General features: G+C 46.6%; 53 protein-coding genes, 1 tRNA gene and 1 riboswitch (1 of these 55 running past the window's edge). Of the genes, 17 read left to right on the top strand and 37 right to left on the bottom strand.

Annotation, left to right across the window (positions count from 1 at the left end; translation table 11 throughout):
• Nucleotides 1–167, bottom strand: the 5' end (the start) of a protein-coding gene (locus B3M90_RS11215) for a M15 family metallopeptidase (RefSeq protein WP_290784148.1). The gene continues 661 nt to the left of window position 1, outside the view; only the first 167 of its 828 coding nucleotides appear in the window; the start codon lies at nt 165–167; its stop codon lies beyond the left edge, outside the window.
• 217 nt (nt 168–384) lie between these two features.
• Between B3M90_RS11215 and B3M90_RS11210 the strand changes: the two genes are divergently transcribed.
• Complete coding sequence (locus tag B3M90_RS11210; RefSeq protein ID WP_290784146.1) at nt 385–930, top strand: methyltransferase family protein; 546 nt, start codon at nt 385–387, stop codon at nt 928–930.
• 17 nt (nt 931–947) lie between these two features.
• A complete protein-coding gene (locus tag B3M90_RS11205; protein ID WP_290784145.1) occupies nt 948–2,435 on the top strand; it encodes a phytoene desaturase family protein in 1,488 nt (495 codons plus the stop codon).
• Between the two features lie 58 nt (nt 2,436–2,493).
• Here the strand turns inward: B3M90_RS11205 and B3M90_RS11200 are convergent, their stop codons facing one another.
• Genes B3M90_RS11200 through B3M90_RS11190 form a run of 3 tightly spaced genes read right to left on the bottom strand, consistent with a single transcriptional unit; the run spans nt 2,494 to nt 5,077 of the window.
• Nucleotides 2,494–3,060, bottom strand: coding sequence for a histidine phosphatase family protein (locus B3M90_RS11200; RefSeq protein WP_214856412.1), 567 nt, complete (start codon nt 3,058–3,060; stop codon nt 2,494–2,496).
• Nucleotides 3,061–3,078: 18 nt separating this feature from the next.
• Complete coding sequence (locus tag B3M90_RS11195; RefSeq protein ID WP_214856411.1) at nt 3,079–3,726, bottom strand: response regulator transcription factor; 648 nt, start codon at nt 3,724–3,726, stop codon at nt 3,079–3,081.
• 1 nt (nt 3,727) lies between these two features.
• Complete coding sequence (locus tag B3M90_RS11190) at nt 3,728–5,077, bottom strand: HAMP domain-containing sensor histidine kinase (protein WP_290784142.1); 1,350 nt, start codon at nt 5,075–5,077, stop codon at nt 3,728–3,730.
• 146 nt (nt 5,078–5,223) lie between these two features.
• Here B3M90_RS11190 and B3M90_RS11185 point away from each other — a divergent pair, with 146 nt between their 5' ends.
• The gene (locus tag B3M90_RS11185; RefSeq protein WP_290784140.1) at nt 5,224–5,778 is read left to right on the top strand and encodes a YdhK family protein; all 555 of its coding nucleotides are present in this window, start codon (nt 5,224–5,226) and stop codon (nt 5,776–5,778) included.
• Nucleotides 5,779–5,823: 45 nt separating this feature from the next.
• Here the strand turns inward: B3M90_RS11185 and B3M90_RS11180 are convergent.
• Both B3M90_RS11180 and B3M90_RS11175 read right to left on the bottom strand, forming a co-directional pair.
• Nucleotides 5,824–5,896 (bottom strand) — tRNA-Val (locus B3M90_RS11180).
• A 140-nt stretch (nt 5,897–6,036) separates the two neighbouring features.
• Nucleotides 6,037–6,663 (bottom strand): nitroreductase family protein, encoded by a 627-nt coding sequence (locus B3M90_RS11175; RefSeq protein ID WP_290784138.1) that lies wholly within the window; start codon nt 6,661–6,663, stop codon nt 6,037–6,039.
• 184 nt (nt 6,664–6,847) lie between these two features.
• Between B3M90_RS11175 and yhfH the strand changes: the two genes are divergently transcribed.
• The 4 genes from yhfH (at nt 6,848) to B3M90_RS11155 (ending at nt 9,691) form a co-directional block, all read left to right on the top strand.
• Nucleotides 6,848–6,994, top strand: a complete 147-nt coding sequence (yhfH, locus tag B3M90_RS11170) for a protein YhfH (RefSeq protein ID WP_064505459.1) — start codon at nt 6,848–6,850, stop codon at nt 6,992–6,994.
• Nucleotides 6,995–7,185: 191 nt separating this feature from the next.
• Nucleotides 7,186–8,031 carry a polysaccharide deacetylase family protein gene (locus tag B3M90_RS11165; protein ID WP_214856405.1) on the top strand — a complete coding sequence of 282 codons (846 nt, stop codon included), beginning with the start codon at nt 7,186–7,188 and terminating at the stop codon, nt 8,029–8,031.
• A 15-nt stretch (nt 8,032–8,046) separates the two neighbouring features.
• Nucleotides 8,047–8,688, top strand: a complete 642-nt coding sequence (locus tag B3M90_RS11160) for a YkyA family protein (RefSeq protein ID WP_214856404.1) — start codon at nt 8,047–8,049, stop codon at nt 8,686–8,688.
• Nucleotides 8,689–8,788: 100 nt separating this feature from the next.
• Nucleotides 8,789–9,691: an EamA family transporter gene (locus tag B3M90_RS11155; RefSeq protein ID WP_290784135.1), complete on the top strand. Its 903-nt coding sequence runs from the start codon at nt 8,789–8,791 to the stop codon at nt 9,689–9,691.
• A gap of 21 nt (nt 9,692–9,712) precedes the next feature.
• Here B3M90_RS11155 and nagE read toward each other — a convergent pair whose 3' ends face one another.
• The 3 genes from nagE to B3M90_RS11140 all read right to left on the bottom strand — a co-directional run bounded on the left by nagE (nt 9,713) and on the right by B3M90_RS11140 (nt 12,987).
• A complete protein-coding gene (gene nagE / locus B3M90_RS11150; RefSeq protein WP_214856402.1) occupies nt 9,713–11,221 on the bottom strand; it encodes an N-acetylglucosamine-specific PTS transporter subunit IIBC in 1,509 nt (502 codons plus the stop codon).
• Nucleotides 11,222–11,433: 212 nt separating this feature from the next.
• Nucleotides 11,434–11,631, bottom strand: coding sequence for a CsbD family protein (locus B3M90_RS11145; protein ID WP_035412412.1), 198 nt, complete (start codon nt 11,629–11,631; stop codon nt 11,434–11,436).
• A 153-nt stretch (nt 11,632–11,784) separates the two neighbouring features.
• On the bottom strand, nt 11,785–12,987 hold the full coding sequence (locus B3M90_RS11140; RefSeq protein ID WP_023467138.1) for an ornithine--oxo-acid transaminase: 1,203 nt from the start codon (nt 12,985–12,987) through the stop codon (nt 11,785–11,787).
• Nucleotides 12,988–13,173: 186 nt separating this feature from the next.
• Here B3M90_RS11140 and B3M90_RS11135 point away from each other — a divergent pair, with 186 nt between their 5' ends.
• Complete coding sequence (locus B3M90_RS11135) at nt 13,174–15,201, top strand: EAL domain-containing protein (protein WP_290784133.1); 2,028 nt, start codon at nt 13,174–13,176, stop codon at nt 15,199–15,201.
• A gap of 57 nt (nt 15,202–15,258) precedes the next feature.
• Here B3M90_RS11135 and B3M90_RS11130 read toward each other — a convergent pair whose 3' ends face one another.
• The gene (locus B3M90_RS11130) at nt 15,259–16,656 is read right to left on the bottom strand and encodes a basic amino acid/polyamine antiporter (protein ID WP_201247407.1); all 1,398 of its coding nucleotides are present in this window, start codon (nt 16,654–16,656) and stop codon (nt 15,259–15,261) included.
• A 111-nt stretch (nt 16,657–16,767) separates the two neighbouring features.
• Here B3M90_RS11130 and B3M90_RS11125 point away from each other — a divergent pair, with 111 nt between their 5' ends.
• Together B3M90_RS11125 and B3M90_RS11120 are read left to right on the top strand one after the other, a co-directional pair.
• The gene (locus B3M90_RS11125) at nt 16,768–17,451 is read left to right on the top strand and encodes an MgtC/SapB family protein (protein ID WP_290758312.1); all 684 of its coding nucleotides are present in this window, start codon (nt 16,768–16,770) and stop codon (nt 17,449–17,451) included.
• 109 nt (nt 17,452–17,560) lie between these two features.
• Nucleotides 17,561–19,195 carry a peptide ABC transporter substrate-binding protein gene (locus tag B3M90_RS11120; protein ID WP_290784131.1) on the top strand — a complete coding sequence of 545 codons (1,635 nt, stop codon included), beginning with the start codon at nt 17,561–17,563 and terminating at the stop codon, nt 19,193–19,195.
• 131 nt (nt 19,196–19,326) lie between these two features.
• Here B3M90_RS11120 and B3M90_RS11115 read toward each other — a convergent pair whose 3' ends face one another.
• Both B3M90_RS11115 and ade read right to left on the bottom strand, forming a co-directional pair.
• Nucleotides 19,327–19,584, bottom strand: a complete 258-nt coding sequence (locus B3M90_RS11115) for a hypothetical protein (RefSeq protein ID WP_035412398.1) — start codon at nt 19,582–19,584, stop codon at nt 19,327–19,329.
• 263 nt (nt 19,585–19,847) lie between these two features.
• Nucleotides 19,848–21,581, bottom strand: coding sequence for an adenine deaminase (gene ade, locus B3M90_RS11110; RefSeq protein WP_290784129.1), 1,734 nt, complete (start codon nt 21,579–21,581; stop codon nt 19,848–19,850).
• Between the two features lie 124 nt (nt 21,582–21,705).
• Here ade and B3M90_RS11105 point away from each other — a divergent pair, with 124 nt between their 5' ends.
• Complete coding sequence (locus B3M90_RS11105; protein ID WP_214856398.1) at nt 21,706–22,245, top strand: gamma carbonic anhydrase family protein; 540 nt, start codon at nt 21,706–21,708, stop codon at nt 22,243–22,245.
• Between the two features lie 111 nt (nt 22,246–22,356).
• On the top strand, nt 22,357–22,542 hold the full coding sequence (locus B3M90_RS11100; protein ID WP_290784127.1) for a hypothetical protein: 186 nt from the start codon (nt 22,357–22,359) through the stop codon (nt 22,540–22,542).
• Between the two features lie 145 nt (nt 22,543–22,687).
• On the opposite strand, the gene B3M90_RS11095 is transcribed toward B3M90_RS11100, so the two are convergent.
• Both B3M90_RS11095 and B3M90_RS11090 read right to left on the bottom strand, forming a co-directional pair.
• Nucleotides 22,688–24,271: a glycine betaine ABC transporter substrate-binding protein gene (locus B3M90_RS11095; protein WP_214856396.1), complete on the bottom strand. Its 1,584-nt coding sequence runs from the start codon at nt 24,269–24,271 to the stop codon at nt 22,688–22,690.
• A complete protein-coding gene (locus B3M90_RS11090; RefSeq protein WP_035412384.1) occupies nt 24,268–25,395 on the bottom strand; it encodes an ABC transporter ATP-binding protein in 1,128 nt (375 codons plus the stop codon). The genes B3M90_RS11095 and B3M90_RS11090 overlap by 4 nt, the downstream gene beginning before the upstream one ends.
• Nucleotides 25,396–25,587: 192 nt before the next feature.
• On the opposite strand from B3M90_RS11090, the gene B3M90_RS11085 reads away from it, so the two are divergent.
• On the top strand, nt 25,588–26,583 hold the full coding sequence (locus tag B3M90_RS11085) for a LysM peptidoglycan-binding domain-containing protein (protein ID WP_290784125.1): 996 nt from the start codon (nt 25,588–25,590) through the stop codon (nt 26,581–26,583).
• A gap of 118 nt (nt 26,584–26,701) precedes the next feature.
• Here B3M90_RS11085 and lysA read toward each other — a convergent pair whose 3' ends face one another.
• From lysA to B3M90_RS11025, 12 genes are all read right to left on the bottom strand, one after another.
• The gene (gene lysA / locus B3M90_RS11080; RefSeq protein WP_290784123.1) at nt 26,702–28,018 is read right to left on the bottom strand and encodes a diaminopimelate decarboxylase; all 1,317 of its coding nucleotides are present in this window, start codon (nt 28,016–28,018) and stop codon (nt 26,702–26,704) included.
• A gap of 13 nt (nt 28,019–28,031) precedes the next feature.
• Nucleotides 28,032–29,090: an alanine racemase gene (gene alr / locus B3M90_RS11075; RefSeq protein WP_290784121.1), complete on the bottom strand. Its 1,059-nt coding sequence runs from the start codon at nt 29,088–29,090 to the stop codon at nt 28,032–28,034.
• A complete protein-coding gene (locus B3M90_RS11070; protein ID WP_023467124.1) occupies nt 29,087–30,019 on the bottom strand; it encodes a branched-chain amino acid transaminase in 933 nt (310 codons plus the stop codon). The genes alr and B3M90_RS11070 overlap by 4 nt, the downstream gene beginning before the upstream one ends.
• 25 nt (nt 30,020–30,044) lie before the next feature.
• The gene (gene dapD, locus B3M90_RS11065) at nt 30,045–30,752 is read right to left on the bottom strand and encodes a 2,3,4,5-tetrahydropyridine-2,6-dicarboxylate N-acetyltransferase (protein ID WP_029340774.1); all 708 of its coding nucleotides are present in this window, start codon (nt 30,750–30,752) and stop codon (nt 30,045–30,047) included.
• Nucleotides 30,739–31,485 carry a 4-hydroxy-tetrahydrodipicolinate reductase gene (gene dapB, locus B3M90_RS11060; protein ID WP_290784118.1) on the bottom strand — a complete coding sequence of 249 codons (747 nt, stop codon included), beginning with the start codon at nt 31,483–31,485 and terminating at the stop codon, nt 30,739–30,741. Before dapB ends, dapD begins: the two co-directional genes overlap by 14 nt.
• On the bottom strand, nt 31,482–32,363 hold the full coding sequence (dapA, locus tag B3M90_RS11055) for a 4-hydroxy-tetrahydrodipicolinate synthase (protein WP_290784117.1): 882 nt from the start codon (nt 32,361–32,363) through the stop codon (nt 31,482–31,484). The genes dapB and dapA overlap by 4 nt, the downstream gene beginning before the upstream one ends.
• A 17-nt stretch (nt 32,364–32,380) precedes the next feature.
• Nucleotides 32,381–33,373 (bottom strand): aspartate-semialdehyde dehydrogenase, encoded by a 993-nt coding sequence (locus B3M90_RS11050; RefSeq protein WP_214856386.1) that lies wholly within the window; start codon nt 33,371–33,373, stop codon nt 32,381–32,383.
• Nucleotides 33,374–33,386: 13 nt separating this feature from the next.
• Nucleotides 33,387–34,586, bottom strand: coding sequence for an aspartate kinase (locus B3M90_RS11045; RefSeq protein WP_290784115.1), 1,200 nt, complete (start codon nt 34,584–34,586; stop codon nt 33,387–33,389).
• A 112-nt stretch (nt 34,587–34,698) separates the two neighbouring features.
• Nucleotides 34,699–34,876, bottom strand: a riboswitch (Lysine riboswitch).
• Between the two features lie 70 nt (nt 34,877–34,946).
• Nucleotides 34,947–36,317, bottom strand: coding sequence for an argininosuccinate lyase (gene argH / locus B3M90_RS11040; RefSeq protein WP_290758276.1), 1,371 nt, complete (start codon nt 36,315–36,317; stop codon nt 34,947–34,949).
• On the bottom strand, nt 36,314–37,519 hold the full coding sequence (locus B3M90_RS11035; protein WP_290758273.1) for an argininosuccinate synthase: 1,206 nt from the start codon (nt 37,517–37,519) through the stop codon (nt 36,314–36,316). The genes argH and B3M90_RS11035 overlap by 4 nt, the downstream gene beginning before the upstream one ends.
• 118 nt (nt 37,520–37,637) lie before the next feature.
• A complete protein-coding gene (locus B3M90_RS11030) occupies nt 37,638–38,066 on the bottom strand; it encodes a GNAT family N-acetyltransferase (RefSeq protein WP_056063443.1) in 429 nt (142 codons plus the stop codon).
• A complete protein-coding gene (locus B3M90_RS11025) occupies nt 38,063–39,211 on the bottom strand; it encodes an alanyl-tRNA editing protein (RefSeq protein ID WP_290784113.1) in 1,149 nt (382 codons plus the stop codon). The genes B3M90_RS11030 and B3M90_RS11025 overlap by 4 nt, the downstream gene beginning before the upstream one ends.
• A gap of 128 nt (nt 39,212–39,339) precedes the next feature.
• Here B3M90_RS11025 and phnF point away from each other — a divergent pair, with 128 nt between their 5' ends.
• Entirely contained in the window at nt 39,340–40,074 is a 735-nt protein-coding gene (phnF, locus tag B3M90_RS11020) for a phosphonate metabolism transcriptional regulator PhnF (protein WP_023467107.1), read from the top strand.
• A gap of 57 nt (nt 40,075–40,131) precedes the next feature.
• Here the strand turns inward: phnF and B3M90_RS11015 are convergent, their stop codons facing one another.
• From B3M90_RS11015 to B3M90_RS10995, 5 genes are all read right to left on the bottom strand, one after another.
• A complete protein-coding gene (locus B3M90_RS11015; protein WP_251137983.1) occupies nt 40,132–41,241 on the bottom strand; it encodes an LCP family protein in 1,110 nt (369 codons plus the stop codon).
• 323 nt (nt 41,242–41,564) lie between these two features.
• Nucleotides 41,565–42,326 carry a glucosamine-6-phosphate deaminase gene (gene nagB, locus B3M90_RS11010; RefSeq protein WP_290784110.1) on the bottom strand — a complete coding sequence of 254 codons (762 nt, stop codon included), beginning with the start codon at nt 42,324–42,326 and terminating at the stop codon, nt 41,565–41,567.
• A complete protein-coding gene (gene nagA / locus B3M90_RS11005) occupies nt 42,323–43,480 on the bottom strand; it encodes an N-acetylglucosamine-6-phosphate deacetylase (RefSeq protein ID WP_290784108.1) in 1,158 nt (385 codons plus the stop codon). The genes nagB and nagA overlap by 4 nt, the downstream gene beginning before the upstream one ends.
• 183 nt (nt 43,481–43,663) lie before the next feature.
• On the bottom strand, nt 43,664–46,222 hold the full coding sequence (mprF, locus tag B3M90_RS11000; RefSeq protein WP_290784106.1) for a bifunctional lysylphosphatidylglycerol flippase/synthetase MprF: 2,559 nt from the start codon (nt 46,220–46,222) through the stop codon (nt 43,664–43,666).
• Nucleotides 46,219–47,574, bottom strand: coding sequence for an MATE family efflux transporter (locus tag B3M90_RS10995; protein ID WP_290784104.1), 1,356 nt, complete (start codon nt 47,572–47,574; stop codon nt 46,219–46,221). The genes mprF and B3M90_RS10995 overlap by 4 nt, the downstream gene beginning before the upstream one ends.
• A 92-nt stretch (nt 47,575–47,666) precedes the next feature.
• Between B3M90_RS10995 and B3M90_RS10990 the strand changes: the two genes are divergently transcribed.
• A complete protein-coding gene (locus tag B3M90_RS10990) occupies nt 47,667–48,455 on the top strand; it encodes a CHAD domain-containing protein (protein WP_214856372.1) in 789 nt (262 codons plus the stop codon).
• Here B3M90_RS10990 and glsA read toward each other — a convergent pair.
• From glsA to B3M90_RS10975, 3 genes are all read right to left on the bottom strand, one after another.
• Nucleotides 48,446–49,378 (bottom strand): glutaminase A, encoded by a 933-nt coding sequence (gene glsA / locus B3M90_RS10985; RefSeq protein WP_290784102.1) that lies wholly within the window; start codon nt 49,376–49,378, stop codon nt 48,446–48,448. The two genes, B3M90_RS10990 and glsA, sit on opposite strands and share 10 nt — an antisense overlap.
• A gap of 127 nt (nt 49,379–49,505) precedes the next feature.
• Nucleotides 49,506–52,082 (bottom strand): ATP-dependent chaperone ClpB, encoded by a 2,577-nt coding sequence (gene clpB / locus B3M90_RS10980; protein WP_290784100.1) that lies wholly within the window; start codon nt 52,080–52,082, stop codon nt 49,506–49,508.
• Between the two features lie 6 nt (nt 52,083–52,088).
• The gene (locus B3M90_RS10975) at nt 52,089–52,946 is read right to left on the bottom strand and encodes a DnaJ C-terminal domain-containing protein (RefSeq protein WP_290784098.1); all 858 of its coding nucleotides are present in this window, start codon (nt 52,944–52,946) and stop codon (nt 52,089–52,091) included.
• Between the two features lie 195 nt (nt 52,947–53,141).
• Between B3M90_RS10975 and B3M90_RS10970 the strand changes: the two genes are divergently transcribed.
• A complete protein-coding gene (locus B3M90_RS10970) occupies nt 53,142–53,336 on the top strand; it encodes a YwbE family protein (protein ID WP_290784096.1) in 195 nt (64 codons plus the stop codon).
• Between the two features lie 55 nt (nt 53,337–53,391).
• Here B3M90_RS10970 and B3M90_RS10965 read toward each other — a convergent pair whose 3' ends face one another.
• From B3M90_RS10965 to B3M90_RS10955, 3 genes are all read right to left on the bottom strand, one after another.
• The gene (locus B3M90_RS10965; RefSeq protein ID WP_290784094.1) at nt 53,392–54,567 is read right to left on the bottom strand and encodes a M20 metallopeptidase family protein; all 1,176 of its coding nucleotides are present in this window, start codon (nt 54,565–54,567) and stop codon (nt 53,392–53,394) included.
• A 13-nt stretch (nt 54,568–54,580) separates the two neighbouring features.
• Nucleotides 54,581–55,435: a MurR/RpiR family transcriptional regulator gene (locus B3M90_RS10960; protein WP_290784092.1), complete on the bottom strand. Its 855-nt coding sequence runs from the start codon at nt 55,433–55,435 to the stop codon at nt 54,581–54,583.
• Nucleotides 55,436–55,692: 257 nt separating this feature from the next.
• Complete coding sequence (locus tag B3M90_RS10955; RefSeq protein ID WP_056063414.1) at nt 55,693–56,871, bottom strand: CamS family sex pheromone protein; 1,179 nt, start codon at nt 56,869–56,871, stop codon at nt 55,693–55,695.
• Between the two features lie 134 nt (nt 56,872–57,005).
• On the opposite strand from B3M90_RS10955, the gene B3M90_RS10950 reads away from it, so the two are divergent.
• Nucleotides 57,006–57,587, top strand: a complete 582-nt coding sequence (locus B3M90_RS10950) for a class D sortase (protein ID WP_290784089.1) — start codon at nt 57,006–57,008, stop codon at nt 57,585–57,587.
• Nucleotides 57,588–57,671 lie beyond the last annotated feature (84 nt).

Below are 57,671 nucleotides of genomic sequence, written 5' to 3'. Positions count from 1 at the left end.
GGAATAACCGCAAGACTCGGTTGATCAATCGATGCTCCTTTACGCAAATGAAGAGATGTCTTTGCTTGCCGATAAGTAGAAGTCGATGCTTCGACTGTTGGTATATACACTGATGTACAGGCCGCTGTTAATGTCAACGTCGTGATGAGTGTCGTGATGTATTTCATGAATCGTATATCTCCTTTAATGCATGTTCTAATCTGCATCCATATTTTAGATTAGAATACCATTCTTTTTTTCAAACAGGGTTCTTTCGGAATGCTTGTCATGAAAATGAAGTATTTCTGAAGTTTTCTAAATGTAGCTTAAGGACGAATTACAATGGGTAAATAACGATGTATGCGTTTTCGAAACATGATTCTGATGTAGAAAGGAGTAGCGTACGTGTCACTTTGGGAATGGATTTTCAGTATTGGTAGCATCTGCTGGATTGGTGAGATGGTTCGTTTTCGGAATCGCTCCGAGTCTAAGTCAGGGGCAGCAGAACAAGTGAGTTTTTATTTGATTTTCCTTGTCCTAAGCGGAACGATCGTCTGCGCTTTCCTCTTTGCGAATGAAACCGTTTCTCCCTGGTTGCGCATTACTTCCTGCCTGCTGTTGTGGAGTGGAGTCGCTTTACGCCTTTGGGGAATTCTCCACTTAAAACAACAATTCACTCGTCACGTCGTCGTCGCAGCTGATGACAAGCTTGTCAGTAGTGGTCCTTATCGTTTCTTGCGCCATCCATTGTACAGTGGATTATTGTTGATCACGATCAGCTTTCCTCTGTTCACGGGACAAATGGTCCTGTTCGCTTTCGCTGGAGTGCTCATGTTCTTTTTCCTACTCTATCGAATCCGGATCGAGGAAGCGATGTTGACAAAAGGTTTCGGACCTGCCTATACAGTATGGGCTGCAAAACGAAAACGTTTGATTCCATTCATCTATTAAAAGGAGAAGTGATCCATTTGAAGAAACGTGCAATCGTCATTGGAGCTGGTCTTGCCGGTATGTCTGCTGCCATTCGTTTAGCTGGAGATGGTTACGCAGTCACGATGCTTGAAAAAAATGCAAACGTCGGTGGGAAACTAAATCAACGCAGCGGGAAAGGATTTACTTTTGATACTGGTCCATCGATTTTAACGATGCCTTGGGTACTCGAACAACTCTTCTCAAGTGTTCATCGTAACTTAGATGATTACTTAGAAATCGAACGCATTGAACCGCAATGGCGTACTTTTTTTGAAGACGGGACAAAAATCGACGTCAAAGGTGACTTACCCGGAATGCTTGAAGAAGTCGAGCAAATTTCGTCACGAGCGGATTTCGTCGAATTGTTCCGGTACTCAAAACAAATGTATGACTTATGTCTCGACAGCTTTTATAAATACAGTCTCGAAGATTTAAAGGACTTAAAAAAATACCATACGATGTCTGATTTATTAAAGATGGACCCGATGAACACCGTCGCGACCGGAACAAAAAAACACCTCAATGATCCGTATCTCGAACAGCTGTTCAACTACATGGTCATGTATGTCGGTTCCAACCCTTATCAAGCGCCAGCCGTCTTCAATCAAATGATTTATGTACAGATGGGACTTGGCATCTATTATGTTAAGGGCGGGATGTATCAAATCGCGCGTGCTATGAAACGATTGCTTGACGAGCTCCGCGTCACGGTGCATCTCAACTCACCGGTTGAACAAATCGTCCTTGAAAATAAAAAAGCAGTTGGTGTCCTTTCGAATGGTACGTTCCATGCAGCCGACATCGTCGTCTCAAATCTTGAGGTCATCCCGACTTACGAACGAATCGTACCTGAGAAAAAAGCCCGGAAGCGGGCAAAAAAATTACAGGCATCGTTTGCTCCCTCTGTTTCTGGACTCGTATTATTACTTGGTGTGAACCGTGAATACAGTGGACTAGCACATCACAACTTCTTTTTCTCAGAAAATCCAGAGTGCGAATTCGCTCAAATGTTCAAAGAAGGAACGCCTCCTGAGGATCCGACGATTTATGTCGGGGTCTCGTCGAAATCTGATGCTTCGCAAGCGCCCGATGGAAAAGATAATCTGTTCGTCTTGACGCATGTCCCTCCTCTAACACTCCAAAAAGGCGAGGTCGACTGGGATGCTTATCGTGAAGTTGTTCTTGATAAACTCGAACGAATGGGACTTTACGGTCTTCGGGAATCAATCGAGTTTGAATATCGCTTCACCCCAGAAGATCTGAAGGACTTATATGGTCCAAACGGTGGATCGATTTATGGTGTCGCAGCCGATCGGAAGAAAAATGGTGGATTCAAGATTCCATCGAAGAGCGACTTATACGAAGGACTTTATTTCGTTGGTGGTTCTACACACCCAGGCGGCGGTGTGCCGATGGTCACCTTATCCGGTCAATTAACAGCTGATTTGATCCGAAAACATGAAGGTGCTATTCCTACGCCTTAAGATTTCTTTGATTACAAAAGAGACGGAAACTGATTTACTCATCAGTTCCGCCTCTTTTTTACTTTACATTCGTCAAAAGTGGTACGACGTGAATATCTACCTCTCCTCCTGATTTCACTTCCATCCGGCACACGGCTGGCATCGGTAAGGATTTCCAAAATGTATAATCAAATGTCGGATCGAATGTTTCGAGAAGTAACACCATAATGTTTCCATGTGTTCCAAGAACAACTATTTCGTCGGAATGCTTCTCCACCAGTTCATCGATGAATTGCCGAATGCGTTGCGCTGCTTCTTTGTTCGTTTCGCCCCCGAATGGATTATCGTTCGGATGTTGCCATACATACATAACCGCCTCCTGAAAACCGTCAAGCTCTCCAGGTGCTAGTAATCGCTCTCTTAGTTCTTCTACCTCAATAATTGGTTGTCGACGTGCCTCCGCGAGCGGTGCAACCGTCTCGATCGCCCGCTGATACGGACTACTATAGAATCTGTCGATTGGAATTTCTTGAAACGTTTCAAGTAAACGTCTCGCATCTGCCTGTCCTTTATCGGAAAGTGGACGTCTCCGTTCATCCGGTGAGTATGTCGAATGTGCGTGCCGTACGAAATACAGTGTCGTCATGTTTGAATCTCCTTCTTACTAGTGTATCCAGCGGTATCCGATTCCGCGAACCGTTTCCAGATGCTGTTCGATTGGAAAACCGCAAACACGTAGTTTTTCTCTTAAATGTCTGATATGCGAGTCGATTGTCCGCTCGTCTACAGACGCTTCCGCTCCCCATAACATCGTCGTCAGCTGATCCCGTGTCCAAACACGTCGTGGAGAATCTAAAAATACACCTAACAATTCAAACTCCGTCTTCGTTAACGAAATCGTTTGTTGGAGGTAACAACAACGATAGCTTTCCCGGTCATAGGATAGACCATCATACTGTTGCTGTAATAAAACTTCCATTCGTCCGATCAGTTCTCCTTCTTGAATCGGCTTTGATATGTAATCATTCGCCCCTACTTCCCGTGTTCGAATGATGTCTTCCCGCTGATTCCGTGCCGTAACCATCAAGATCGGGATGTTAGAGTGTTTTCGAATGAGACGACAACATGTCCATCCGTCCATATCTGGCATCATGACATCCATTAAAATCAGGTCGAATACGTGCTGACGGCAGAGGTCAAGAGCTTGTTGCGCAGAATCCACAAGCTGACACGTGTACCCATACGGCTGAATATACAATTTTAACAGTTCAAGCATTCTCGGTTCATCATCTACAATCAATACATGCGGCATTTCATTTCTCCTTCCACTGCAGTGTCACTTGTGTTCCATGTCCAAGCTGACTCTTGATGTTCAATTCTGCTCCATGTGTCTGCGCAATTGCTTCAACGATGGAGAGTCCGATTCCAGTTCCTCCATGTTTTCGAGAACGAGATGCTTCCGTTCGGTAGAGCCGTTTCGTTACATGAGGTAAAGATTCTGCAGCAATCCCTTCTCCTGTATCTTCGATTTGAATGAAAGCCCCTACTGCGTTGACACCATAACGAACGATGATTGTTCCCGACGTCGTATGTCGACGTGCATTTTCAATGATATTTACAATCATCTGACGGAGCTGCTGAGCGTCACCTATCACTTCTAATCGCTCACCTTCTATCTCGAACGAAATATTTTCTTGTTCGATGTCCAGGCGCATCAATCGTATCACTTGATGAATCAAGTCTTCGACATCGACAGGTTTTCGTTCCATCATAAAAGCATTGGCATCAATTCGTGCCAGCCAAAATAATTGTTCAATCCATTCATTCATTTGCTGACTTTCTTCTCGAATGATCGTGATGTAGCGTCGTTGTTCATCCGGTGTCAATGTTTGGCGTTTGAGAATATCCGCATATCCCTTTATATATGTCAATGGTGTGCGTAGTTCATGAGATACGCTTGCTAAAAATTCGGATCGTTCCCGATTCAAAAAATCGAGATCCTGTTTTAACTGCTGAATCGAACGCGCCAATTGTCCCAGTTCGTCTTTTCGATCAATTGGCAACTCTCCACTTCCCCCATCCAATAGACGCGCCGTCGCTTTTTCCATCTGAATCAACGGACGAGAAATGATTCGGGTCGTCCAAATGCTTGCCGCACCTGCTAATAATAGTGCGAGCAGACCCACTTGGAAAAACTGCTGTTTCAACGGATCAAGTACGTGATCTACGATTGCTTTAGAAGCGAACATGAAGACATGACCCCGATGTTTCCCGTCGATGGTAATGGGACTGTCCGTCATTAAAAAGTCACGCATCGTCACGATTTTTCCTTGTCGACGGTAATCAAAATCCGTATGCTCTAGCACACTTTTCATCTCACTCGTCAAAGGACGTGATGCTTCGAGTTGTTTTCCTCTTGCATCGGTGATCACGACAGTAAAGGATGAGTTCGCTTCCATCATACTGACATGACGCATCGTCGTTTGGTCGTAGGAATCGACTAGGACATCACGATGGGTATTCCCTCGGTTCAGCAAACCATCCACCACTTCCTGCGTTCGTATTTGAGACAACTGATAATACAACGTCCCGAACAATACACTGCCACAAATTAAAAATGCCGCAAGAACGATTCCTCCGACCGAGTATGAAATACGACGCATGACGTTTCCCTCCTTATCTCTCCATTTTAGTATAGCGAAAAAAACATAATCACTGCCGATAAACGAAACTGTCACTTCATCTGCACACGATTTGCACATACGCTGGGTATAGTAAAAAAGACTAATGACTTCAGGAGGGTTTTATTATGAAAAAATCATTGACGTTAACTGTACTTGCTCTTAGTTCTACGCTTTGGCTCGGTGCATGTGGATCCACTTCAAATGACGATGGAAGTAATAGTGACTCACACGACATGTCACATGGAGATATGATGCATTCGAGTGACGGAAAGGTACCGTCTGGTCTAAAGAAAGCTAGTGATCCGACTTATCCGAGAGGCAGTAATGTCACGTTGACGACGAATCATATGGACGGAATGAACGGAGCAAAAGCAACGATTGCCGGTGCTTATGATACTGTCGTCTATGCGATCAGTTATAAACCGACTACTGGTGGAAAGATGGTGAAAAATCACAAATGGGTCATTCAGGAAGAACTTGATCCCGTTCCAACTAAGCCACTGCAAGTTGGTGATGAAACGACTGTCAAGGCAGATCATATGAAAGGTATGGATGGAGCTAAAGCGACGATTGATGAAGTAAAAGAAACGACTGTCTACATGGTGAACTATGAACCGACGGACGGTGGAGAGATGGTGAAAAATCATAAATGGGTCACCGAGGATGAGATAAAGAAATAATAAAAAAGCCCGCTTTTCCTATAAAGGAGAAGCGGGCTTTCGGTATGATTCTGACTGGGCTCGAACCAGCGACCTCTACCCTGTCAAGGTAGCGCTCTCCCAGCTGAGCTACAGAATCATGTTTGCAGTACGTAATGTACTTGCTAGGACATGTATTAATATATCAAGAAACTAAAAGGCTGACAAGTCTTTTTCCGAAAAAAAAATAAAAAAATTAAAACGGAGGAATTGACCCCCGCTTCCTCCATTTTGAATGACTTACAGGAAGGTTGATACTCGATCGATCGGTAAACGGAGTGCCGGACGTTTTTTTGCATCTTCGACCGCTTTACCGACAGCAATTAACATGACCGGTACATACCGTGACTCGGTAATAAACGTTTCCGTAAAACGTTGATGATCAAATCCACCCATTGCGAGTGTTGATAATCCACGCGCTTCTGCCGCGAGCATCAATTGCATCGCAGCAAGACTCGCATTCGACATTGCCGCGTCGCGACCATACGCTTCACTTTGATAAGCGCCTTCTACTTGTGCTTTGATCGAATCAAATAAATCCTCTGTCATGCCACCTGCTTCTACTGCTGGACCGTACACCGGATTGTAGTTTCGATTAGCTTGAACATCACCTAAGATCGCAATGACTGCTGAAGCCGAAGTGATAGCCGGCTGATTGTATGCGATCGGTGCAAGCTGTTGCTTCGCTTCTTCTGAATGGAAGACCGTGAAATGCCAGTGTTGTAGATTCCAAGCACTCGGCGCCGCTGTCGTCCATTCTAATAGTTCTTCCACTTCCTGTTTTGAAAGTTTGAACGTTTCGTCGTAATGACGAACGGAACGTCTTTCTGTTAAGACACGCATTGTATCAAGTGTTGCCTGTGTCATGTGTAAATCCCCCTTATTATTATCAGATTACTTAGATATCGTAGCATGTCTCTTTTTTATTGTCCTCTATCAATACTTCAAACGAATTTACTGTTATAAAACAATAGTTGACATAAAACTTATGTACTAATACAATAAAAACAAGAAAAAGACCATTTCGTTTATTTTGAAGGAGGAAAAACACATGGAACAACCCCTTTACCAAGAAGCTTCTGCTGCATTCTATCGTGAGCTTCCCGTTAAGACATGCGCTCATTGTGGGAAAGAAATGGACGAGCAATGTGAATCCTATCAAACGGAATGCGATGAGTGTGCTGTAACAGAACACTAATAACACATGAAACAATCACTTATTCAGTGGTTGTTTTTTTATTTCTTACAAACTTCTTCTAAATAAATCGATATTTTTTAGAAAAATCGATTTTTCGTCATCTTTTTGTCATCTGTTTGTTACAAAAGAAACAGTCAGAATGTTACATTATCTGTATATGATATTTTTGACAAAAGGAGCGACAGACAACGATGGATCCATTTACCTCAAGCCACGCTAGCGAACTCGGTCCACGACCGCGTACAAAAAAAAGAAAGTTTTTCCCTCGGTTCTTCTTACTTCTCACACTTGTCTTTCTCGGAGTTGGGGGATATGTCGCTTATCGATACGTATTTACTCCTGAACAACAATCCATTACGACAGGTAAATCCATTACTGTAGTCCCTGTCGTCAATATGGAAAAAGCACGCGTGGAAAAATGGAATGGTGTGACGAAAAAAGTCGCTTATTTAACATTCGAGGATGGTCCATCCGCATTAACACCGGACTTACTTCGAACATTGGATCAACTTCAGACTCGTGCCACTTTCTTTTATCTCGGAACACAAATAGATGCTTTTCCGCAAGAAGTCAAAGCTGCTGCTAAAGCTGGACACTATATCGGATTACACGGGGAAACACACGATTACGATACATTGTACGAAAAAGGACAGTATGTCTCAGAGATGCAAAGTGTTCAGAAGAAAATCCATGAGTTGACGAAGCTAACACCACATTTGACACGACCACCTTATGGCTCTGATCCAGGCATCACGAAAAAAATGGCATCTGCCATTCATTCAGCAGACTTCCGAGTATGGGACTGGTCGATCGATTCAATGGACTGGTATTACAAAGATAGTGCAAAAGAAGTGGCTAATACGGTCATTCGGCGAGCAGAGCGTCCATTTGAAATCATTCTCTTGCATGAACAACCACAAGCTATCAAGGCCCTTCCGGCCATTGTTGCCGGACTTCAGAAAAAGGGCTATCAGTTCGCGATTTATGATGAAGATTTCCATATTCCGTACAACTTCGTGCAATACTCGAATTTATAAGGAGTTACTATCTAGATGAAAAAATCATTCGTAGCAGTACTGTTCCTGTCGAGCTTCGGACTTGCTGCCTGCTCCAACGATTCACCAACCTCTCTTCATGAACAGCTAGAGCAACAAGTCAAAGGTGAAGAAAAGGCATTCATGCTAGCTGATCAACGTGCTCGTAAGGACGAAATTTCAGTTAATACGTACCAAGCTGTTCTTGATGCAGGTGCTGAAGAAATCAAACGCTCTCAAAATGAACGGGAGGAACTAGAAGCCTTAAATGACGAACGGCTTTCTTTATTGAAACAAGAAGAAACGTTACGTAAGGAAACGTACGCTGAACTTGATCTTGAAGAATTGAAGGATGCTGTAAACAAACTTGATGGTAAAGCAAAAACGGAAGGAACTGCCTTAGTGGCAATCATCAAGGAACGCCAGCAGACGTTTCAAACGTTCTCTAAAACGTATCGACAAGCGATGGACGCTGAAAAGAAAGTGCTTTCACGCTTGACTAAAAAACCGGATTTCGTTAAGATTGATGAGTCAACAGCGGATTTAAATCGTTTAACACGGAAAGCTACCGCGTCATTAAAGAAGTGGAATACGCTGACCGTTCAGTACAACCAAACGAAAACCCGGCTGTATCGTTTGCTCGACACATCAACTCAATAAATCACACAGGTTGCAACCAAACCCTGTCCAAAAAACCTGGACAAGGCCCCGTTGCAACCTTTTTTGTGTGGTTTTTACTAAAAATGGAGGGAAATTATTCATGCATCGCTCAAAAGCAACCTTATTCGTTCTCATTGGCGCTATCAGTTATGGTGTCCTCTCAACGATCGTCAAACTCGCTTATGCAGCTGGATTTAACTCAGCAGCCGTTTCTGGGAGTCAATTTTTCTTCGGTTGGCTGATGATTTTCAGTCTTGCCTTATTTACGAAAAATCTTCGTCTCGATCTCAAGACAGCTGGTCTTCTCATGTTGATCGGTATCTCTAGTGGTACAACTGGTTATCTGTACTATCAAAGTCTTCAGACCGTATCGGCATCCGTTGCAATCATTCTCTTATTCCAATTCACTTGGATCGGTGTCATCATCGATGCGCTCGCATTCAGACGTTTACCATCTCGCGCGCATTTCCTGTCTGCGATTCTGTTGATTGGCGGAGCCATTCTTGCGAGTGCCGCTTACTCGAGTCCACTTGACTTCCGTGGAACATTATTCGGTCTTGGAGCGGCTGTCAGCTTCTCAATTTTCTTACTCGCTAGTGGACGCATCGCCAATCATTTACCCGTCATCAAGAAGAGTTTTTACATGATGACAGGTGGTCTTGCTTTCGTCATGACGATGTATCCACCGACGACGTTCTTGTCCTCTGCGAACTTCGAAAATGGACTTCTGTTATACGCGATTCCGCTCGGTCTGTTCGCGTTAATTTTACCACCGCTCTTATTTGCTGCGGGCGCGCCTCACCTCTCCCCAGCAAGCGTTTCTTTGCTTGGAGCAGCTGAACTACCGACAGCGGTCATCTGTTCCGTGTTAATTTTAGGTGAACATCTGACGAGCTCTCAATGGATTGGGATCGTCATCATCTTGATTGGAATCTTTTATCCGATCTATCGCTCGAGCAAAACAGCACCTGTTGCGAACGTACAGCAAAACGACCTTTCCTGAGCTCAGGAAAGGTCGTTTTTTTTACTTCTGTCGTTTCATCGCATCTGCAACGAATTCGACATCTGTGCCAATGATGATTTGAACACTAGTCGCCCCCATCTTCATGACACCTTTTGCTCCAGCCGCTTTAATCGCCGCTTCATCAATGATGCTTGGATCCTTGACTTGAAGACGTAAACGTGTCGCACAGTTGTCAATCGACGTGACATTTTCTGTTCCTTTCAATCCAGCAAAAATTTGAGCTGCTTGTTGTTCATATTTATCGTCTGAGTCCGTCAAAACGACTCCCGTGTCTGTAACGAGCGATTCATCTTCACGACCTGGTGTCTTCAGATCGAATTTTGTGATCATGAAGTAGAACAGGAAGTAGTAGACGACCGCGAACGCGAGACCAACCGGGATGATCAACAATGGTTTTTTCGCAATCCCGAAGTTCAAGGCGTAATCAATGAAACCAGCCGAGAAGGAGAAGCCATGTAAAATACCGAGTAAGTTAACGATGGCCATCGATAGACCCGTTAGTACAGCATGGATGACGTATAAAACAGGTGACAAGAACATGAACGAGAACTCGATTGGTTCCGTAATTCCTGTCAGGAAGGATGTCAGTCCAAGACCAATCATCGCTCCGGCAACGGCTTTTCGATTTTCCTTACGCGCAGCCATGACGATGGCAAAGGCTGCAGCTGGCAAGGCAAACATCATGATCGGGAAGAAGCCAGCTTGATAAATCCCCGCTGTTGGATCTCCAGCGAAGAAACGCGCAATATCCCCGTTCGCTACCGTACCATCTGCTTTTTCGTATGAACCGAAAACAAACCAAAAAATATTATTTAAAACATGGTGCAAGCCGACAGGAATCAGGAGACGGTTAAAGAATCCAAACAAAGCAGCGCCTCCTGCGCCAAGACCGACCATCCATTCACCGGCACCGTTGATACCTTGCTCGATGAACGGCCAAACATAACCAAAGATGAAAGCAAGTACGAGCATGACAGCTGAGGTAATGATTGGAACAAAACGACGGCCTCCGAAGAATGCCAACCAATCCGGTAACTTAATATTGTAGAAGCGATTGTATAGAAGACCGGCAACGATACCCGCAATGATCCCACCGAATACTGCCATATTGACGGTTGAACCGAGCGTCGCCTGGTTCGCAATCGAACTAAGCGTCGCGCCATCGACCTTGGTCGAGGAATCATTGACGATCGCCGCAATCGCATCATATTTTGCTTGAATCTGTGCACTGGAATAATCCTTGTTCATCGAGTCGACGCCATTTTTTAAGACAAGATACCCGATGGCTCCGGCAAGACCCGCTGCCCCACTCGCATCAATCGATAGACCGATTGCGACACCAATGGCAAATATCAATGGAAGGTTATCAAAAATTGCCCCTCCTGCTGCTACCATCAATGGAATATCTAGCATATCCGCCGAACCTAATCGAAGTACGATTCCGGCAGCTGGTAATACTGCGATTGGTAACATCAAAGCCTTACCAATTCGTTGTAGAAACTGCAACATCCCTTTCACCCTTTCCTGAATAAAACGATAATGACAGAACAATGTAAACGCTTTTACGTTTTTAATTATTCCATATAAATATCTAAATGACTAGACCTTCATACAAATTATTCACTATCTTTTTTATTAGTATAAAAATTCATTATAGCAAACACTAAAAACCGGACTAGAGTAATCCTCCAGTCCGGTTTTTCTATTTAATTCCCACGGTCTTAACGACGAGTTGTATCTTCAAAATTTTGTTGAACGTTTCCTACGGTTTTCTTGGCGTCACCTTTTAATTGATCTTTTTTACCTTCGCGCTCTGTCGATTTATCTCCTGTTGCTTTACCGAGTGCTTCTTTTGCTTTACCCGCTACTTTATCAACAAGACCATCTGCTTTTTTATTGAGACCACTGTCATTTGACATAACCATTACCCCCATTTAAAAATTTTTTTTGCGATAGTTGTATGTTCCCGTATGACTGAATTTCAAACATTTCCTGTATCCATACCGACACTCATCCAAACAAAAATAACAGTGAACATCTTGTTCACTGTTATTCGATTTGAATGTATTCATTTACTGGGCGACGGAAACGCCTAACACTTGTTCAATCCGTTCGAACGCCCAATCCAACTCTTCTTTTGTGATGACAAGCGGTGGTGCAAAGCGAATGACTGTCTCGTGTGTTTCTTTACAGAGTAAGCCTTTCTCTTTCAACGCTTCGCAATATGGTCGAGCTGCTTCTGTTAGTTCAACACCAATGAACAATCCACGACCACGTACTTCTTTGATCATCGGGTTGTTGATTTGTTTTAATTTCTCCATGAAGTACGTACCGAGTTCGAGTGAACGTTCCGGTAACTTTTCGTCTTCTAATACTTCAAGTGAAGCAATCGAGACGGCACAAGCGAGTGGATTGCCACCGAACGTCGAGCCGTGTGAACCTGGATTGAAGACAGAAAGGACATCTTTATTCGCAGCAACACACGAGATTGGGAATACCCCACCGCCCAGTGCTTTCCCAAGAATGTACATGTCTGGTGTTACCTCGTCCCAATCAGAAGCAAACCATTTACCGGAACGACCAAGTCCAGATTGAATCTCGTCTGATACGAGCAAAACATTCTGCGCACGACAAACTTCTTGTGCATCTTTTAGGAAGCCATCATACGGAATTAAAATTCCTGCTTCGCCTTGAATCGGCTCCAAGATGAATGCCGCTGTATTTTCAGTGATTGCCTGTTTTAGTGCCTCCAGATCGCCGTATGGAATCGTCTTGATTCCAGGAAGAAGCGGTCCAAATCCTCGTTGATATTCTGCCTCCGTCGACATGGAGACGGCTGTCATCGTTCGACCGTGAAAGTTTCCTTCACAAACGATGATTTCAGCATCACCTGGGATTTGTTTCACTTCATATGCCCAGCGTCGTGCTGCTTTCACTGCCGTCTCAACAGCTTCCGCACCTGTATTCATTGGTAATACCATGTCTTTACCCGTCAATTGTGCTACTTTTTCATAGAAAAAGCCCAGTTGATCATTGTGGAAGGCACGTGACGTCAAAGTGATTTTATCCGCCTGTCGTTTTAGAGCTTCGATGATTTTCGGATGACGATGTCCTTGGTTGACGGCTGAGTAAGCACTCAACATATCCATATAACGACGTCCTTCTGGATCCGTGACGAAGACACCTTCTGCTTCTGAAATGACGATCGGGAGTGGATGGTAGTTATGTGCTCCGAACTGTTCTGTCTGTTGAATGATTTTCTCTGTTTGATTCATCGAGATTCCCCCTTATAGCTCTTTAGATAACGCTTTCAAAATCATTATAGCAGATTTTCTTGTATAATCTTCATCTAAAAAATGTATAACCTAGAGGATTGGGATGCGTAAGAATTGAATATATTGGGAAAAGACAAGACAAGTGAACCGTCATCTCTTTTCATCATAAAGGAGCGTGCGCACGTAATGGATCGTTCGACCATCGATTCCTATGAAGTCGTCATTCAAGAGTTTCCACTACCGTCTTTCATCTTAAATATCGATTTGACTATTCGTTCCTGGAACGAGTTAGCAGAACAGCATTGGGGCTGGACACAACAGGAAATCGTCGGACAAATCGTTCCTTTACTTGACCAGGAAGATATGGCATTCAGCCATCAAATTTGGCATTCCTTTTTAGAACGCCATCAATCGGTCCAATTGCCGAATGCCTCCTTATTCCATAAGTCTGGTACTCCCATGACCTCAACGTTGCTACTGTCTCCTCTACTTGATGAAATAGGCAATGCCATTGCTGCTTTCGTTTGCTGTATTCCGTCTGCTCAACAACCGATTACAACAAAACCATTATTTCAAGGTTTGATGGATTTACGTCAGGCGTTCGATCAAATCGCCAGTGTCGCTGTATTTGACGCGCGTGGTGCAATTACGTATATAAACGCCCAACTCATGGATGTAACAGGTTACTGTCCTGAAATGCTTATTGGTCAGCCATGGTCCATAATTCTCGATCAAACTAGTGCGACTGTCTCAGAAATCCGAACACAACTCCGTGAACGCAAAGCATGGTCTGGTCGTCTTAGTCTCATTTCACACACGGGTGAACGAAAACATCTCCAAGCGACATTGATTCCGATTTATGATGCAAACGGCGTTCGTTTTCAGCATCTGTTCATCGGTAACGACATTACGGAAACAACTGTGCTTGAAGAAGAACTTGATTTTTTAGTGCATCACCATGAGATGACGCATTTATTGAATAAACGTGGATTTTTACGCGAAGGGGAAGCATTGTTCCAGTCTGCTGCATCACATGAACCCATTGCACTCATTTTGTTCGATATCGATCGTTTCAAAGTCATAAACGATTCGTTTGGAACACATGTCGGGGATCAACTCCTTCAAGCAATGGCAACACGGCTTTTGGAACATACGACGGGTGTCCTTGCTTTTCATCCGACGAGTGATTTATTCGGTGTCCTATTACCTGCACCCTCGAGTAATCTACTCTTTCAATATGCTCGAAAATTACAACAAGCGTTACAACGTCCTTATTACATTAACGGTCATTCACTCATCGTTTCTTGCACATTCGGTATCACCGTCTATCCGTCTGAAGCGAAAACACTTGAAGATTTATACCGCCGCTCTGAAACTGCTCTCTATGCAGGAAAATCAATTGGTACGGGAACGATTCAGTACTTAACACACGAGATGGACACACAATTCACACGTAAAATCCAACTCGAACGTTCTCTCTTCACGGCACTCGAAGATCAGTCGCTCTACCTTGCTTATCAACCGATCATCGAGCTTCAATCTCAAGCCGTCAAAGGATTCGAAGCGTTATTACGGTGGAATCATACGGCGCTCGGAAATATTCCGCCGGATGAGTTCATCCCACTCGCCGAAGAAGCTTCTCTAATCACACCAATCAACAACTGGGTCATCATCGAAGCATGCGAACAGCTCGCGAAGTGGCAACAAACGATTGACCCTGAATTGACGATGGCGATCAATATTTCACCGCACCAATTCCAAAGTGACTCCTTTATTCGAACGTTGCAACATATCGTAACGGAGCGACTCGTTTCGCCATCTTCCGTCACGCTCGAGATGACAGAGAATATTGCTATCTTACAGACACAACGAACCGTCGAACGCATGCACCTCATTAAGTCACTCGGTTTCCGCTTATCGATTGATGATTTTGGAACCGGCTACTCTTCTTTACAGTATCTCAGTGCGTTTCCAATTGATGAATTAAAAATCGATAAAGTATTCATTGATGGACTAGCAAAGAACGATCATGCTTTGCTGGATTCTATCATTCAACTGGGTCGCAATCTAGAGTTGAACCTCGTCGCTGAGGGTGTCGAGACAGAACATGCCTTGACTTACTTGAAAACGACAGATTGCCAGTACATGCAAGGGTTCATTTTCTCTGAACCACTGTCCGTACAGGATGTCGAAAAAAGATTCTTAACCCCTTAATAAAAAAAGAAGTCACGGTGATTTTTATCCACCGTGACTTCTTTTGCATATCGTTTCTTACAATTGAATTTCTCCTACGACCATTCCGTAAACAGCCACTCCGGCTAAGACAACAAGAATCATGCTAGCAATCCACTCATAACGTGACATGCCTGTCCGTTGCTGTTCTCGTTCTGCTAACGCATATGCTAAAATGCCCGGCGCATAAACTAACGCCGCAATGACGATATACCAAACGCCCGACGCATAGACGAGCCAAATAGAGTACGCGGATGCGATGACCGAGAAGAGTAACATTTTCCGATTCCGCTCTTCCCGTGAAGTCCGGATGCTGTACAAGGCTGATAACAGATATGGTAAGAGCGCACAAATCCCGGCAATACTTGATAGAACGAGATACGTCTGTGCAGAGAATAGCGCAATCCCAGCAACAATTTGTGTGGCGATCTGTGTAATCAGCAGCGCTCCAACTGGCGCCCCTTTTCGATTCGTCTTAGCGAATGCTTTCGGGAACGCACCATCTTTCGCAACCAAATATGAAATCTCTGATGCTAAAATCGTCCATCCAAGAAGCGCTCCGGATAGTGAGATGATTAAACCAATCATGATGATCGTCGCGCCGACTGGTCCGATTGCTGCCTCTAGTACATACGCCATCGTCGGTTCCTTTAATCCAGCCAGTTTTTCTTGACTAAGGACGCCAAGTGATAAGACCGAAATCAAGATATAGATGACCAAAACACCAACGAGTCCCGTTACGGTCGCTTTTCCGACATCACTTCGATTTTTAGCACGACTCGATAAAACGACTGCCCCTTCAATTCCAACGAACGCCCAAAGCGTGACGAGCATCGTTCCCTTGACTTGATCGAAGATTGAACCGAGTTCTGTCCCATCTCCCCAGATGTCTAAATTGAACGTTTTGATATTAAAGGCGATCCCAACCAATAGAATGAAAATCAAGATTGGAACAAGCTTTGCAATCGTTGTAATCAGATTGACGAGGGTCGCTTCCTTAATCCCACTTGAGACGAGCCAGAATAATCCCCAAATGACGACCATACTCATCAAAAGAAGGAATATCCGATTCTCTGCCGCGAAAATCGGGAAGAAATAACTAATCGCATTGAAGACGAGCGTGATGTTCGCAACCGTTCCAATCCATGCAGATACCCAGTATCCCCAAGCACTGTTGAAACCGACGAAACGTCCGAACCCTTCACGTGCATAAGCATAAATACCACCTTCAAGTTCGGGTTTACTGTTTGCAAGGTGCTGGAAGACGAGCGCGAGCATGATCATTCCAATTCCTGTAATACTCCATCCGATGAGAATAGGTCCTGCACTTGCACTCTGAGCCATTGCACCGGGAAGGTTAAAGGCACCTCCACCGACCATCGAACCGATGACCATTGCTGCGAGAGCAAAGAAGCCGATTTTTTGCTGATTCATGATGAGACACTTCCTTTTTCCGTATATCTATTACATCTTACGTATATTCATTCGAAAGACACAAAAGTCATTATAACAAATCACCTTTTAAAGTAAAGAAAGGATTTGAGACGAATGAACTGGATTCATGTATTTCAGCTCGAGGACCTCTTTAAACTCCTAATGGCTGCTGCCCTTGGAATTTTCATGGGATTCGAGCGTGAAATAAAAAATAAACCGGTCGGTATACGCACTAGCCTCGTAATTACCCTCATCAGCTGTCTTTTAACCATCGTATCCATCAAATCCGTTTCACTCTATCACGATATGGCGACGAATGTTCAAATGGATCCGATGCGCCTTGTCGCACAAATCATTGCCGGTATCGGCTTCATTGGTGCTGGTGTCATTTTGCGTCGCCCTCACGATATCGTCAGTGGATTAACGACGGCCGCCATTATATGGAGTTCAAGTGGAATTGGAATTGCTGTCGGTGCAGGATTTATATGGGAATCGGTTTTTCTTGTTTTATTTTTGTTCTTCTTATTAGAGGGATTGACTCGAGGAATGCGCCGTATTAATAACAGTCGATTCGAAGCGAACGTCCTTGTCGCACACTTGCTCCTTCCTGCTAATCTGGACCCATCTGAAATCATCTTCGCTCTTGAACGAAAAGGTGTTTATATTACGAATATGCGCATGCGGGGAGATCCGGTTCGGTTGACATTACGAATGTATTCTCCTCATAAACTGACCATATTCCTACTTTATGACTATTTAAAATCACTCGGAATTAAGGATATAGACCTTGATCAGTGAGAATTATCTGAAAATTTATGTTGCATTTTTAATCACTTTCACTTAAATTAACAATATGTTCACATTTTTCTGAAATATTTAACTCTAACTCTCGGGGGGTCATCGTTCCATGAATAAAACATCGAAAATTGCGTTTGCTGGACTATCTAGCATCGCACTACTTGCTGTCGCTGCATGCGGGCAAGGAAATGATGAAAACACAAGCGGATCTGATTCAAAAAACAAGAAAAAGGAAGTCACGCTCGTTTCGACGACAGATGTACCTCAGCTTGATCCGACGAAAACGACGGACTCGACTTCCATCATTGTTACGAACAACGTCTTTGAAGGACTTTATCGACTCGATGGTGATAACAAGCCGACACCTGGAATCGCAGAAAGTGTCGAAGTGTCAAAAGATAAAAAGACATATACGTTCAAATTGCGTAAAGATGCGAAGTGGTCGGATGGATCAGCCGTCACAGCAGATGATTTCATCTATGCTTGGAAACGTGCACTTGATCCAAAGACAGCAGCAGAATACGCGTACATTTTGCAGGACTTGAAAAATGCCAATAAAATTATGGCAGGCAAAGCTGAACTCGATGAACTCGGTGTCAAGAAAATCGATGATCAGACACTTGAAGTGCAACTCGAAGCTCCAGCACCTTACTTCCTTGGTTTGACGAGTTTTCCGACTTACTTACCATTAAAGCAATCATTCGTTGAAGATAAAGGCGATAAGTTCGCGACAAGTGTGGACACTATGGTCTTCAACGGACCTTTTGTCCTCGATAAGTGGCAAGCGAACGCGGGTTGGACATATAAGAAAAACCCGGATTATTGGGATAAAGCAAACGTCAAGATGGATCAGATTAACGTTAAAGTCGTTAAGGAAATCTCGACTGGCGTCAACCTCTTTGAAGCAAAAGAAGTCGACTTCGCACCGATTACATCTGAATTCGTCTCACAATATGAAAAATCAGATGATTACAAGACACGTCCAGATGCTCGGATCAACTTCCTCCGCTTTAACCAAAAGAATAAAGCATTGAAAAACAAGAACATTCGAAAAGCGCTCGCACTTGGTTTTGAGAAACAAGGGATTACGGACGTCATCCTAAACGATGGATCAAAACCAGCAAACTTCATCGTTGCGAAAGACTTCACGTTCACACCCGATGGTGAGGATTTCCGAGTGAAATATCCGGATCTTCAAAGCTATGATGCTGATGCAGCGAAAAAAGCTTGGGATGCTGGTTTAAAAGAACTTGGTGTCAAAACAGTCGAACTCAGCATGCTCTCACGAGATGAGGATGCATTCAAGAAAGTTTCTGAATACTTAAAAGGTGATCTAGAGAAACATCTTCCTGGTTTGACGATCAATATCAAACAACAACCGTTCAAGAACTTCCTCGACCTCGAATCGAAGGGCGATTATGATATCTCTGCAGCTGGATGGGGACCTGACTATCAGGATCCAATGACGTTCCTCGATATGTGGTTGACAGGCGGAAGCTTCAACCGGATGGAATACTCGAACAAAAAATTCGATGATCTCATCAAAGGGGCAAAACAACAAGCAGATGAAGCGAAACGCTGGTCTGATATGCAAGAAGCTGAAAAAATCTTGCTAACCGATGACTACGCGATCGCGCCAATCTATCAAAAAGGTGAAGCGTACTTGCAACGAACAAATATTGATAAATTATACCGTCACCCATTCGGTGCCGATATGAGCTTTAAATGGATGGAAATCAAGTAAACGAGGACCTGACACACACATCGAATTCTTTAATCAACAAGTAGTGGACCTCGTCCGCTACTTGTTTTTGATTTCCTGAAGATATCTCTAAAAACAACAAAGACCCCTTCTGACGGAGCCATCGGGGGTCTTTACTGTGCGATTTGTTTATAAAAAGCGATTTCTTCATCTTGTCCTTCTTCCACTGCTCGGAAGAATTCAGCAAAATAGGCGTACAAAACGGTGCGTTCTTCATACGTCGGTCTGGCTTGACGAATAACGGAGAATGCAAGGTTTCGCAATTGACGTTTCGTTCGCCGATGTGTCGGAAGTGCATAAAATTGACGCGTGAATGAACGATAGACGTCCGCAATCAAGACTTCATGTCCTTCAAAATATGATTTATCCATAAATATAGTCCCCTTTCCACTTTAGTGATCCTATTCTTTTCTACGACTCTTTTAAATAAAGAGTTTCAAAGAAAGTGAGATTTCTCACAAATGATATAGACCTTACTATAACAAGCTTTCCAAAATGATTCAACATCCAAACTATTAAGTTTCATTAAGAATATTTAGAGCTTTTGTAAAGTATCTTTCTTTGATTTTAGATCATCTATTTCTAATAAAAAACGGTCTGAGTCCCGGAAAGAGACTCAGACTCGCGATGGACTTTAGTTTGCTTGTACTGAAATATGCTGGAAGTGTTTCACATCGAATAACCCACTGTCGGTCAACTTCAATTCCGGAATGACCGGTAAGCAAAGGAACGACATCGTCAAATAAGGATTAAAGGACCGATCCGCTTCTAATACATCAAGTGCATCGTTTAATGCTTCGAGTGTGTCCCCGACTTCTTGGAAAGGACGATTCGTCATCAGCCCAGCGATTTCAAGCGGTAACTCTGCAAGCACGTCTTGCCCATTAACAGCAATGACACCCCCACCCGCTTGAACAAGACGTTCTGCAGCAAGTCGCATCTCTTCGTCTGATGCCCCAACGATGACGAGATTATGTGAATCATGGGCAACGGTCGCAGCAATCGCTCCACGCTTCATCTTAAATCCTTTGACGATCCCAACTGCTGAGAACGATGTCCCGTGATGACGCTCAATGACAGCAATTTTTAAGAGATCCTCCTCTGGCACAGGAACGAAATGTCCTTCTTGAAGCGGAACGTCAAGAATCAAGTGCTCGGTGACGATGCTTTTCGGAATGACTCCGATGACATGCGCACGTGGTGATTCGAGTGGAAGGGCGAATACTTCTGGTGTGATCGGTTTTGTATTCAAGGTTCCACGTAATGACTCCGGCACATGAGCACGGCGAACGGGTCGAATCGTTTTCCCTGCTCGTGCGACACAATTCCCTTGAATATAAACCTCATCAATCACGACGTTATCGGCATCCGATAATAAGACGAAGTCCGCCCGGCGTCCTGGTACGATGGCTCCCCGATCGTCTAGACGATACGCGTTTGTCGCGTGCAACGATGCCATCGCATACGCTGTTTCGCGTTTAATCCCATGACGAATCGCATAGCGAATATTATAATCAATCGTACCTTCGCGTAATGTATCGTCCAAATGTTTATCATCCGTACAGAAGAGGAACCTGCTGGCATTACTCTCTGTCACGGCATCGAGTACTTCCTTCAAGTTACGGGCTGCTGACCCTTCCCGTATTTCGACATACAGACCACGACGTGCTCGTGCAATTGCATCTTCCTTACTGATGGATTCATGATCCGTCCGAATTCCAGCGACACCATAAATATTGATTTCGCGTGGTCCGAGTCCTGCAGCATGTCCATCGACAAGTTTCCCTGCGTCTTCAATCTGTTTGATTTTTTGTAACATGTCGCGATCGGCTCGTTCGACAGCCGGATAATCCATGACTTCCCCTAAACCATGGACACCCGGATGATTGACGAATGGCGCAAGTGCCGCAGCATCAAGTGATGCTCCCGCGTGTTCAAACGAAGTCGCCGGAACACAGCTCGGTAACATCATGCGCACGTCAAGGGCGAGACCTTCTGCATCGTCTAGCATGAAGGACAAACCTTCTGCGCCTTTGACGTTCGCAATCTCATGTGGATCCGCGATGATCGTCGTGACGCCTAGTGGTAAAATCGCCTGCTCATACTCACTTGGTGGTACCATCGATGATTCAATATGAACATGGGCATCAACAAAACTTGGAGCGATGAACAGACTCGTTCCCGGACGATTCTCGACTCCTTCATATCCCTCTCCGACAGCAGCGATATAACCTGAATCAATCGCTACATCTGCTGTATACGTCTCACGTGTCATGACATCGATGACTGAAATGTTCTGATAGACGACAGCTGCTTTCTCTTTTTTTGCAGCAATCGCAATCAATCGTTCACGTACTGTTTGTTCCATCCTGTCTCCTCCTGGTGTAAGCGTATTTTCACTATCTTACAATTAGTTTGGAAGCTGTTGCAATTTATTTTTTGTAACGTCAAGATGAAAGAGTATGGATTTAATGCCTGAGGGGGAAAAACGCATGAAATATCGTGTCGGTTCACTTATTCCAAACATCGATCCATCCGTTTATTTAGCGGATGGATCAAAGGTCATCGGAGAGGTCACGATCGGAAAAGACTCATCCGTCTGGTTCAATACGGTCATCCGGGGAGATGAAGGTCCGATCCAAATCGGAGAACGCGTCAACATTCAAGATGGTTCGATGATTCATCAGTATGAAGGGTTTCCGACTATCATTGAAGATGAAGTCACGATTGGTCATATGGCAATGATTCATGGAGGTATCATTCGAAAAGGAGCGTTGATCGGGATGTCGGCGACGATCCTTGATGAAGCTGAAATTGGAGAAGGTGCATTCGTTGCTGCGGGAAGTCTTGTGCCGCCAAAAATGAAGGTGCCTGCCGGTGCGATGGTCATGGGTGTTCCTGCAAAAATCGTCCGGGATATCAGTGACCATGATCGATTCATCATGGAACGAACAGTCCGAAAATACGTGAAACGAGGGCAGCAGTATGCTGACAGTTGTGAAGCCATTACAGAGGATTTGACAAGTTTGTGAGAACGTTTACAAAGTTCACGGGTTCTTAACACCTCCCCTCTTCCGTCTTTACAATTCTTTCGTACACTAGAGGTGCAAGAGATGAATCAAGACACAGAGAGGGGATTTTATATGATTCCAGTATATGAAGAACGTATTATCTCTGATTTATTTTCATCTACGAGTAACCCAAGCTATGGTTTGCCGACGTTACCTGAATTCGAAACAGATTGGTTGACAGTCGAGGTTCAAGTACGTATCGTTAAAGATGCCGAGCACCGCCTTGGAACATTAAACCGAGAGGAAGAACGTGTATGATTCAGCAACGCACTGTTCGCGCTTGGCTCGCTAATCGCATCAAAAAATAATTTAATCACTTGATTACGTATTTTCCAAAACGATATAGCGCGTCAGCGCGCATACAAAAAGAGCCGAAGCGGATTCCCGCCTCGGCTCTATCTGTTTATTTAGAAATCAACCCTTCTTTAATCAAGAAATCGCGCGCGACTTTTTCAGGACGTTGTTTCTCAACATCTGCTTTGTAGTTCAGTTCTTGCATTTTTTCATCCGTGATTTTATCCTTCAATGTGTTGAGGACTTTTTTCAGCTCTGGATGTTCTTTAATGGTTTCTTGACGAACAAGTGGTACCGCATAGTATGGTGGGAAGAACTCTTTATCATCTTTGAGTACAGTCAAATCAAACTTCTTCAAAAGACCGTCTGTTGAAAAACTATCGATGACATTCGTTCGACCGTTCGTCAATGCTGTATAGCGAAGTCCTCCATCAACTGGTTGTACATCTTTGAACTTCATATCCGGATACTTCTTCTTTAGACCAAGATAACCATCTTCACGGTTCGCGAATTCAATCGTTGAACCGAGAATCAAGCGATCACTGACTTTTGACATGTCCGACACTGTCTTCAAGTCGTACTTCTTAATGTCTTCTTTTGTCATGGCAAGAGCATACGTATTGTTGAAGCCGATCGGATCTAGGACATCGACCTGACTTTTTTCGGGAATCATCTTCCCGACTTTTGCATAGACCGTTTTCGGATCCGTCTCGACCTCTTGCTTGAGCACGTCGATCAACAATGTCCCTGTGTATTCGACATATGCGTCAATTTCCCCTTTTTCAAGCGCCCCGTAAGCGACCTTCGTCCCTCCGAGATTTAATTGACGTTCGACTTGTAGATCCGTTTTATCTTCGATTAAATCCGCTAACATATTTCCAAGAATCAACTGTTCCGTAAAGTTCTTCGATCCGATGACGATCTTATCTTCCTTGAGGAAAGAATAAGCGACTGTACCACCAACCAATAGGAAGACGATGCTTGCGATCGCGATCTTGCGTCCCGCTGACATCGCTTTACGGCGTTTCCGTGCCTTGTTTTTAATTCGACCATCCGCGAGCGGAATACCGTTCGGTGCCACCGAATATTCAATCCGGCTGACGACAAAGTCGATGACAAGGGCTAAAATACCAGCTGGAATCGCTCCGGCGAGAATCTGGTTATTATCAACCGTTTGAATACCTGAAAAGACGAGGTAACCAAGACCACCGGCACCGATGAATGCTGAAATCGTCATTAAACCGACCGCTGTGACGGCTGAAATCCGAATCCCTGCCATCATGATCGGTAAGGCAAGCGGAATCTGGACCTTACTGAGGATTTGACGATCCGTCAAACCAATTCCTTTTGCTGCTTCAAGCGTATCTCCCGGAATACTCGATAGACCTGTGTACGTATTTTTGACGATCGGCAAGAGTGAATAGAGCACGACCATGATGATCGCTGGTGTCGATCCGATACCGATGAACGGAATTAAGAAACCGAGTAAGGCAAGACTCGGGACGGCTTGCACGACGCTCGTCAGCGCGAGGACCGGTTTTGCGAACTTTTGATAGCGCGTGATTAAAATCCCGATCGGAATCCCAAGGACGACGGCGATGACGACGGCAAAGACCGTCAGCTGTAAGTGCTCCAGTAATAAGTCACCGATTTGATCGGTATTATTTTTTACATAATCAAAGAAACCGTTCATTGAACTTCCTCCTCATGAATGAATTGCTCACTCAAGACGGAAAGTAAGCTACTACGTGTGATTAATCCTCTTAGTTTTCCTGTTGCATCTGTTACCGGCAGATAACCTGTCTCTTCCTGATTCATGACTTCAAGGACATCAAGTAACGAATCGTGTTCATTGACGGCAATGATTTCGCCCTCCATTACTTCTTCAATTCGTTGGCTCTTATCCGGGATCGTCTGGATGTTCTTTAACTTAATCAGCCCTTGTAAAACGCGGTCACGATCAGTGATCAATAGACTGTCGACTTTTCGCCCACGCATGATTTCAATTCCCTGTAGCAATGTACGTTTACCACTGATTGAAACTGGATCCTCAATCATGATATCTTCTGCCTTGATGAATTCTGGACTACTCCAAATTTTATTTTTTCCGATGAACGATTCGACATATTCATCTTTTGGATGACGCAGGATTTCTTCTGGAGTATCGAACTGAACGATCTCCCCATCACGCATGATACATATCCGATCCGCTAACTTGATCGCTTCATCCATATCATGAGTGACGAAAACAATCGTCTTTTTCACTTCCTCTTGTAAGTTGAAAAGCTCTTCCTGCAAATCATTACGAGTAACGGGATCGAGAGCACTGAACGGCTCATCCATTAGGATGACATCAGGATCATTCATCAGAGCACGCGCGAAACCGACACGTTGCTGCTGTCCGCCACTGAGTTCACTCGGATAACGATCAATAAATTGTCTCGGATCAAGCCCGACCATCGTTAATAGTTGTTCTGTCCGCTGATCCATCTCATCGTGATCTTTCCCCTCAAGTCCAGCAATCAATTGAATGTTTTCCCGGACCGTCATATGAGGGAACAGACCAGTTTGCTGAATAACATATCCCATATGGCGTCTTAATTCAATCGTATCCGTCTTCATGATATCCTTCCCATTGACCAAAATCGTACCTGAAGAAGGTTCGATCAATCGATTGATCATTTTAAGTGATGTCGTTTTCCCACAACCACTTGGTCCGATGAAAACAACGAGTTCACCCTTTTGAATCTCGAGCGATAAGCCTTTTAAGACGACATTTTCCTTAAACTGCTTGCCGACGTTTTTGAATTCGATCATTCCTTCTCACTCCTTTTTACTATTTCCATATATTATAGTTTCCCAAAAAGGTTACGGTTTAAACAAATTTCCATTAGATCAGTTTTATTTCTTTGAAAAAGGGGAAATTCTTAGTTCTTTTTTTAAAAATAAAGGGAATACCTAAATAAAGAGTACTGATAAAGCATGTTTTGATGAAGGAGGCCCTTAACGATGAACATCAAGAAACCCACCATCATGATGATCGGATTGCTTCTCCTAACCCCACTTTCAATTCCCTCACAGGTCGATGCAGCGAGTTCTACGTTTGTCACAAAAGGAACGACGACCAAAAAAGTCGTCGCATTGACATTTGATGACGGTTCAGATGGAACGAACATTGCCAAAATATTAAGTGTCTTAAAAAGTAATCAAGTGAAAGCTACTTTCTTTTTAACAGGCAGTGGTGCAAACAACCATCCTCAATCGATTAAAAACATCACAACCGCCTCTCCAACACATCAAATCGGCAATCACTCGTATTCACATCCGGATTTCACGACTTTATCAGCAAGCCAAATGACAAGTGAATTATCCCGGACGGAGTCGCTCATCCGATCCTTGACCGGAAAAACGACGAAACCGATTTTTCGGGCGCCGTTCGGTGCGAGTAACAGTAAGGTATTGAGTGTCGTCGGAGCGGCTGGTTATACGAAAACGATTCAATGGAATATCGATTCGACGGATTGGAAAGGAATCTCTTCAACAGCCATCTTGGATCGTGTGTTACCAAAAGTCGTTCCTGGATCAATCATCCTCATGCATACTGGGGCTGGTGCGAAAGGAACACCAACCGCCCTGCCGACGATGATTTCGAAATTAAAAGCAAAAGGCTATTCGTTCGTCACGATTTCAGAACTGTTGCGTTCTACGGTCCCAACCGGTACGACGTATACTGTCAAAGCGGGCGATACACTCTATTCGATTGCCCGTAAATACAATGTCTCGGTCTCTGCCCTCGCGAGTGCGAACAACATCACGAATTGGAGTCTACTCAATGTCGGTCAAGTCTTAAAAATCCCGACAACGACGTATACGGTTAAAGCGGGTGATACACTTTACTCGATTGCGACACGTTACGGCGTCACCGTCACAGTATTAATGCAGGCGAACGGCATCACAAATCCGAATCTCTTACTCGTTGGACAAGTCTTGAAAATCCCAAAATAAATAGACTGATCACAGCAAAAAAAACGATTCCTCTCTAGTCGCGAGAAGAATCGTCACATGTATGAAAAACCGGCGAAACGCCGGTTTTTTTGTCGTCAATCGCTTGACCCCTCACCTCTTATGACTCCGAACGGACCCCACTGATTCCAAGATCACACTGAACTAAGTCCGCATATGTTTGTCGACGGACGACTTCGCGGGATTCCCCGTCCTGAACGAAGACGAGTGCCGGACGTAAGAATTGATTGTAGTTGCTTGCCATCGAGAAGTTATACGCTCCCGTTCCAAATACAGCGAGGGTATCGCCACTCTTTGGCGTAACTAACTGCGCTTTTTCAGCGACGAGATCACCTGATTCACAAGCTGCTCCAACGACGGTCACTTCGGTCGTTTCGCCACTCATCCGGTTAGCGATGACGGTTTCATAAACCGCTCCGTAAAGTGCGGGACGAATGTTATCCGTCATTCCACCGTCCACCGAAAGATATGTCCGGACGCCTTCGATCTCTTTTATTGCCCCAACTGTATAAAGTGTCGTCCCTGCATTCGCAACGATCCAGCGTCCTGGTTCGATACCGATTCGCGGACGTTCGATGCCAAGTCGTGCCGTTTCCGTCTCAATGACATCCATGACGCGTGCGATCGTCGCTTCAAAATCAAGTGGCTGGTCGTCCTGCGTATAGGCAATTCCGAACCCACCTCCAACGTTGACTTCGCTGACTGTGAAATCATGTTGTACACGAATTGTTTCGACGAAGCCCATCATCGTCCGAGCCGTCTGTTCGAACAGCGACGGATCTTGGATTTGCGAACCGACATGACAATGGATGCCAAGTAACGATAGATGTTCTGATGCTAAAATCGCTTCGATTGCGTCCAAGTAATCTGACGCATGTGTCGAGAAACCGAATTTCGTATCGACACCACCTGTCTGAATTTTCGCATGCGCTCCACCGATGACTTGTGGCACGATCCGAATCAAGACATGAACCGTTCGACCAGCTTGTGCCGCAATCGCTTCCAGTTGTGCAATCTCTGCAAAGTGATCGATGACGATTCGTCCGACACCTTCTTCGACAGCATACTGAAGATCAGCCGTTGATTTATTCGAACCATGGAAATAAATTCGCTCTGCTGGAACGCCCGATTGACGGGCGATGAAGAGTTCCCCGCCCGTGACGACGTCAATTCCAAGACCATGACGCACGACTTGTTCATACACCGCACTGACAGTCAATGCTTTAGAAGCGAAGGAAGCATACGTATTCGGATACTTATCAAGGAAGTGTTCCCGGACGGTCGCCAGTCGATCCGTCAGCTCCCGTTCTGCCATCACGTACAATGGTGTTCCGTACTGTGCTGCAAGATCGGTCGCTGCGACACCATCGATGTGCAACGTGTTGTTTTCTTCTGTCAGGTATTGACTTCCATACATAATAAGTTCCTCCTTATAGATACTGATGCGTCAAACGCCAAGACCGGGCACACATCTGCTCTGAATTGTTCGCTGCTCCTGTCCGGGTGATATCGTCAATTTCAACGCCATCTCCATATAGCACAACTTCGTCTCCGGCTTCCACCGTTCCATCGACAGCGACGAACGTATGGCTCATGAATAGTTTATTGATAACTGGATAAGGCTTCCCTTTAATATGAACGGGTAGAACGGCCCGTCCACGGACAACACCGTCCCCATAGCCGACGGGCAAAATAGCGATCCGCATCGGTTCTGTACTCGTAAAATTCGTGCCATATCCCACGTGCTCACCTGGTCCGATTTCGCGAATTTCAACGACCTCCGTCGTCATCCGGAGTGAAGGTACGAGCCAGTCCATCTTTTCGATCGGCGAATAGCCGAATAAGAAGATTCCGGGACGGACATAGTTACAAAACGCGAGACGCGGATCGTGTTTGACGATCGTTGCACTGTTTTCAGAGTGCATATACGTAAACGTATGGCGCTTTCGTAACACATCGGCAATGGCGACGAAACGTTCGACTTGTCCATCGTGATCCGCATCCGGTTCATCGGCAAGTGGAAAGTGTGTATATAAACCCGTTAAAGCGAGCGAATCTGCTTGCGCAAGCGTAAGGACAGCTTCCGCTTCCTGAAGCGAACTGACACCAAAACGGTTCATCCCGACGTTGATCTTCAAATGTAACTCGACTCCCTGCAGCTGTTCGCTGTGGAGAGCGAGCCATTCTAGCGATGAGACACCGAGTGCAATTCCGAAACGTCGTGCTGTTTCAAAATCCTCCGTCGGATTCATCACCAGTACATAACTGTCTGGAAAATTCGTTTTAATTTCAATGGCTTCATACAACTCTGCGACAGCAAAATGATGAACATCAGACGCCATCAGCGTCTCGACCATCTCGAGCATCCCTAAGTTGTACGCATTGTTCTTGACCACGGCAAAAATATGTTTACGTGACCGAGCGAAGACCGATGCGACGTTCTGTCGCACCGCCTTCCGATCGATCGTAACGAGTGTACGCGTCGTCATTCCGCAACAGCTGGAGTCACATACGTCAACCAATCCGCGTATTGCGGCAATTGACCTGTGACGGCTTGACGGTAAAGATCGAGCAATTCATCTGCGACGTTCCGTGTTCCGCCGTTGATGGAGATATGATCGATTTCGCCGACACTCGTGATTTCAGCAGCTGTTCCTGTTAAGAAAATCTCATCTGCGACATATAATTCATCGCGTCCGATGTGACGTTCGACGACAGGATAGCCTTGATCTTGTGCCAAACGGATAATGACTTGGCGTGTGATACCATCGAGTACTGAACAATCAAGTGATGGTGTATGAATCGTTCCGTTTTTAAGAAGGAAGAGGTTCGCGACACTCGCTTCACTGACATTTCCGTTCATGTCGAGTGCGATCGCTTCATCAAATCCATCACGGATCGCTTCACCTTTTAAGAGTTGTGAGTTCATATAGTTGGCAGCCGCTTTCGCTTGCATTGGCATCATCGTTGATGAGACGCGGCGATATGACGCGACTTTAGCACGGATTCCAGCGCCTTTATCGAAGTATTCCCCAAGCTCCCAGCAAGAGATGCCGACATGAACTGTCGTATCTTTCGCCATCAAGGCTTGCCATGGCGTACCGAGGAACACGAATGGACGGATATAACAAGATTCGAATCCGTTTTTCGCAACTAGATCAATCGTCGCCTGGACGAGTTCATCAACCGTATACGGAATCGTGACGTGGTAATAGGCGCAACTACGGAAAAGACGTTCGATATGTTCCTTCAATTGGAAAATCGCCGGTCCGTCCGGTGTCGCGTAGGCACGAATTCCTTCAAAGAATCCACTACCATAGTGAATCGCATGTGACATGACGCTCGTGTTCGCATCTTTCGGATCATGAAAGACTCCATCTAACCAAATTGCTTCTCCATACTGTGTATCCACTGCCATGTGTTTTCCTCCTCTTCGACGTCAATCAGAGTGAACGTAAATCATCCACCAATTGCGTCTTCTCTTCTGTTTTCGCATCTTTCTGTTTGATGACACGTGCAGGTGTTCCGGCAACGACGCTTCCAGCAGGTACGTCTTCTGTGACGACACTACCGGCAGCGACGACGGCATCTTTACCAACTTTGACGCCTTCAAGGATGACTGCATTCGCACCGATCAAGACACCGTCTTCAATGATGACAGGTGTTTTTGAAGGTGGTTCGAGGACACCCGCGACCACGGCACCTGCGCCGACATGAACGTTTTTCCCGATCGTCCCACGTGCACCGACGACAGCGTTCATATCAATCATTGTACCATCTCCGATCGATGCACCGATATTGATGATCGCACCCATCATGACGACCGCGTTATCACCGATGACGACATGATCACGAATCCATGAACCTGGTTCGATGCGCGCATTCAAGTGACGTGTATCAAGCATTGGTACCGCACTGTTGCGACGGTCATACTCCACGTGAACATCCGTGATGCGATCTGAATACTTTTCTAAGAAAGTAGCCGCAAGTCCTGCATCCGCGAAGAAAATCTTTGATTCATCTGATCCGAACGCTGTTGCACCTTCGATCGTCAAGCCCGCCAAATCGCCGTTGACGTAAAGTTTTACCGGTGTTTGTTTTTTAGCATCTTTAATGAATTTAGCAATTTCGTAAGCATCAGTGAGTAACATGTGAATCCTCCTGTGTGTAGAGCGTCTCTAATGTATAGAGTCCCGCTGTTTTTTGAATGAGTGCCTCAGCTGCTTTGATCGCACCAGAAGCAAATACTTTTTTCGATAATGCCGTATGTTTGATTTCAATCAATTCGTCGACACCTGCGAATAAGACTTCGTGTTCTCCGAAGATCGTACCGCCGCGCATCGCGTGCATCCCGATCTCGTTCGTCTCCCGCTTTTGCCGCGTTTGTGACCGGTCATATACCGGTGTGACGTCACGTGCCGTCTGAATCGTTTGCAATAACAACTCCGCCGTTCCGCTCGGGGCATCGACTTTTTGGTTGTGATGTTTCTCGAGCAATTCGATGTCATACGCTCCTGCTAGTGGCACAAGTGTCTTCAGCAGTTGCTGCACCATCGCAATACCATACGACATGTTATACGACTGGAAGATCGGAATTTCTTTTGCAGCGTCCTTGATCGATGCCAGTTCCGCCTCCGAAAAACCAGTCGTCGCGATGACGAGTGGTGTTTTTGTCGCCAACCCATATGCGAGCAGATCCGGTAGCAAACTCGGATGCGAGAAGTCGATGATCGCATCGACCGTTTCTGCCATCTCTGTTAGCTCGGCATATGAAGCGATCGTATCGGATGACTTCGTCCGGTCAACGATCGCTACGACACTTTGTGGTGCGAGTTCGACGACGTATTGTCCTGTCGCCCCATAACCGTGTAACGCGAGTTTCATCGAACCACTCCTTTGTAAGCCCGCATCGTTTCGAGTAAGTGGGCGTGTCCCGCTTCCGATTGACGCACGAGCGGCAAGCGCGGCGCACCGACAGCAAAGCCAAGTTCTTCAAGCGATGCTTTGACCGGAATCGGATTGACGTCACTGAACAAAGCACCGATGACCGGTAACAAGTCTGCCTGAATCCGGCGGGCCGTGGCGAGATCTTGCGCGAGTAACGCTTCAGCAAGTGCTTGTGTCTCTGCCGGGTACGGGTTAGAGAGAACTGAAATAACACCCTGTGCCCCCCATGCCATGTACGGCAGGATTTGATCATCATTTCCACAGAATACCGCGAAGTCTTCCGGAATTGCCGCCATCAGTTCGCCCATGAAGCTGACGTCTCCACTCGCTTCCTTAAACGCTTGGATGCGTGGATGACGTGCCAATGTCACTGCGGTTTCGACTGCGATCGCAACACCAGTCCGCGACGGAACGTTGTACAGCATGATTGGTAACTCGGTTGCATCAGCGACCGCCGTGAAGTGCGCGACGAGACCGGCTTGTGATGTTTTATTGTAGTACGGTGTGACGAGCATCGCTGCATCCGCACCGAGGCGTTCTGCGAGTAATGTCTTCTCGATTGTTACTGCCGTGTTGTTCGAACCCGTTCCGGCAATGACGGGTACTCGTCCTGCCGTGACTTGAACGGCAGTCGTCAATAGCTGTTCGAATTCCGTGTTTGTCAGTGTCGAACCTTCTCCTGTCGTTCCTCCGACGACAAGTGCCTGAATCCCCGCTGCGAGTTGTTGCTCGATCAAGCGTTCGAATACGTGTAAATCCAACTCGCCTGCTTCATTAAATGGTGTGACGAGCGCTGTACCTGCTCCTTTGAACATGAAGAACTCCTCCTTTTTTATGAATGAATCGACTGTTCGATTGCTTGGCGTGCGACTTGTACGGCGTTTGACGCGGCACCTTTTCGAATGTTGTCGGCTACACACCAGAGATGGAACGTGTTCGCGAGACTATCATCTTGTCGAATCCGACCGACGTAGACGTCGTCCGTCCCGCTTGCGTCAAGTGGCATCGGATAACGCGTATTCGCGACATCATCGATGAGGACGACGCCCGGTGCGCCTTCCAGTGCTTCACGGATCGCTGCAACCGTCGTCGGTTGTGTAAACGTGACGTTGATTGCAACCGAGTGAGAGTTCGTGACTGGAACCCGGACACATGTCGCACTGACAGGCAATGCTGGAAGATTGAAGATTTTCCGTGTTTCATCAATCATCTTCTGCTCTTCTTTCGTATAACCGTTCTCAAGGAACACATCGATATGCGGCAAGATGTTATCGTGAATCGGATGCGGATAATTGACGGGCTCTTCTCCGCGTGCCCCGCGTGCCAGATCCTCGATTCCTTTTTGACCGGAACCGGATACGGCCTGATACGTCGTATAGTTGATCCGTTCGAATCCCAGTGACTGGAGCGGTGCTAAAGCGACGACGGATTGAATCGTCGAACAGTTCGGATTCGCAATTAAGCGGTCTGTCGCTTGAATCGCTTGCGGATTGACTTCTGGCACGACGAGTGGAATCGTCTCCTGCATCCGGAAGGCACTTGAATTATCAACGACGAGTGTTCCGTTTTCAGCTAGTAATGGGGCATATTGCTCACTGATCGTTCCGCCTGCTGCGAACAACGCGACATCGATCCCGTCTTCCGTGATGTTTGGCGTCAGCGCTTGGATCGTAATATCTTCTCCCTTGAACTGCACCGTGTTCCCTGCTGAACGAGCAGAAGCGTAAGCGGACAGGCGGCTGACCGGGAAGTCCAGTTCTGCGAGTACTTGTAACATTTTTTGACCGACGGCGCCGGTTGCTCCGATGACGGCTACATGATACATGCTGTTTTCCTCCTTATAACTCGAACGCGTTTGCAATCGCTGCAACCGTCCGTTCAATGTCTGCTTGTGCAATCGTGTACGAAATGCTGATTTCTGATGTCGTGACTTGATAGAACGGGATATTCTCCGCTCGGAAGATCGCGAACAACTTTGAGGCAACACCTGTTGCATCCCGCATCCCGATTCCGACGACAGATAACTTCGCGTGCTGATCGTGGCGGTCGACCTTGACTGTCGTGAAGCGATCCATGATGTCTTTCAATGCTTCATCGAGGAACTCTTCCTCGTCGAGTGGACAGGAGAACGATAGGAAGATGTCACTGTCAAACGTCGTTTGACTGATCATGTCGATGTTGACGTGGCGGTTCGATAAGAGTTCGAAGATATCGGCTACTGCTGCGTTCGTTTGCGGTACGTGTTTGATTGATACCGTCAAGACGTTCTTCGTCACACTGACACTCGTGACCGCTTTTTGTTCCATTGTTTCCGTCGCTTCCATGATCCATGTTCCCCTTTTCGATTCAAGTGTTTTCCCGACGAAGATGTGTACGCCGTATTTTTTTCCTAGTTCGACACTCCGCATTTCCATGACCTTCGACCCGAGGGCGCTCATCTCCATCATCTCATCATATGAGATGTGCGGAATCGGTTGAGCAGTGGCATGGATTCGTGGATCAGCCGTATAGACACCGTCGACATCCGTGTAGATTTCACACCGTTTATCAAGGACTGCCGCAAGGGCAACAGCCGTTGTATCCGATCCACCCCGTCCGAGCGTCGTCACATCACCGAGTTCGTTGACACCTTGGAATCCGGCGACGATGACGACATCGTACGTTTCGAGTTTTTGTCGTAATAGATCTCCATCAATCTGTTTGATCTTACTTTTCGTATGCAATCCCATCGTGCTGATTCCCGCTTGTGCGCCTGTTTGCGATAACGCTTTGACGCCGAGTGAGTTGAGGGCGATGCTGAGTAATGAAATCGTCTGTTCTTCTCCGATGGCAAGCAGACGATCGAGTTCTCGCCGCTCAGGGCGATCCGTGATGGCTTGCGCCTGAGCGATCAAAGAATCTGTCATCTTGCCCATCGCCGAAACGACAACGACGAGTTTTTCACCTTCGGCTGCGCGACTCTTCAAATAATTCGCAATAGACTGAATCTGTTCGACAGTCGCAACCGAGCTTCCACCAAATTTAAGTACAGTTGTCACAATCCTATCTCCTTTGTCCCGATACAGAAAAAAACGACGGGCCGGTAGGAGCGTTCCTACGGCCCGTCGTTATCACGATCGGACAAACGAAGACAAAGTCATTCGTTCTTTTACGTAAGATAGCGCTCCGAAACATCGGTTTCGGCAGTACAACGGATCTTAACCGTTGTACCAGCAAATGAGAAGAAGCATCTTCTCGTTCACTTCGGCGGACTTCCCCTTTCACATCATTCAGCATGCTTGCCTTCAAGAATGATGCTACTCATGTCATCCGCGCCTCTATCTGTCGGTTGTTAGTTACAGTTATAGCAGACATCTTTTGTTAAATCCAGTTATTTGACTAATTTTTTTCAAAATCCGTCAAGTCGCAAGATGCTGCTTCGCGAGTTCGAGTTGCTTCGACACGGCAGCAAACCCTGTACCGCCGTAGCTTGTCCGGCGTGCCACTGCTTGAACCGGATCGAGGAGCGGATAAACGTCTTCTGTGATGTCTGGATGGAACCTTTGATACGTTTCGAGACTCAAGTCCTTCAGGAAACAACCGTTTTGCACACAGTAGAGGACGGCTTTCCCGACGATTTCGTGTGCTTCGCGGAATGGTATGCCTTTCGTCACAAGGTAGTCGGCGAGTTCCGTTGCATTCGAGAAGTCTTGCATTGTCGCCTTCTTGAGCGCTTCGGTCTTAAACGTCGCGGATTCAATCATTCCGGTGAAGATTTGAACGGACTTGAGAACGGTATCTGCTGTATCGAAGACTCCTTCCTTATCCTCTTGCATGTCTTTATTGTAAGCGAGTGGTAATGCCTTCATCGTCGTCAAGAAGCCCATCAGGTTGCCGTAGACGCGCCCCGTTTTTCCACGAATCAACTCAGCGAAATCAGGATTTTTCTTTTGTGGCATCATGCTCGAGCCTGTCGAGAAGGCATCGGATAACTCGATGAAGCTGAATTCTTGCGACGCCCAGATGATGATTTCCTCACAAAAACGCGAGAGATGCATCATGACGGTCGAGGCGATCCCGAGGTATTCGATGACGAAGTCGCGATCGGAGACAGCATCGAGACTGTTCGGATAAACCGACTCAAAACCGAGCAACTCGGCAGAACGGAAACGGTCGATCGGGAACGTGGTCCCCGCGAGCGCCCCCGCTCCGAGTGGTGATTTTCGGATCCGTTTTTGATTATCCGTCAATCGTTCGACATCGCGTTCGAACATCCAGAAATAAGCGAGCAAGTGATGCGCAAGCGAGATTGGTTGTGCCCGTTGCAAATGCGTATACCCCGGCATAACCGTCTCGATATGTTGCTCAGCTTGTTCCGTGATGACCGATTGGAGCTCGCGCAATGCCGTCGTCAACGCTTCGACATGCTGCTCCAGCCATAGATGTAAATCGGTTGCGACTTGATCGTTTCGGCTCCGTGCCGTATGCAGTTTCCCTGCAACTGGACCGATCTGTTCCGTCAACAAACGCTCAAGATTCATATGAATGTCTTCGTCCGCTAATGTGTAGGAATGGTCCTTTAACGTCGCTTCGAGTTGCTTTAATCCTTGCTGGATTTGTGTCCACTCATCTTGAGCGAGAATCCCTTGTTCAAATAACATCTGTGCATGTGCGAGACTGCCTTTCAAATCAACGCTTGCTAATTTTTGATCGAACGTGATTGATGCTCCGAAGGCTTCCGCTTGAGCGGAAGCACTTTCCGTAAAACGTCCACCCCAGAGTTTGGTCATTTCGTTACACCCGCCTGACGATGTACACTCGCATGCGTTGAAACGGCAAGACCGTGTAATTTGATAAAGCCTTTTGCTGCTTCATGATCGAATGCATCTTCTTTCGTGTACGTCGCAAGTTTCTCATCATAAAGCGAGACAGCCGACTGACGACCTGTGACAGTTGCATTTCCTTTGAACAGTTTAACGCGAACTTCTCCTGTGACGTCCTGTTGTGTCGCCGTCAAGAAAGCTTTCAAGCCTTTTGTCAATGGCGCATGGAAGAGACCGTTGTAGATCGTTTCTGCATATTGTTTGCTGAGTAATGGTTTGAAATGCGCGACGTCCTTCGTCAATGTAATCGTCTCGAGTGCAGCGTGAGCTTTGAGTAAAACAGTTGCGCCTGGGCACTCATAGACTTCCCGCGATTTGATACCGACGAGACGGTTCTCGACGTGGTCGATCCGTCCGACCCCATGTGCTCCAGCGATGATATTCAGTTCCGTAATCAGTTTCGCTAATGGATACGTCGTCCCGTTAATGGAAACTGGAACACCTGCTTCAAAGCCGATAATGACTTCTTCTGCCTGATCCGGAGCGTCTTCTGGTGCTACCGTCAACGCAAATGCGTCTTGTGGTGGTTCTGTCCATGGATTTTCTAGGACGCCACATTCATTACTCCGTCCCCAAAGGTTCATGTCGATCGAGTATGGGCTATCGAGGTTGATCGGGATCGGCACATTGTTTTCTTTCGCGTAGGCGATCTCTTCTTCCCGTGACCATTTCCATTCCCGAACCGGTGCGATGACTTCGAGTGACGGATCAAGTGCCGCGACCGAAACTTCGAACCGGACCTGGTCATTCCCTTTTCCGGTACATCCATGTGCGACCGCCGTTGCACCATATTCATGCGCGACTTCGACGAGTTTTTCTGCAATCAACGGACGCGAAAGCGCTGAGATCAACGGATAGGCATTTTCGTAATGAGCGCCATATTGAAGGGCTGGCAAGACAAAGTCTTGTGCGAATTCTTCTTTGACATCGAGAACGATTGATTCGATCGCACCGACGAGGAGTGCTTTTTCCTTGATGACGGATAAATCTTTTCCTTCTCCGACATCCATGCATAAGGCAATGACATCATAGTCCTTGCTCAACCATTTGATGGCTACCGATGTATCGAGTCCCCCAGAGTACGCTAAGATTAATTTTTGCTTTGACATGTATAATTCCCTCCTGGTTTTTAATTCATTTGTCTGTATAAAAATTCACTATGAATTATATATATACATAGAAAACAAAAAAAAGAAACCCTTTTTGCAGGATTTCTTTCAAAATAACTTACATTTTCTTCTCCATCGTCCGGTGTGGAATGCCCGCATCGTCGAATTCATCGGAGACGATCGTGTACCCAAGACCTTGATAAAACGGGATGGCTTGGACTTGTGCACCGAGTGTCAGCAGTTGTTTTCCTTCACGTCGCGCAATACGTTCCATCGCCTGCATCAACTCACCACCGTATCCTTTTCCTCGGGCTGTCGACAGCGTCGCCACACGTTCCACCTTCATCCGTTGGTCGTCATATGGACGTGTGCGACCCGTCGCAACCGGTCGACTCTGTTCATCGAGGACAAGCAGATGAATCGCTGTTTCATCATGTGTATCGTATTCAAGATGACGTGGTACGCCTTGTTCCTCGACAAAGACACGCTCCCGGATCATCCGAACGGCTTGTTGTTGTTCTGCTGTACGTACTTGAATGACTGTCATAACTGATATTCCTCCCGTAGTCGATCGACATATGCCATCGCATCATCCCGATTCGTAAATTGTGCTTGTGCCTGAACTGCACTTCCTCCACCTCGTCCATTGAATGCTTGGACATGCGCTTTGGCAAACTTCCCGAGATGCGGTTCACCTGGACTGCTCATCAGTAACTTGTTCACCGTCGCATTCCAGACGACACCGACGCGTCCCGCTTCTTGAATCGCTTTCGCGAGTTGTTCGGAAACCTTGATCTCTTCCTCCAGATGTTCAAACATAAGAAGCCCTTCTTGTTGTTCCAAAGCGTGAGCGAGTGTAAGAGCGGCGAGTTGCCCTTGAGCTTGTTCGACCTGTTTCGTTAAGCGCTTCTGATCGTCCTGTACCGCTTGAATTGCTTCTGGAATTTGAACTGGTTTAACTGATAAAGCTTGCGCTGCTTCCCGCAAGGCATGACGTTCTGCCTGTAGAAGTTGATGTGCCCGTTCTTTTGCGACATAAGAAAGACGAATGTTCCCACGAATTCGTTCGACTCCAGTAAAAAGAATTAACTCGAGCTGTGCCGTCGAATCGAGATGCGTTCCACCACAAGCACTGTAGTCGAGTGTGCCGATTTGAACGACACGAATCCGTCCTTCGACTTGCGGTGTTTTTCGTAATGGTAGACGTAGGGCTACCTCCTCGTCATATTCAGTCGCCGTGATCGGCAATCCTTGTTCAATCACCTGTCGTAATCGTCGATCCAACTGCTCTTGTTGAACAGCTGTCCATTCAGGTGTCTCGATATCAAGCGTCGAGACCTCACTCCCTGTCCGAAAACTGAGTGTCTTGATATTTGATTCATCTTGTAGGATCGCAGAGATGACGTGTTGTGCCGTATGCTGCGCCGCATGATCGATTCGGACTGCGTCATCCACGATCCCGGTGACGTCACCTGTGAGCGGCGTCGCCAGTTGGTGCCAGACAATACCATCTTCGATTTGAACGTCAAGGACCGGTTGGTCGTTCAATGTTCCACAATCCGCTGGCTGTCCACCGCTCTCTGGATAGAAGTAGCTTTTCTCTAAAGCGACCCAATAACCATCTACTTGTTTTGTTGCGCGAATGGATGTCTGAAAGGTTCGGACATCGGATTCTATTTGTTCGGGGCGCATGCCTCGACCACCTTTCTCTGTCAGTTTCACTCTGTATTATGCCATATTTCATCCAGAATCGTTTGTCGGCTTGCCTTTTTCCTAGTACACTAGACGAAAGACTACCGATCGCGAAGGGACGAAATGCCGTGATTCAGCATATCAATAAAAATTCACCACTCCCCATCTACTATCAAATCGAAGCTGCCTTAAAACAACAAATCGAAAGCGGTGTTCTTCAACCTGGCGATCTGATTCCGTCCGAGCGCGAATTTGCGGAAGCGCATCAAATCAGCCGAATGACGGTCCGCCAAGCCATTTCAAACTTGGTCAACGCCGGTTACTTGATTCGTCAAAAAGGACGTGGAACATTCGTCGCGAACAAAAAAATCGTCATGCAACTTTCTGGATTGACGAGTTTCTCGGAAGAGATGGAGCACTTAGGCTTAGAACCGACGAGTGCGCTACTTTCCTATCAAATCATCGACGCCTCGATGACGATCGCGAATAAGCTCCGGATTCGCGAAGGGGCATCGGTATATGAACTGAAACGCTTACGTATTGCTGATGAGCAAGCGCTTGCTCTTGAGACCGTCTACATCCCGGAACAACTCCTACCCGGACTTGATCAAGACGTCGCGACCGCATCGCTCTATGCATTCGCTGAAGCGAGCGGATTGAACCTCGGACGTGCGAGTCAGACATTTGAATCACGTCTCGCGACGAAGGAGGAAGCGGGTCACCTTGGTTTGTCGACCGCTTCGCCCGTCCTATCCGTCGAGCAACTGACGTATCTTGCGACGGAACAACCGTTTGAATACGTTATCTCCGCTTACCGTGGAGACCGCTATACCTTCACCGTCGAAATGGAACGCCAACGCTGAAAAACCCCTCGAATCGCCGTGCTGAGACGGTGACTCGAGGGGTTTTTCGTATACAAATTACTGCGCAGGGACCGTTTCTGTCTCTGGTGCTTGTTCTGTTGTATCTTGTGCAGCGTCCGTCTCGTCTGTGATTGGCTTGACTTCTTGACCTTGCATCGCCTTCGCCAAGTTGCCTTTCACTTGTTCGAGTTGATTCGGATCGAGATGGTATTCCCATTTTCCACTGACGCCGATATAGCCTTCTCCAGCGAGCTGATACTCCGTCGTATTACGTAGTGCTGCCGTGAAATCTGCTAAGCGTGTGTAATCATTCGGTCCTAAGTTTGTTTCGACGTTATCACCGACGGCATCCAAAATATCACGGTATGCACTGAGCGAACGGAAACTTGCCGCTTCTTTTGCGACCGCTTGAATGACTTGCATTTGTTTTTGTCCGCGACCGATGTCACCGAGCGGATCATCATGACGGTTCCGGACATAGGCGAGTGCCTGTTCCCCCGTCAAATGTTGCATCCCTTTATCGACGGTGATGGTACCTGCTTTACGTTTTGAATCTTGCTCCTTAAACGCATATCGCACATCGATATCCACACCATCTAATGCATCAATCAATTGCACGAATCCTTGGAAATTGACTTTGACGACGTGATCGATTTGAATCCCGAGTAGGTTCTCTGTCGTTTCACGCGCTAATTTAATACCATTATAGGAATTCGATTTATCCATCGAACCGAAGTAATGGGCATGTGTGATTTTATCTTGCTCAACCCCCGTCTTGCCGTACGGGATGTCATACTTCGAATAATCGATGTTTACGAGTGAATCACGTGGAATACTCGTCAACACTAATTGCTCCGTCTTTTTGTTCAAGATTCCGACGATCATGACATCTGAACGAGCCGGTTCATGTCGTTCCTTGCTTTTTTTCGTTTCATCCGTTCCGAGAATCAAGAATGATTCGGACGGTACATCATCATATTTAGAGCTCACTTTTGAGCCGGGAATCTTAATCTGCGTCTTTGCCAATGTTTCTTGCGTTTTAATAAAAACAGCTCCAGCGTAACCAGAACCGATGATTGTAACGAGCAGGACGAGTGCAGCGATGACTTTCATGAACATCTTGCCAGCACTTGGCTGTCTCTTTCGTGCGGATCGCGTTTCCATCATGTAAACCCTCATTTTCATGTAAATTTTCCGTAAAGTTCGCTAATCTCCATTATCCGGACATTTAATGAAATGTCAATTTACGTTTCGATTAAAGAAACGGCACAGAATAGCTGTATCCAAAATAATGTAAGCTTCATAACTCGTCGCCTGATCCATATGAATGCTCCGGCATGTCCTTTTTCGTTATTTTCTCACCTGTCTGTCCTCAAAATATAAAATCGCATGATACCGGGTTTCGTTCACTGCTTTTAGGAATAACAAAAAAGATGCAGAGCCAATCCATCGATTGTTTCTGCACCTTGTGATTCATTCGTGTTTCTCCGTCATACTTTCATGAAATTCAAATATGCTGTCCGCCCTGTACGTTTAGCGTCATCTGACAATAAAGAGGCAGCCTCTTCGTCCAAGATCACCATAACATCGGCATGACGTTTGAGTACGGTCGCCGGACAATCCGTCGTCGCGATGCCTTCCATCATATCGCGAACGGCTTCTGCCTTTCGTTCGCTTGAAGCGACAAGAAGGATTTTTTTTGCTTCCATGATCGTACCGATTCCCATTGTGATCGCTTTCGTCGGTACTTCCTCCAATCGATCAAAGAAACGTTGATTTGCTTCTCGTGTCGATTCCGTCAATTCCGTCACGTGTGTCTTGGCATCGAACGGTGTACCTGGCTCATTGAAAGCGATATGTCCATTGGCTCCGATTCCGAGCAATTGGATATCGATCCCCCGCTCCCGGACGAGCGCTTCATATCGTTCACTTTCTTTAACCGGATCTTCCGTATTCCCGATTGGTACGAAAGATTCCTTGAAGCGTACGTCATTAAACAAGTGTTCTTGCATGAACGTATGATAACTTTGTGGATGCGCCGGGCTGAGACCGACATATTCGTCCAGATTGACCGTCGTCACATGTCGGCAGTCGAGCGAGTCCTTCCGCCATTCTTCATAAACGCCGACCGGTGAACTGCCTGTCGCAAGTCCTACTGTCAACCCTTCCGGATGACGCTCAATTTCCTGTTTCAGAAATTGATAGGCCACCTGTGCTAATTCTTCTCCTTTTTCTACGATCATCCATTTCATGAGGTAGACTCCTTTCCGTTCGTGATCCGGTATCGCGTACCACGATGAATCGCTTCTTGAATACGTAATCCCTCGTCGAGCAACACGATATCCGCATCCTTACCGACCGAGAGACTTCCCTTTTGTGTCAATTGAAGCTCTCTTGCCGCATTGACCGATGTCATGCGGACGGCTTCTTCGAGTGTACACCCTGTAAAGGCGATGATGTTTCGTAAAGCAGCGTCCATCGTCAGGACACTTCCGGCTAAACTGCCGTTCTCAAGGCGTGCCGCACCGTCTCGAACGAATACAGCTTGTCCCCCTAACTCATATTCACCCTCTGCTAACCCTTTCGCGCGCATCGCATCCGTGATGACGATCAATCGATCAGCGCCCTTCATCCGGTAGGCGAAGTCGACCATTTCCGGTGCACTATGAATCCCGTCCGGAATGATTTCGGCATAGACTTCCGGCGTCAGGAGACAGTACCCGACCGTTCCCGGCTCCCGGTGATGCAGTGCGCGCATTTGATTGTAAAGATGGGTACCATGCGTGACATGACCCGCTTGGTTTTGGGCATACGTCGCGTCCGTATGTCCGGCAGACGGAATTGCACCCGTCAAGCGCACTGCCTCTTCGAACGCACGCGCTCCCGGGCGTTCTGGGGCATAGGTCACGAGTTTGATCGTATTGCCAGCTGCTTCTTGCCATTTCAGGAACTGTTCGACATCCGGTTCAACGATATGTTCGTGCGGTTGCGCACCCGCATAATCCGGGTTGATGAACGGCCCTTCGAGATGAACACCGACAATCGTCGTGTCCTCTTCCTCAACGACTGTTCGCACCGTCTCGAGCGCTCGTGTGATGTTTGCCCAATCTTGGGTGATCGTCGTCGCTAAGAAGGATGTCACGCCTTCTTGTAACATCTGACGACTAAAGTCACGAAGACTATTCGCATCCCCATCCATGACATCGACATCATATCCTCCATGAATGTGTACATCGATCATTCCAGGGATGAGCGATTGATGATGCGCATCGATCGTCTCTTCTCCTGCGATCTTTTTAAATTCCGACATCAAACCAATCGCCTCGATCGTTCGACCGTAACGAATGAACCCATCCTCGATCGTTTGTTCTCCCGTATAAATCCGGGCATTGATGATCACTGTCATCTGCCGTCATCCTTTCTCTGTCCGTTCCATGACTTGCTTCCGTATTTAGTATAACGCTATTAATTCTAGTTGTATAGACCTTTGTACATTTCGATAAATTTTAAAAAGGACGATCCCGTTTGTCCACAGACAAAGGGTCGCCCTTTTTATACCCGTCGACTGTCGTCTTCATGCGTCAGTCGATCATGGTAATAAAATCCGGTCTTTTTTTCGAGAGATCAGACGCGTCGCTTTTAGGATCGCCATCGGTAACGATTGCCGCTTCCGGTAAGCCAGGTAACGTCCTTCCCACTTTGGATCGTACTTTTCTTTGTATCGTCGTAGACCCGTGAAACTATACATGTAGCGAATATTATTGAAGACATCCGCTGCCACACGTTCTTGCCAGAAGGACGTCTCGTCCTCACCGACGGACGAGAGCGGCGCCATTCCCATGTTGAATGTCCGGTATCCTTCATCTTTCGCATACTCGAACAGTCGGATGAACATCGCATCCATGATCCCGTTCGGTCCATCTGGTCGAAAACGCATCAAGTCAATCGACAAAACCCCATCTTGGTAAGCAGGCATGAATGTCATGAATCCGATCAAACGCCCTTCCGCTTCACGCATAATTCCGATTGGTGCCCGGTTTAAGTAGGGCTTGTGGAAGTAACCGAGTGAGAATCCTTTTTCAGACTTACCACCTAACCATTCATCCGAGACCTCTTGCAGTTCTGCTAATAATGCATCCGAAAAAGGTGGCTCGACCACTTCAAACGTCATTCCTTCTCGTTCAAAGCGATTTTTAATCGAGCGAAGTCCAGCCCGTTTTTTTCCTGATACGGTGAAAGACGGAATATCGACGATCGCCTCTTCACCCAGCTTAAAGAAGTTGAAGCCGAAATCATGATACAACGACATGTTTTGCGCTTGGATCTGATAGATGTTCGGAATGTATCCGAGATCTTCGACGCGGCGCAGAAACGAGGCAATGACTTGTGAATGCTCCTTTGGATCTCCACTTGGATCACCGAGCATCATGATCCGATTACCGGTCTGACTGAACTGGATGAACGAACGACCTGTTTCGGAAAAGAAGAAACGTTTATCGCCGAGAAACGCCAAATGGCTCAAATAATTCCCACCCTGCTCACGCAATACCGACTCGATCTTTTCAGCATCGAATCGCTCACCGAGCACCGGTTGATTAAAGGTGTTGAACAAGCGTATGAAAACTAATCCATACACGAGCGCAAAGATGGATGAACTCGCGGCAAACATGAAAATCTCATGCGACGGATACACTTCTGTTCCATCTGCCGACCCGAGTGCATAAAAAGCGTATCCGAAAAAGACGAACCCGCCAATGTACAACAGACCAACGAACGCGACCCGGATGAAACGCGACGTCGTAATCAATGTCCGCTCCCGGTGAAACGCGTTACGAGACATCAATAACAACGCAAGGACGACCACGACGGCAAGGAACGAAATCAGGTTAAATCCACGAAGTGCCATCCCGACCAAGGCGAAGAACGATGCGCCGTACATCATATATAAAGAACGCTTCGTTCGACGATAGAGCGCCGTTGATAAGAGGACGAATAATAGTCCGCCCATCAAGAAGAAGCTGTTCGCGAGCAACAACGCTTCGTGGGGCAATTTCGATTCCAGATACTCATACTGCGTGGAGACGGGCGGTAAAATCGCCAGTCCCCAAATCGTGATACCCGCGACAAGCGTGATCAACGCTAAAGTGAAGTGACGAATTTTACTGAGGAATCGCAATTGCAGACGCCAAATGACACCCCCGACCTCCACCGACGGACCAACGATTGGTTTATCTTCAATCATCTTGACGACTGGACCGCTGAACTCTCGAGCCGAGAAGACGACACCGATCAAGAATGGAATCAAGTAGTAGACGAGACGGTAAATCAATAATCCCGTCAAGACGATACCTTCTTCAACTCCGGCACGTTGCATACCGATCAAAAAGACTAAGTCGAACGAACCGAATCCGCCGGGTACCATCGAAATCAATCCGGCTGTCGCAGCGATGATGAAGACCCCGATGACTTTCGCAAAACTGACATCCGTTCCGAGTGCCGCCAAAATGAGATAAACGACGACACCGGCACTGAACCACTCCGCCAACGATACGACAGAGTATAGGGCAATCGATTTCGGATGAATGCTGCTGTTCCCACGTCGAAACGAGAACAATAGATAGAGCGGGAAGAATAAGGCAACACCGATGATGACAGGCCATAACCATTTCTTCATTTCAAGCACTTCAAACGCTGGGAAGATGTGCAAGAGGGATAATGTCGATAAGATTGACAAACCGCTAATCAATGTCGGCGCCATCCAACCGATCGCTTTCAACAGGCGTCCGCCTTCAACGAATGGTCGATACAGGGCGGACCGGATGGCCATCCCTGCGAGACCTCCGAAACCGATGATGCCATTAAAGGAGTTCGCAATCCAGGACGCTCGGAAAATTAGTCCGACTGGTGCTTTTGCTTCTAGCGAGCGCAACAAAAAGAAGTCATAAAAGAACATCGTCGAGACTGCCATGAGACCTGCGAGAATCAACAGGATGAACTGCCAAGATGGTACTTGGCGGATCGCTTGAATCGATTCCTTTAAAGACAAACTGCGTAATTCATTTTGTCCTTGATAAAAAATGAATCCGATCAAGACGATCGGCAAGATGATCTTCGCAATCGTCATGAGCCGTTGTTTTGAGAATTTCAAGATGCCAGCCTCCTTGATTTACGGATTAAGTACATAAGACGAACAAGCAATAGTGTCGCTCCGACCGCAAGACCGATGATCAACCCCCACCAGTATCCATCTGGTCCAAGTGCTGTGTAGCGTTCAAGATAAAAACCTAATGGTAGTCCAATGACCCAGTAGGCTACGATCGTCAATAAGAAGGTGACGTTGACGTCCTTGAACCCACGTAGTGCACCTTGCGTTGGTGCAGCGACGGCATCTGACAATTGGAAGAAAATCGCGAGAATCATAAAGTGTGCAGCTGCTTCGATGACTTTTGGGTCTCGACTATATAACGCTGCAAGTTCTTCATTCTTTAAGTACAACAGGATACCGGAAAACACGGAAACCGCAACACACATCGTCAATCCGATGCCAACATACTGAACCGCATCCTTGATCCGTTTAGCACCGACCTCGAAACCGACTGTGATTGTCAATGCGGACGCAGCGGACAACGGAATCATATAGACGAACGAGGCGAAGTTGATGGCAGCCTGATAGGCACCGATGATGACGTCGCCATACGCTCCAAGCAACAAGGTGACGGCTGAAAAAATACTGACTTCTGAAAAAATCGCGAGACCGATCGGAGCACCGAGTAGAATCAATTCCTTGATCCGCTTCATGTCCGGACGGTAAAAACGTCGGAGAACACCAAGACGCTGGAACAGCTCTCCTTTCATGACGACAGCGATGATTGCTAGACAAAGAATCCAGTACGTGATGGCAGTCGCAACTCCCGCACCGACACCACCGAGTTCCGGAAAACCGAAGTTTCCGAAAATGAATAGATAATTGAAAAGGACGTTAATGGGTAAAGAGATTAGTAGTAAGACCATCGTAATGTTCGATTTTCCTAATGAATCGATGAGTGTTCGTAAGACGAAGAAAACGAACATCGGCACGATGCCGAGCGCTAGCATCAAGAGATAGTTCCTTGCGACTTCGCGCGCTTCTACCGATAACTCCATCCGCTCGAGAATCGGATTGACAGCGAGAAGTCCGATGACGACTGTCAAACCGATGATTGCGACAGCGACGTACAACGCCTGCATGACGATCCGTTTGACTTCCCGCTCGCGTTTCGCTCCCATCGCTTGGGAAACGAGCGGCGCGACGGCAAGTAGAATACCAGTCAACCCTGTGTAAATAGGTGCCCATAGACTTGCTCCGACACCGACTCCAGCTAAATCAGCAGAGCCATATCGACCGGCCATGACCGTATCAAAAAAACTGATTAAATAAAACGCGACTTGCGTTACGAGAATTGGAAAGAAGATTTTCATGAATTGCTTCATCTTTCCTGAGAACGTAACTGTTTCTAACATGTTTCCACCACATTTCAGGAGGAGTCCTCCTTAATTTTAAAACGCATCATTCTTGAACTCTTACGAAATCAATCCAAGGAGGGATTCATCTCATGAACCATCGTGATACTGAAAAGCTGACTTTTGAACTACTCGAGACCTGGTCTACCTTCAATCATTATGCCAAAGAATCACAAACGTTTGAAAATCCGGAAGATATCCATCAAGCCCGAATTCGCTTGCGGAAACTGATCACGTTCGCTCGATTGGTCGAGTTGACGGAAGAACCCGTCTATTTGATTTGGAAGCGTCTGATGCACGCCTTCGGTGAAGTGCGCGATCTCGACGTACAGCTCGAAGCGACTTCAAAAAAAACAGAAATCGACCAATTGTTCGCAAACCATGTCGCCTTACAACTCCAAGGAAAACGTTCAACCTTGATTGAGACGATGCATCTCTTGATCTCAAATGAACTGGATCGATCCGTCCGTCGATTTTTAGCGAGTCCGATGACAAAACGCCTCAAGCGGATGTCAGAAAAAGAACTGATTCATGCCGCGGAGAAACGCTATGAGAAAAAACGTGAACAATTTGAAAAAGTACAACGAAAGGATAGTCCAAAACGTATCGAACGGATGCATGAGTTGCGTCTTGCGACGAAAGCGTACCGCTATACGGTCGAGTACTTGCGTCCCTATACGAATCAACCGAAGTCCGCTGTCGATCGTCTAAAAACAACCCAGACGCAACTCGGACATATCAATGACACGTATCAGCGACTGGAAAGATGGCGGTCATTCGAGGTTCCGACTGCTTATCAAGCAGAGCGCTTGCATCAGATCAAACGCTTAGAGGATGAACTGCGTAACGCACTCGATCAAGTCGAGATCGCTCACGGGTGACGTTGAACAAGTAGTTCAAGCATCTTTGTTCCTGCAATCGAATTGCCTTTCGCGTCAAGGGAAGGACCAAACACACCGATTCCGAGATCGGCCATATCGAAATCACTTCTACCACAGGCAACGATCGCACCGGAGACACCACTTTTTCCGGGAAGTCCGACTTGGACAGAAAATTCTCCAGATGCATCATACATGCCACATGTCGTCATGATGGCCCGGATGATTCGTGCGTTACGACGCGAGATGACTTGACGTCCGGATGGCGTTTTTCCAGATGTACTTAAAATTTTCCCCATCATGGCAAGTCCTTTACAGTTCGTCAAAATCGCACATTGTTTCGTGTAGACGTCGATGATCTCTTCAACGTTGCCTTCGATGACGCCGTGATAGCGCATGAAGTAGAGCAACGCTCGGTTCAAATCTGTCGTTTCGAATTCTGATTCAGCGACATCTGCGTCATATTTTACCATTTCTACTTTAATATCCAATAGTTTTGCGATGAATTGACGCAATTGCAGTAATTTATCCGCAGCATCCGTTCCCGGCAACATGCTAGTCACTGCTAGTGCTCCTGCATTGATCATTGGATTGAGCGGTTTTGTCGGAATCGTCTCTTCAAGTTTCGCAATCGAATTGAACGCATCACCCGTCGGTTCCATCCCAACTTTCGAAAAGACATAATCTTCTCCGAATGTCTCGAGGACGAATGCCAGTGTAATGATCTTCGACACACTCTGTAATGTAAACATCGTGTCCGCATCACCTGCCGAAACGAACGTCCCGTCGGCATTACAGACAGCGATACCAAGTTGGGTCGGATCAACTTTCGCAAGCTCTGGGATGTAACTTGCGACTTGTCCAAGCACCGTATACGGACGACACTCCTCAATCAACTCCTCAAGTTGGGCTTGTGTAACATTCATGGCGTTCCCTCTTTCTCTTTTTTTCTAGCTTATCACGCATCTGGTGGATGCGGATATGGTTCTTCCGTAAACGCTAAAAGGAGTCGACTCGTTTCAGCCGAGTCGACTCCTTTTTCTAGCATCTGCTTTATCCGTTTACGACTAGTTCACCGTCTTCTACATCGATCGCAATCTGGGAACCATCTTGAATCGCCCCACTGATCAAAGCTCGGGCAAGCTTCGTCTCAATCGTCCGTTGCATATAACGGTTGATTGGACGCGCACCGTATTGCGGTTCGAATGCTTCTTCAAAGATCAGCGTCTTCGCAGCATCCGTGACATTAATCGTAATGCCGCGTCCAGACAAGCGAGAAGTCATCTTCTCGACCGCTTTGTCGATGATTCGTTCGATCTCTGTCCGGTGGAGTGGATGGAACAAAATCGTATCATCAATCCGGTTTAAAAATTCCGGTCGGAAGTGACGCTTCAGTTCTTGGCGAACGGCTTCTTCTTCCGCCGCATCGATGACACCATCTTTTGCTGCTTCAAGCAAGATGGGCGCACCGATGTTTGATGTCATGATGACGATCGTGTTCTTGAAGTCGACGACACGTCCTTGCGCATCTGTTAACCGACCATCGTCGAGCAACTGAAGCAAGATATTGAAGACATCCCCGTGCGCTTTTTCGATCTCATCGAATAGAAGAACCGAATACGGGCTCCGTCGGACGGCTTCCGTCAATTGACCGCCTTCTTCATAACCAACGTATCCTGGAGGCGCACCGACGAGACGGGAGACATTGTGTTTTTCCATATACTCCGACATATCGATGCGGACGATATGATCTTCACTATCAAACATCGCTGCCGCCAAGGCTTTTGCAAGTTCTGTCTTCCCGACTCCTGTCGGACCGAGGAACAAGAACGAGCCGATCGGACGATTCGGATCCTTGATACCTGCTCGCGCTCGAATGACAGCATCCGCGACGAGACGAACCGCTTCGTCTTGACCGAAGACACGCTCATGAAGCGTATCCTCGAGATAGAGTAGCTTTTCCCGTTCGCCCTGCGCAAGCCGCGTCACTGGAATGCCGGTCCATTTCGAGACGATGTCGGAGATTTCTTCTTCCGTCACCGCTTCCCGAACCAGTTCGTGGGAGACGTGTTCAGATGATTCTTCCGCGACTTTCAGACGCGCTTCAAGATCTGGAATTTGACCGTACTTGATTTCTGATGCCCGGTTTAAGTCATAGCGCCCCTCGGCTTCTTGTAACGCCAGTTTCGCTTTCTCGAGATCCGCGCGTAACTGTTGGACACTTTGCGAACTCTCTTTTTCCCGTTCCCATCTTGTCCGAAGCGCACTCTCATCTTCTCGGGCAGAACTGAGTTCTTGCTGTAAGACGGCAAGCCGTTTCCGGGATGCTTCATCCGTCTCTTTCTTTAATGCTGCTTCCTCGATCTCTAGCTGCATGACCCGACGGACGAGGGAATCGAGTTCAGCTGGCATCGACTCCATATCCGTCCGAATCATCGCACATGCTTCATCGACGAGATCAATCGCTTTATCCGGCATGAACCGATCCGTAATATACCGATCGGATAACATCGCCGCCGCGACGAGTGCATTGTCATGAATCCGCACACCATGGTGAATCTCGAACCGTTCCTTTAATCCACGCAGAATAGAGATCGTATCCTCGACATCCGGTTCCGCGACGAGGACTTGTTGGAAGCGACGTTCGAGCGCTGGATCCTTTTCGATATACTTTCGGTACTCGTCAAGCGTCGTCGCACCGATACAGTGCAATTCTCCTCGCGCAAGCATTGGCTTGAGCATATTTCCAGCATCCATTGCGCCGTCCGTCTTCCCGGCACCAACGATCGTATGCAGCTCATCGATGAATAAGAGAATCTGTCCTTCGGCCTCCTTGACTTCATTCAAGACTGCCTGCAGACGCTCTTCGAACTCACCACGGTATTTTGCACCAGCGACGAGTGCACTCATGTCTAAACTGAACAACTGCTTGTTCTTCAGACTCTCCGGTACATCTCCTCGGACGATCCGTTGCGCGAGCCCTTCAACGATTGCCGTTTTCCCGACACCAGGTTCTCCGATTAAAACGGGATTATTTTTAGTCTTCCGACTTAAAATCCGGATGACACGTCGAATTTCGTCGTCACGACCGATGACCGGATCCGTTTTCCCCGACCGGAAGTCCGCTACGAGATCGCGTCCATACTTTTTCAGCACATCAAACGTCTCTTCGGGATTTTTTGTCGTGACCTTCCGATTGCCTCGCATACTGACGATCGCTTCCCGAAGTGTCTCTTCCGTAATGCCTTGACGACGTAAATACTGAGCTGCTGGACTTGATTGTTTGATCAGGGCTAATAATAAGTGTTCGACGGAGACGTAGTCATCCTGCATGAGTCGCGCTTCCGTCTCCGCTTCCGTCAACACGTTCAGCAACGAGCCCCCAATCCGTGGCGTCGTCGCCTGGGACAAAGCCGGAAGCTTACCAATCGCTTCGTCAATCGCTGCATTCAATGTCTCAATCCGTTGATTCAACTTTTCAAAAATGACCCGTGCAATTCCCTCTTCTTGAGCAAGTAAGGCAAGTAACAAATGCCACTCTGTGATTTCACTATGACGACGTTGTTTCGCAATCGCTTGGGCAGAGACGATTCCCTCATGTGCCCGATCCGTTAAACGTTCAAAATCCATCCTTGATCACTCCTTCACTGCAAGTTGACGTTCCCACTCTTCATAAAAGGCGCGGTCCATCTCAGGTAACTTGACTTCGAGTTGGACGAGTAATGCCCCACGATGACCATTCGCTTGACTCAGACCACGATTTGGAATCCGAAGTCGTGCTCCTGGTTTTGTGCCCGGTTTGACTTTCAGTTTAATTCGTTTTCCTTCAAGTGTATCTGCGACGACTTCTCCTCCGAGTACAAGTGTCGTCGGATGAACGCGGACGGTCGAGATGACGTCTTGGTCGACCCGTCGGAACTGATCGTCATCCTTCAGGTGAATCGTCACGTAAACATCTCCCGCGACACCTTGTCGGTTACGCATCGAACTTTTTCCACGTAAGCGGACTTTTTTACCGTCATAGACATCTTTCGGTAGCGTCAACTGAATCGAACCGGTCGCAAGACGCACCGTGACTTTTTCATTCGTACTGAGATGACTGAGTGGAACCGTCAATTCAAGCTCTTCATCGGTCGACACTTCTTCCTGACTAAAGAACGAACCGAACATGTCTTCAAATCCGAACGATTGTCCAGGTCGTGTCCGTCCACTACCTCCGAACTGTCGGAACAAATCTTCATAATCTCCAGCGCCCCCAGCTCCAGCACCTGCCATCCGGTCGAAGTTACTACCGTATCGATCGTACTGTGCTCGTTTCTCCTCATCCCCAAGCACATCGAAGGCTTCTTGGATATCCTTGAAGCGCTGGTCTGCACTCGCCTCCTTGTTGACGTCTGGGTGATATTGCTTCGCCAGTTTGCGGTACGCGCGCTTAATATCTTGATTCGATGCATCCTTTGCGACACCGAGTGTTTGATAATAGTCTTTTGCCATTCGAGTTCACTTCCTTTTCCTATACTTCATTACCTTAATTATAAAAGCCACATCTTAATTGGTCAAATATAGTCAAACTTTTTTTTGACATTCCGTTCTCTTTTCACTTTACGTCCTTGCGACAAACAAGTTTCACCGGCTGAACCATGTTATACTGATAGCCAAACAGGAAATGAACGATGGGAGGATCTACAGATGGACGGTAAAACACGTAAAAATATCACACCTGGTCTTAAAGTCAGCATCGTGTTGAAACAAGATCAACGAACAGGTAGACGAACAGAAGGAATCGTTAAAGACCTTCTCACGAAATCACCGCAGCATCCGCACGGGATCAAAGTACGCCTAGAAGACGGACAAGTTGGTCGTGTTCAAGAAATTTTAGGTTAAGAAGACAACAATCGCTCGCCCTGATTCCTTTTCGGAGTCAAGACGAGCGATTTTTTCATGCTTCCACAGCTTGTTCTAAATACCGCCACGTTGCTTCGACCAGAATACGCGCTGCGTCAAGCATCGCTGGCTCTTTAAAATCAAACTGGGGATGATGATGCGGTGGATACGAAGCGTCCCCGGCTCCTGTAAAGAAGAACGCACCGGGTACGTGTTGCAGATAATACGCGAAGTCCTCGCCGCCCATCGTCGGTTCGATTTCAAATACATGCTTGTCTCCTAAGATTTCTCGTGCGACGGATTCGATCAATACGGTGGGTACCGCATGGTTGACGACAGCTGGATATCCTTTTTCGTATGTAAATTGATACGTCGCTCCGACCGACTGACAGATTCCTTTGATCGTCTGCTCCATCCGCTCAATGATTTCGTCCGCTGTCGCTTCATTAAACGTTCGGACCGTTCCTGTTAATGTCGCTTGATCTGCGATGACATTAAACGTATTCCCCGCATGCAACGTTCCAATGGTCACGACTGCCGGCTCTAGCGGATTAAGTTGACGACTGACGATCGATTGTAATTCTTTGACGATCGTTGCCCCGAGTAAGACAGCATCAATCGTCTCGTGTGGCTTCGCACCGTGTCCGCCTTTTCCATATAAGATCAGCTCGAACTTATCAGCCGCTGCCATGATCGGACCGGTTCGAATACCGACGTGTCCTTGATCGATCGTTGACCAAAGATGCGTTCCGAAGATGACATCGACCCCTTCAAGACAACCATCGGCAATCATATCTCGCGCACCACCCGGGACGACTTCCTCCGCATGTTGATGAATCAAGACGACATTCCCCGGTAACGATTCCCGCTGTTGCATGAGCGTCTTTGCGACGGCAAGCAACGTCGCTGTATGACCATCATGACCGCACGCATGCATCACGCCCGGAACTGTCGATCGATACGCGACCTCTTTTCCGTCAGCAATCGGTAAAGCATCGAAGTCGGCACGTAACGCGACGGTCTTCCCCGGTTTTCCTCCACGAATGTACCCGACGACACCACGTCCCCCCACTCCTGTCTTGACTTCGATTCCGAGCGTTTTTAAATGTTGCGCGATATAACGCGGTGTCTCGACTTCTTGAAACGATAACTCCGGGTGCTGATGGAGATAACGACGCCGCTCCACCATTTCCGGATACAACGCGTCTAGTCCGTCAGTTCGTTCTGACATGTATGTATCCCCCTTATTTTTTTTGATGCAGTGTCTTAACGCTCTCCCGCGTAAATTGGAGACGTTCGAGTGTATCTTCATAATGTCCCGCAGCATAGGACAAGAATAAGACGTCAATCGCAAACAGTTGAGCCAGTCGTGAACTGAGTGCCGCGCTACGAAGCGGTGCTTCCGGTGCGCGCGAAGTCCAAAGCGCAATATCTGCTAGTTGGCTGATCCGATTGTCCCCAAAACGCGTCAGACTAATAACCTTTAACCCTTGGATTTTCGCCAAGCGAATCAACTCGACGACTTCTTCTGTCTCACCACTGTAGGAAATCGCAAAAAAGACATCTTCTGGGCGTGCATTCGCTAAAATCGTCGCAAGTAGATGCTGATCCGTTTCTTGAATCGCTAGTTTCCCGACACGCGTCCATTTTTGAGCAGCGTCTTCCGCTACGACATGTGACGCCCCGATTCCGTAAAAATAGATTGCACGTGCTTGGTCGATAACGCTGATCGCTTCTGCAATCCAATCATCATTTAACTGCTTCGCTGTATCCTGCAACGCTTGAATACTGTTACTAAGCGTTTTTTCAATTAAGTCGACCGGACGTTCATCCTTTTCGATATCATGATATCCTTTTAAATCCGTGCGTGCCGTATCAGCCGAAATCCGCATCCGCAGCTCTGGATATCCCTTTAATCCGAGTGCACGGCAAAAGCGAACGACTGCAGCAGCACTTGTATCCGACTCCTCTGCGAGTTGGTGGATCGTCATGCGCGCAATTTGGTTCATATGCGTCAAGACGTAGTCTGCGACTTTTCGTGAGGACGATGGTAGTTCTTCTCGAACTGCTCCGATTTGTGAATAGATACCGCCATTCATTTAGATCTCTCCTTTATCATCTTCTTTAATAGAACTGGCGATTCATCGCACCGTCCCCGTTTATAGAACTCTTCTTCCATTATGCTCTCTCCTACTGACTTTCGTAAATCTAAAAAATGGGAAAGTGAAACAAAATATCATTCTTCTTCCATACCCTTCCTTTCATACTCATATACTTCTATCTTCAAGCGTTCGTCATACAATAAAGCGACATTCCGATAAATAAGGAATGTCGCTTTATAAAGTAAATGGAGAAATCAACGAATCTTGACGATTGGTTTTTTTGTATCCGGATCGAGGAATAGCATCGCTTCCGTATCACCGTTCAAGTTCGTCACAGTGATCGTCGTCGGAATGTTTCGATTATATTCCCAGCGATTCTCAAGCAGGTACGTCACGTACTGAACGAATGCGACGAGTTCTGCTTTTCCGTAAAATTGAACGGGAATCTTCATTTCAAGCTTTTTAAGTTCATCTTCTTGATAGAAGCCTTCCCCCATCATACCGGTGTAGTTCGGGAAGTAGTCTTCTAGACGGTCTTTGAATAAATCAAATTTCGCCGCATCATCTCGCACATCATTCGTCGCGCGTGCTGACGGGTAGTAATAATAGCGTTCATTGTAGTTTTTCCAGTCGTTCGCACTGATTTGATTTCCGCGACCGATGAATGCAGACGAGAGATAATGACCGGAAACCGGTGAACCTTCTTTTTCCTGGAGGTAGAGGGCGACGTGAATCGGTGTCGTCTTCATACCCTGCGTCTTACGCATTTTCTTGACTAAATCGTTTGCCATCCGCTTCCCTTCAGCAACGACTTTCTTTTCATCAAGTTTAACGGTATAGGTCGGTCCATAGTTTTCATCTTGGAAAACATACTCACTATTTAAGACGAGAGCGATTGATGTACCACCGAGTTCAAGCTTCTTATCTTCTTCAAGCATGTAGTCTTGCTCTAAGATATGCGATAGAATCATAGGTGACTTTTGATTTTTTTCTTTATATGACTTACCTGACGTGTAGGCTGGGTTTAAACCTTCAGGATCGCTGACGCCATCGCCTGCTTTCCCTTTTCGTAACAACCATTTTGCGATTTGGTCGGCTTCGAGTAACTGACCTTCTTGGTAATAGTATTTTTCCGGATCAAAAAATTGTGTCGAATGACGCATCAATCCTGTTTCGATTTCATCGAGTTCAAGACGCGAACTGACACGCTTTTGTGTCATTCCACGTGCGACGCTTGGACGAAACGGTAAGACCGTCCGGTAATACGAATCCGTCGTATCAATGGCTGGACTGACGACGGCTTGGACTTCCTTACCTTGTTCACTTTCAGTAATGACTTCTTTTGTATCGCTACTTGGCGAAAGGTCGAACGAACAAGCACCCAAAAATAACGTGCTCGATAACGTCAACGCTACTGCTTTTTTATAGTTCATCTCTATTTGCACCCCATGTTTTCAAATCGTTCTCTTTATCATAACAGAATCGTTTTCCATCGGGGAAGGACAAGTTTTCCCCTGTTTTTCAAAAAAGATGATGCGCCCTCACGCATCCGAAAGGACTTTTTATCATGACACGCCGTAAATTCATCGGTCTGCTTTTTTTGTTAGCAGGCATCGCTCTCATCGTTTGGCCCTTCATCAGTGATTATCAGCGCGAACAAGAAGCTGAACATTTAAAGAAACAATGGACCAACAGTCTAAAAATCGTCGATGCAAAAGAAACCAAACAACCTCTTGCAAAATCAGGTGTCGGATTACTCTCGATACCAAGCATTGATTTTGAACAAGTCATCTTAGAGGGGTCGACGACAGCAGTCCTCGATCGAAGTATCGGTCATATTCCGAAAACCGGATCGCCTGGAAAAGGCAATTATGCGCTCGCCGGACACCGAAGCTTCACAGAAGGTCTTCACTTCAATCGTCTGCCTGACGTCAAGAAAGGCGATACCGTTATCGTCACGACGAAAACACATCGGTATACGTACCGGATCACGTCAAGTCGTCTCGTCACACCGACGACGTTGTCCGTCCTCGATCAATCCGTCGTCTCCCCGACGATTACGTTGATTACTTGCGATCCACCGGAAACGGCAACGAATCGTCTCATCAAACAAGGTACCTTAATTCGAAGCGAGACGATTGCTTCGTGACAATTGGATCAATACGAATAAAGTAAGGCGGAATCCCGCCTTCCTTTGAAACTGAAGATAGTGTGCAATTTTTCTCTAACGAGA

Origin of the sequence: Exiguobacterium sp. UBA6309, from assembly GCF_002439205.1 — a bacterium.
In the GTDB taxonomy this organism is placed as follows: domain Bacteria; phylum Bacillota; class Bacilli; order Exiguobacteriales; family Exiguobacteriaceae; genus Exiguobacterium_A.
This window is presented reverse-complemented; position numbering and strand designations above follow the sequence as displayed.

What these genes read in the sequence shown, in the direction of transcription:
- B3M90_RS11200 (WP_214856412.1), bottom strand. Translation starts at nt 3,060, where the DNA reads ATGACGACACTGTATTTCGTACGGCACGCACATTCGACATACTCACCG.
- B3M90_RS11195 (WP_214856411.1), bottom strand. Translation starts at nt 3,726, where the DNA reads ATGCCGCATGTATTGATTGTAGATGATGAACCGAGAATGCTTGAACTG.
- B3M90_RS11190 (WP_290784142.1), bottom strand. Translation starts at nt 5,077, where the DNA reads ATGCGTCGTATTTCATACTCGGTCGGAGGAATCGTTCTTGCGGCATTT.
- B3M90_RS11185 (WP_290784140.1), top strand. Translation starts at nt 5,224, where the DNA reads ATGAAAAAATCATTGACGTTAACTGTACTTGCTCTTAGTTCTACGCTT.
- B3M90_RS11175 (WP_290784138.1), bottom strand. Translation starts at nt 6,663, where the DNA reads ATGACACAGGCAACACTTGATACAATGCGTGTCTTAACAGAAAGACGT.
- yhfH (WP_064505459.1), top strand. Translation starts at nt 6,848, where the DNA reads ATGGAACAACCCCTTTACCAAGAAGCTTCTGCTGCATTCTATCGTGAG.
- B3M90_RS11165 (WP_214856405.1), top strand. Translation starts at nt 7,186, where the DNA reads ATGGATCCATTTACCTCAAGCCACGCTAGCGAACTCGGTCCACGACCG.
- B3M90_RS11160 (WP_214856404.1), top strand. Translation starts at nt 8,047, where the DNA reads ATGAAAAAATCATTCGTAGCAGTACTGTTCCTGTCGAGCTTCGGACTT.
- B3M90_RS11155 (WP_290784135.1), top strand. Translation starts at nt 8,789, where the DNA reads ATGCATCGCTCAAAAGCAACCTTATTCGTTCTCATTGGCGCTATCAGT.
- nagE (WP_214856402.1), bottom strand. Translation starts at nt 11,221, where the DNA reads ATGTTGCAGTTTCTACAACGAATTGGTAAGGCTTTGATGTTACCAATC.
- B3M90_RS11145 (WP_035412412.1), bottom strand. Translation starts at nt 11,631, where the DNA reads ATGTCAAATGACAGTGGTCTCAATAAAAAAGCAGATGGTCTTGTTGAT.
- B3M90_RS11140 (WP_023467138.1), bottom strand. Translation starts at nt 12,987, where the DNA reads ATGAATCAAACAGAGAAAATCATTCAACAGACAGAACAGTTCGGAGCA.
- B3M90_RS11135 (WP_290784133.1), top strand. Translation starts at nt 13,174, where the DNA reads ATGGATCGTTCGACCATCGATTCCTATGAAGTCGTCATTCAAGAGTTT.
- B3M90_RS11125 (WP_290758312.1), top strand. Translation starts at nt 16,768, where the DNA reads ATGAACTGGATTCATGTATTTCAGCTCGAGGACCTCTTTAAACTCCTA.
- B3M90_RS11120 (WP_290784131.1), top strand. Translation starts at nt 17,561, where the DNA reads ATGAATAAAACATCGAAAATTGCGTTTGCTGGACTATCTAGCATCGCA.
- B3M90_RS11115 (WP_035412398.1), bottom strand. Translation starts at nt 19,584, where the DNA reads ATGGATAAATCATATTTTGAAGGACATGAAGTCTTGATTGCGGACGTC.
- ade (WP_290784129.1), bottom strand. Translation starts at nt 21,581, where the DNA reads ATGGAACAAACAGTACGTGAACGATTGATTGCGATTGCTGCAAAAAAA.
- B3M90_RS11105 (WP_214856398.1), top strand. Translation starts at nt 21,706, where the DNA reads ATGAAATATCGTGTCGGTTCACTTATTCCAAACATCGATCCATCCGTT.
- B3M90_RS11100 (WP_290784127.1), top strand. Translation starts at nt 22,357, where the DNA reads ATGATTCCAGTATATGAAGAACGTATTATCTCTGATTTATTTTCATCT.
- B3M90_RS11095 (WP_214856396.1), bottom strand. Translation starts at nt 24,271, where the DNA reads ATGAACGGTTTCTTTGATTATGTAAAAAATAATACCGATCAAATCGGT.
- B3M90_RS11090 (WP_035412384.1), bottom strand. Translation starts at nt 25,395, where the DNA reads ATGATCGAATTCAAAAACGTCGGCAAGCAGTTTAAGGAAAATGTCGTC.
- B3M90_RS11085 (WP_290784125.1), top strand. Translation starts at nt 25,588, where the DNA reads ATGAACATCAAGAAACCCACCATCATGATGATCGGATTGCTTCTCCTA.
- lysA (WP_290784123.1), bottom strand. Translation starts at nt 28,018, where the DNA reads ATGTATGGAAGTCAATACCTGACAGAAGAAAACAACACGTTGCACATC.
- alr (WP_290784121.1), bottom strand. Translation starts at nt 29,090, where the DNA reads ATGACGACGCGTACACTCGTTACGATCGATCGGAAGGCGGTGCGACAG.
- B3M90_RS11070 (WP_023467124.1), bottom strand. Translation starts at nt 30,019, where the DNA reads ATGGCAGTGGATACACAGTATGGAGAAGCAATTTGGTTAGATGGAGTC.
- dapD (WP_029340774.1), bottom strand. Translation starts at nt 30,752, where the DNA reads ATGTTACTCACTGATGCTTACGAAATTGCTAAATTCATTAAAGATGCT.
- dapB (WP_290784118.1), bottom strand. Translation starts at nt 31,485, where the DNA reads ATGAAACTCGCGTTACACGGTTATGGGGCGACAGGACAATACGTCGTC.
- dapA (WP_290784117.1), bottom strand. Translation starts at nt 32,363, where the DNA reads ATGTTCAAAGGAGCAGGTACAGCGCTCGTCACACCATTTAATGAAGCA.
- B3M90_RS11050 (WP_214856386.1), bottom strand. Translation starts at nt 33,373, where the DNA reads ATGTATCATGTAGCCGTCATCGGAGCAACCGGCGCCGTCGGTCAAAAA.
- argH (WP_290758276.1), bottom strand. Translation starts at nt 36,317, where the DNA reads ATGACCAAACTCTGGGGTGGACGTTTTACGGAAAGTGCTTCCGCTCAA.
- B3M90_RS11035 (WP_290758273.1), bottom strand. Translation starts at nt 37,519, where the DNA reads ATGTCAAAGCAAAAATTAATCTTAGCGTACTCTGGGGGACTCGATACA.
- B3M90_RS11030 (WP_056063443.1), bottom strand. Translation starts at nt 38,066, where the DNA reads ATGACAGTCATTCAAGTACGTACAGCAGAACAACAACAAGCCGTTCGG.
- B3M90_RS11025 (WP_290784113.1), bottom strand. Translation starts at nt 39,211, where the DNA reads ATGCGCCCCGAACAAATAGAATCCGATGTCCGAACCTTTCAGACATCC.
- B3M90_RS11015 (WP_251137983.1), bottom strand. Translation starts at nt 41,241, where the DNA reads ATGATGGAAACGCGATCCGCACGAAAGAGACAGCCAAGTGCTGGCAAG.
- nagB (WP_290784110.1), bottom strand. Translation starts at nt 42,326, where the DNA reads ATGAAATGGATGATCGTAGAAAAAGGAGAAGAATTAGCACAGGTGGCC.
- nagA (WP_290784108.1), bottom strand. Translation starts at nt 43,480, where the DNA reads ATGACAGTGATCATCAATGCCCGGATTTATACGGGAGAACAAACGATC.
- B3M90_RS10995 (WP_290784104.1), bottom strand. Translation starts at nt 47,574, where the DNA reads ATGTTAGAAACAGTTACGTTCTCAGGAAAGATGAAGCAATTCATGAAA.
- B3M90_RS10990 (WP_214856372.1), top strand. Translation starts at nt 47,667, where the DNA reads ATGAACCATCGTGATACTGAAAAGCTGACTTTTGAACTACTCGAGACC.
- glsA (WP_290784102.1), bottom strand. Translation starts at nt 49,378, where the DNA reads ATGAATGTTACACAAGCCCAACTTGAGGAGTTGATTGAGGAGTGTCGT.
- clpB (WP_290784100.1), bottom strand. Translation starts at nt 52,082, where the DNA reads ATGGATTTTGAACGTTTAACGGATCGGGCACATGAGGGAATCGTCTCT.
- B3M90_RS10975 (WP_290784098.1), bottom strand. Translation starts at nt 52,946, where the DNA reads ATGGCAAAAGACTATTATCAAACACTCGGTGTCGCAAAGGATGCATCG.
- B3M90_RS10970 (WP_290784096.1), top strand. Translation starts at nt 53,142, where the DNA reads ATGGACGGTAAAACACGTAAAAATATCACACCTGGTCTTAAAGTCAGC.
- B3M90_RS10965 (WP_290784094.1), bottom strand. Translation starts at nt 54,567, where the DNA reads ATGTCAGAACGAACTGACGGACTAGACGCGTTGTATCCGGAAATGGTG.
- B3M90_RS10960 (WP_290784092.1), bottom strand. Translation starts at nt 55,435, where the DNA reads ATGAATGGCGGTATCTATTCACAAATCGGAGCAGTTCGAGAAGAACTA.
- B3M90_RS10955 (WP_056063414.1), bottom strand. Translation starts at nt 56,871, where the DNA reads ATGAACTATAAAAAAGCAGTAGCGTTGACGTTATCGAGCACGTTATTT.
- B3M90_RS10950 (WP_290784089.1), top strand. Translation starts at nt 57,006, where the DNA reads ATGACACGCCGTAAATTCATCGGTCTGCTTTTTTTGTTAGCAGGCATC.